Here is a 56,607-nt window from a genome sequence, read left to right on the forward strand (position 1 = left end):
AGTAGGACGCCGCCGGAACAAACATTCCGGTCGAGGCCCCAACCAGCACATGGTTGGGGCCTCCCACATTTAACAACCAAACCCCAACACCACGGTGCCGGCGCCACCAGGCCCCTAACCACCACCACGGGTTGACCTATCAGATATGGTCCCCAAACACCCCGAACAACAACCACAACCGATAGCGTAACGGTGAGGGACAGACGGGACGGACAAGGCAGGTCCGGTAGAATCGGGGCTCATGAACAGCCTCTTCAGCCACGGCCAGGACCAGCATGGAAGCCCTGTACAGCCCGGCAGTCCGGCGCAGCCCGGTCCTCCTGAGCTCGTCCCGGTCATCGAAACCGTTGTGGTGCCTGGAACCGTAGCCCACGCCTTCGCCGGCTTCACGGACCACACACACCTCTGGTGGCCCCTTGAAGAGCACGGGGCTTACGGGGCAGGGTCCTACGTGGAGTTCGAGGAGAACCTCATCCTGGAGACCGCCGACGATGGCAGGACCAGTATCTGGGGAACCCTTGACGACTGGCAGCCGCCGCTGTCCTTCCACGCCACCTGGCACCCCGGCTCAACGGCGCTGTGGTCCACTGAGCTCCGCGTGGTCTTCAGGGCCGTCGAGGGCGGCGCAGAGGTCAAGGTGCTCCATGAGGGCTGGGAGGGCGCCGAGGATCCCGCTGCCACCCGGGCAGGGTACGTTGCGGCGTGGCCGCTGATCCTGGCCCGCTACTCCCGCTTTATGGGGTCGGCCGGCTAGGACACCACAGCTAGGGTTTCGTTGGCGGGATGGCCGTGCTGGTGCGGATGACAAAGTCCGTGGGGTATTCGTAGTCGGGCGCAGGGATGGGTGCTGCATCGGCGTCGGAGTTCCAGGCCGTATCCAGCAGCTCAAGCGCCGTTGTAGCGGCGAGCTTGCCCTGGCCGCGGGGATTCTGGTCGATGGTGGTCAACCCGAAGGCCTCGCCAAGTTCATGCCCGTCCAGGCCTACCACGGAGATGTCCCGGGGGACCTGGAGGCCGAAGTCCCTGGCCGCGAGGATGGTGCCCACCGCCATCTCATCCGACGCCGCGAAAACCGCTGTTGGCCGTTCGGAAGCCGTCCCCAGAAGCCGCTTGGCGGCCGTATATGCCCCCTGGATGGTGAAGTCCGCCGCGACCTGCCAGTCCGGATGGACCGGCAGGCCCGCGGCCGCCATCGCAGCCTGGTATCCGCTGAGGCGGATGCCCGGAAGCTTGAAGTCCCGGTTCAATTCAGTGTCCCCGGTCATATGCGCAATCCGCGTGTGCCCCAGCCGGATGAGGTGTTCGGTGACGAGCCGCGCAAGGCGGGCATCGTCGATCCTGATGGAGGCCGCACCGGGCAGGGCGCCGCCGATCGCCACGAGGGGCCTGCGGACGGCCAGGAGCTGCATGATCTCCGCCTCGCTGAGCACCAGGGCAACGGCGATCACGGCATCCAGGCGCTTCCGCAGCAGGAAGTCGCTCAGGACGCTGTTCCTGCGCTCCGTCTGTTCGCCCACGTTATAGAGGGTGAGGTCGTAGCCGGCATCCAGCAGGGTCTCGGAGACGCCCTCCAGCACGGAGGCGAAGTACCAGCGCTGCACATAGGGCACCACCAGGCCGATGTTGTAGTTCCGCCCGGACGCCAGGCTGGCGGCGTGGTACGACGGGACGAAGCCCAGCTCCTGCGCTGCCCTGCGGGCCCGCTCCCGGCTCTTGGCCGAAACATTGGCCTTGCCGCTGAGCGCCCGCGAAACCGTGGCCACCGACAGGCCGGCCCGGTCCGCAACCTCTTTGATCCCCGGCATGCTAGTCCGTTGCGCCGCCCTGCCCCAGCGCAATCCAGGCCGTTTCGCCGGAAGCGAGCCAGCCGTCGGTTCCGTCGGCGGCGCTGCGGACCAGGACCTGGCCTGCAGGCAGCTCCAGCGGTTCGTGGTTAAGGTTCATCAGCACCAGCGTAGTCCCGTTGACGTAGCCCAGCGCGGATCCGCTGCACCAGTCTTCTGCCCAGAGCAGCGAGCCGCGGCCCAGGTCCAGGTTGCGGCGGAGTGCCAGGGTTTCCTTGTAGAGGGAAAGGTGCGACGCCGGTGATCCGGTCTGCAGGTCACGCGCCAGGGCGGCAAACGAGTCGGGGAAGGGGAGCCACGGGTCAGCCCCTGGTCCAAAGCCGAGGTGGGGTTCTGCTGCACGCCATGGCAGTGGGATCCGGCAGCCGTCCCGGCCCAGGCGTTCGCCGCCGGTCCGGGCAAAAGTGGGATCCTGGCGGAGCTGCTCGGGAATGTCGATACCGTCAGGCAGTCCCAGTTCTTCACCCTGATAGAGGTACGCGGCGCCCGGCAGGCCCAGCATAAACACGGACGCAGCCGCAGCACGGCGCCTGCCCAGGGCAACGTCCGGCTGCGGGTCTGCGGGGCCGATGCCGTCCCCGCCGCGCGGTCCCTGCCCGTTGTAGCCGAACCGGCTCGCGTGGCGGACCACGTCATGGTTGGACAGGACCCAGGTGCTGGGCGCGCCAACAGCGTCCAGCGCCACCAGCGAATCGGTGATGACACCGCGGAGGCGGTGGATGTCCAGGCCTGCATGCAGGTAGGGGAAGTTGAATGCCTGCTGCATTTCATCCGGCCGCACCCAGTCGGCCAACCTGGGCAGCGGGTCCACGTTGGCTTCGGCACAAAGGATGCGGTCGTGGCCGTATTCGTTGAGGATTGCCCGCCAGCGGCGGTAGATGTCATGCAGGGCGGGCTGCCCGAACATGGGCGCTGCAGAACCCGGGAAGCCTTCGCTGCTGCTGCCGTCCGCGCGGCCGCCCCAGGCGGGCAAACCTGCCGCCTTGACCAGCGCGTGGGCCACGTCCACCCTGAACCCGGACACGCCGCGGTCCAGCCAGAAGCGGAGGACCCGCTCGAACTCGGCATGGACGGCGGGGTTGTCCCAGTTGAAATCCGGCTGGGAGGAATCGAAGAGGTGCAGGTACCACTGTTCCGGGCGGCCGTCGGTGCCAATGATGCGGGTCCAGGCCGGGCCGCCGAAGTGCGACTCCCAGTTGTTGGGCGGCTCGTTGCCGTCAGGGCCGCTGCCGTCACGGAAAATGAACATGTCCCGTTCGGGGCTGCCTGCGGACGCCTGCACGGCTGCCTGGAAGGCGACGTGCTGGTCCGAGCAGTGGTTGGGCACAAGGTCCACAATCACGCGGAGCCCCAGCCGGTGGGATTCGGCCATCATCACGTCGAAGTCGGTGAGGGTGCCGAAGATGGGGTCCACGTCGCAGTAGTCGCTGACGTCGTACCCGGCGTCGCGCTGGGGCGAGCGGTAGAACGGGGACAGCCAGACGGCGTCCACCCCCAGGTCCGCGAGCTGCGGCAGCTCCTCGGTGATGCCTGCGAGGTCGCCTACGCCGTCACCATTGAGGTCGCGGAATGACCGTGGGTACACCTGGTAGATCACGGCGGAGCGCCACCATCCGGGGATGGTATCGGCAGAGTGGATCAGCGTGAGCGGGCCCGCCGCCAGGGTGGTGTCCGGTGTCACAGTTTCGACAGTCATGAGAGTTACCTTAGAGCAGAATCCGGATTAAATGAAAGCGCTTCCAGTCTGGTTTGCAGGGCCTATTGATAGTTGAAGCCATCCGCGCAGGTCAGGAGCTGGAAGCGCTTGCATCCGAGCCTGCGTCCACCACCGGCGCTCAACCTAGACTGGGTGGAGACGTGCGACGGCGGATGGAGGCTTTGTGGAAAGCGTGGTTGAGGAATTGGTGGCTGCCGTCGGGGCAGCTCAGGTGGACACCGCCGAAGGGACCCTGCGGCGGTACGCGGTGGACCAGGCGCCCATCATCGACTTCCACCTTCCCGTGGCCGTGGTGTTCCCGGCGTCGGTACCTGAGGTCCAGGCGGTGGTGCGTGCCTGCGCCGCCGCGAATGTGGCGCTGGTGCCCCGCGGAGCGGGGACGGGTGTGTCCGGCGGTGCCCATGCCACGCGCGGCTGCGTGGTCCTCTCCCTGGAACGGCTGGACCGGATCCTGGACCTGAGCCCCGACGATGAAACGGCAACAGTGGAACCGGGGGTCATCAACGCCGTGCTTAATGAGGCCGCGGCCACCCACGGGCTGATGTACGCGCCGGACCCTGCAAGCTACCGCAGTTCCACCATCGGCGGGAACGTGGCTACCAACGCCGGCGGTCTCCGCTGTGCCAAGTACGGCGTCACCCGGGACTCGGTGCTGGCCCTGGACGTTGTCCTGGCCGACGGCTCGCTGATCCACACCGGCCACCAGACGTTCAAGGGCGTGGCGGGCTATGACCTGACCGGGCTTTTTGTTGGCTCCGAGGGAACGCTCGGGATTGTGGTGGGCATCACCGTCCGGCTGAAGTACCTGCCGCAGGAGGTGCACACCGTGGCCGCCTTCTACCCCGACTTCAAGCGCGCCGCAGCGGGTGTCCTCGCCGTGGGCCGGGCCCGGGTCCAGCCGGCCATCATGGAACTGCTCGACGGCGGGACGCTGGCGCAGCTGGACGAAATCCACGGCTCGGACCTCAGCGCACGCGGCAGCTCCCTCCTCCTCGTCCAGACGGACGGCTTCGGCGCTGCAGCTGAAGCAGCCAGGATCCGGCAGGTTCTGCAGGACAGCGGCGCGGTGGTGACCACTGAGGAGAGCGCCGAAGCGCAGCGTCTGGTGGAACTGCGACGGCACAGCCGGGGCGCCGAGGTGGACGACCAGTACCGGGTGGGCGAGGATGTCGCCGTCCCGCGCTCACGGCTGGTGGACTATGTGGCGGCCCTGGAAGCCATGGCCGGGGAGCACAGGGTGCACCTGAAGGTTGTTGCGCACGCCGGCGACGGCAACCTGCACCCCACGTTCTGGGTGGACCGGGAGGAGACGGGTGTTGATGCCGGAGCCCTGGCCCGCCTGGAACGGGTGCTGGACGAATCGGTGACGGCCGCGCTGGCCATGGGCGGCACCATCACGGGTGAGCATGGCGTGGGCCAGTACAAGCTGCGCTGGCTGGGCCAGGAGCAGGCTGAACCCGTGCGGGAGCTCCAGCACAGGATCAAGGCGCTGTTCGACCCCGCCGGGATACTGAACCCCGGCAAGGCAATCTAGCCTTCCGTCATCCCAACTGGGTCGCAGTTGTTGTCGTTTTGAGGGCCCAAAACGACAACAACTGCGACCTAGTTGGGGGCTGACCCCCGGCCCTGCGGGAGGGCTCAGTGAGGGAGGGCTCAGTCGTCGGCGTCGGGGTATTCGCTGTCCGCTCCGTAGCGGGACTCCTCGGTCTCCACTTCGAGGATCTTGAGCATCCCGGTGTCCGGGTTGAGCATGATCGCTGCCTCGTCGCGGCGGTGCCGCAGGATGGAGTCGATGTAGGACTGCACGGCTTCGGCGAGCGGGATGTGGCGTTCCTGCTTCTCCGACATGTACCAGCGGTGCTCCAGGACCTCGTGCACGGCTTCCGCCGGTTCCAGTTTGCCGGACAGGTCCCGGGGTATGGAGCGGACAATGGGTTCGAAGATCTGGCTGACCCAGAGGTGGGCGCTGTATTCCTCGTCCATGTCCGGGTTGTTGTCGGCCCGGAACGAGTCCATGTCGTTCAGCAGCCGTCGTGCCTGGTTTTCCTGGGCATCCAGCCCGGTGAGGCGCAGCAGCCGCCGCATGTGGTGGCCGGCGTCCACCACCTTGGGCTGCAGCTGGATGGTGGTCCCGTTCTGGGTGGTCTTGATGGCATATTCTTCAACGTCGAATCCCAGTTCGTTGAGCCGCCGGATCCGGGCACCCACCCGCCACCGCTCGCCAAGTTCAAAGGATTCCTTTTCCGTCAGCTCAGTCCAGAGCCGCCGGTAGCTGTCCATGATGAGTTCGCTGGTGGCCACGGGGTCCACTTTTTCCTCGATCAGGCCGCCGTCGAGCAGGTCCATCAGTTCACCGGCGATGTTCACCCGGGCGATTTCGAGGTCGTACTCACGCTGGCCGGTGGACAGGTCCGGGTAGAGCTCGCCGGTTTCGGCGTCGACCAGGTAGGCCGCGAAAGCGCCGGCGTCGCGGCGGAACAGCGTGTTGGACAGGGATACGTCGCCCCAGTAGAAGCCGATCAGGTGCAGCCGGACCATCAGGAGCGCCTGGGCGTCGATCAGCCGCGTCAGGGTGTCCTTGCGCAGCATCTGCGAGAACAATGCGCGGTACGGCATGGAGAACTTCAGGTGCCGGGTCACCAGCACCGGGTTGAGGGGGCGGCCGTCCATGGTGGTCCGGCCGGTGATGACGGCGACGGGTTCCACGCAGGGGACATCCAGCCGCGCCAGTTTGCGGAGCATGTGGTATTCGTGCCGGGCCACGTGCTCGGACGTTTCCTTGATGGCAATCACGGAACCGCCCAGATGGGCGAAGCGCACAATGTGCCGGGAGATGCCGCGGGGCAGCGCCGCGAGGTTTTCCGCCGGCCAGTCCTCCAGGGCGATGTGCCACGGAAGGTCCAGCAACTCGGGGTCCGCGGCCGCGGCCGTGATGTTCAGGGAACTGGAGACCGAGGCCGCTTTATCGTCGTCCGCGCTGGCCGCCACAAACCGCGGCAGTTTTCCGATCTGCGCGTAGTCGGTGGGTTCATCGTGCCACTGGGCGCTGTTTTCCTCGGTCATGGCTCAATTCTTCCGTACTTTGCGGTGTTGGGCTAAACATCGGGTTAAACGGCCGACGGCGGCCCCTCCAGTGAAGGGGCCGCCGCCGGTTACAGAACGAATCAGTCGCCGAGACGCAGACCGGTCTTGGTGTCGAACAGGTGCACGTGGCCCGACTGCGGCCGGACGTAGAGGGTCTCGCCCTTCAGCGGAGGACGGCGACCGTCGACGCGTGCCACGATGTCGTGGTCCTTGCCGTCGAGCGTGGTGTGGCCGTAGACGTAGGCGTCGGCGCCGAGTTCTTCAACGACGTCGACCTCGACCTTGAGGCCCTCACCCTGCGGTGCGGTCTCGAGGTCTTCCGGACGGGAACCAACGGTGACCGTGCTGCCGTGGGCTTCTTCGAGGATGTTGCGCGGCACGGGGTAAACCGTTCCACCGAACTGGACGCCGCCGTCGACGACGGGCAGTTCGAGCAGGTTCATGGCGGGGGAGCCGATGAAGCCGGCGACAAACACGTTCTTCGGGCGGTCGTACAGGTTGCGCGGGGTGTCGACCTGCATCAGCAGGCCGTCCTTCAGCACAGCCACGCGGTCACCCATGGTCATTGCCTCGACCTGGTCGTGGGTCACGTAGACCGTGGTGACGCCCAGGCGGCGGGTCAGGGACGCGATCTGCGTACGGGTCTGGACACGGAGCTTGGCGTCCAGGTTGGAGAGCGGCTCATCCATGAGGAAGACCTGCGGGTTACGCACAATGGCGCGGCCCATGGCAACACGCTGGCGCTGGCCACCGGAAAGTGCCTTCGGCTTGCGGTCCAGGTACGGCTCAAGGTCAAGAAGCTTTGCTGCTTCACGGACACGCTCGGCGCGCTCTTCCTTGGAAACGCCGGCGATCTTCAGGGCGAAGCCCATGTTGTCGGCAACCGTCATGTGCGGGTACAGCGCGTAGTTCTGGAAAACCATCGCGATGTCGCGGTCCTTCGGCGGAACGTCGGTGACGTCGCGGTCGCCAATGAGGATACGGCCTGCGTTGACATCCTCAAGGCCTGCGAGCATGCGCAGGGAGGTGGACTTACCGCAACCGGAGGGTCCAACGAGGACGAGGAATTCGCCATCGGCGATGTCGATGTTGAGCTTATCGACGGCGGGCTTTTCTGTGCCCGGGTACAGACGCGTAGCGTTATCAAAAGTAACTGTAGCCACAGTTATCAATCCCTTCACCGGCAGGTACGTGCCGGACGATCCGTTGTGAATGGTTCATGTTTGTTCAGTTTTGTTTTGCACCACTGCCATCCGGCTAGCGCCAGGAGGCAGTGGGTAATGCCGCACGGTGTTTGTGCGCCACATCACAAGCAAGAGTATGCCAGACGCTGCCCGTTTTGTTGTCTTTGTTACGAACGTCACACGTGAGGTTCGGCACGGCGTCAGCTGCCGGTGCGTCCTGGATCCTCTTCGGCAACGGCCAGGCTGCGTTCCTGCAGGAGTGTTTCGAGGAGTTCCGCCACATGGATGGGGGCCTCCACACGGAACTGTGCCCCGGTGAAGTCGAAACCCACCTTGATGCCAACGTCCCCGGGTTCGAGCCGGGCCAGCGCATCCTCGTCGGTGGTGTCATCCCCGGCAAACAGCACCGCAGTGGCTCCGGTGATCTGGCGCAGGAAGGTTACCCCCTCACCCTTGGAGGCGTTGACGACTGACGTTTCCAGGACGCGTTTCCCATCCTTGAGGAACACCCCCTTGCGGTCCTGCAGCAGGGACCGGGCAGCGGCCACAGCATCCTCGGCGACGTCATCGGCCGCGAGCCGGGTGTGGAGCACCACGCCCGCCGGTTTGTCCTCGAGCATGGTGCCCGGTGCCACGGCGACGATTTCGGCGAGCGCGCTGCGGACCTCGGCCAGCAGTTCCGCCTGCGCCGCGTCCAGCGTGAGGCCGGCGGAACCGGGGCCCAGCCAGGCCTCGGCGCCGTGGCTGCCGATCAGCAGGGAGTCCACAGGTGGCGAGGCGACCACCCTTAGGCTGGCGAGTGCGCGCCCGGAGATGAGTGCCGTCGTCGTGCGCGGCAGGACGGCGAGTCCTGCGAACGCCGCAGCCGACCGTGGCAGCGGCCGGGCGTCGTCCGCGTGGCCCACTATCGGCGCCATAGTGCCGTCGAAGTCCAGGGCCACCAGCAGGTGTTCCGTGCGGGCAATTTCGCGGAGGGCTGCACGGAGTTCAGGGGACAGGGCCAGGGGGCCCTGGCCGGGGCGGGCCTCAGGTGTCATCGCGGATGACCTTCTCGTTCAGGGCCTGCAGGAAATCCGCTGACCAGTGGTCGACGTCGTGCTCCAAAATCTGCTTGCGCATGGACTTCATCCGGCGGGAGGCTTCCCGGGCCGGCATGTCCACGGCGGTCATGATGGCGCTCTTGAGGCCGTCAATATCGTGCGGGTTCATCAGCAGCGCCTGCTTGAGCTGGTCCGCCGCCCCGGCGAACTCGCTGAGGACCAGCGCCCCGTCGTTATTGTTCCGGGCCGTGACGTATTCCTTGGCCACCAGGTTCATCCCGTCCCGCAGCGCGGTGACCAGCATAACGTCCGCGGCCAGGTACAGGGCCACCATTTCCTCCACCGGGTAGCTGTGGTGCAGGTAGCGGACGGCGGTGTTTTCCAGGGTGTCGTAGGTGCCGTTGATGTGGCCCACGGTACCCTCCACCTCTTCGCGGAGCAGGCGGTACTGCTCCACGCGCTCCCGGCTCGGCGAGGCAACCTGGATCAGGGTGGCGTCGGCGACGGAAAGCTTGCCGTCCGCCAGGAGCTCCTCAAAGGCCTTGAGCCGGTGCCTGATCCCCTTGGTGTAGTCCAGCCGGTCAACACCCAGCAGGATGGTTTTGGGGTTGCCCAGGTCCTGCCGGATCTGGCGCGCCCGTTCAATGATGTCCGGCCGGCCGGCCAGTTCGCTGATCTGCTGGACGTCGATGGAAATGGGGAACGCCTGGGCGCGGGCGATGTGCGTGATTTCGCCGTCGCCGTCCTTGACGTGGACCTGCTGCTGCTTGACGCTGGCGCCAAGGAAGCGGCGGGCCGAGCGCATGAAGTTTCCGGCGTCGCTGGCGCGCTGGAAGCCCACCAGGTCCGCGCCGAGCAGCCCGTCGATGATGGCCTGCCGCCAAGGGAGCTGGGCGAAGATCTCCGGGGGCGGGAAGGGGATGTGGTTAAAGAATCCGATCCGCAGGTCCGGGCGGACCTTCCGCAGCATCCGTGGCACCAGCTGCAGCTGGTAGTCCTGGACCCAAACGGTGGCGTTTGTGTCAGCATGGCGGACGACGGCGTCGGCGAACCTTTGGTTGACCTTGCGGTAGGCGTCCCACCAGGTCCGGTGGAATTCCGGGGGTGCGATGACGTCGTGGTAGAGCGGCCAGAGGGTCGCGTTGGAGAAGCCCTCATAGTAGAGCTCCACCTCGTCGTCGCTGAGCTGGACGGGGACAAGGTCCATGCCGCCGTGGCTGAACGGTTCCAGCGTTTCGTCGGGGGCACCGTGCCAGCCCACCCAGGCGCCGTCTGTTTTACCCATCATGGGTGCCAGGGCCGTCACCAGTCCACCGGGGGAGCGACGCCACCCCGAGCCGTCGTCGCCGTTGTCGCCCGGAGCGCAACGGTCCACCGGCAGCCTGTTGGACACCACCATAAAGTCGTATTTCGTGGCGTCGCCGTGCGCGGAACCGGTGGTTCCTGGCCGGGATTTGGCGGCGGATTTGTCCTGGACGGGTGATTGCATTGCGGCCCCCTGGGGTTGCTTGTGCTCTCAGGCAACCCTAACGGGGCGGGGTCATCCGTGCTATTCATCCGTTGGGCAACCCGGCGGAATGGTTGAAAGCGCAAGCTCCCAGCTTTCTCCCCTAAAATGGTGGAGTTGCCACTGAGTGGTCCCCCCACGTCGATCGACCCAAGGAACACATGAGCCCCGCAAATGAAGTACGGAAGTCCAAGGCTGAGCGCACCGCGGAGGCGCGCGAGAAGGCCCGGATGATCCGCGAAGCCCAGCTGAAGAAGGAGCGGCGGAACAAGCTGCTGATCGGCTGGGGCATCGTCGCGGCCGTGGTGGCCATCCTGGTCATCGTGGGGCTGGTGGTCACCACCTCGCTCAAGCAGAACACGCCGATCGCGGACCAGGGACCGGTCCCCACCAGCGCCAACACCAACGGCGGCGTGACCCTGCTGGCGAACACCGAGGTCAAGGCCGCCGACGGCGGCTCCGTGGACATGGCCAACCTGCCGGCCAAGCCCGAGACCCTGCCCAGCCCGCTGGTCGCCCCCGGCGCCGAAGCCGAGACCGGCCAGCCCGTCAAGGTTGTTGCGTACGTTGACTTCATCTGCCCCGTCTGCAAGCGGTTCGAGGACACCTACAACGAGGCCCTCACCGGGCTCCGCAACGAAGGCAAAATCTCCCTCGAATACCGCCCGCTGGGCTTCCTGGACCGCCAGTCCAGCACCAACTACTCCTCACGTGCCGCCAACGCCGCCGCTTGCGTCGCGGACAAGGCTCCGGACAAGTACGGCGAATACGTGGACACCCTTTTCACTAACCAGCCCGCTGAAGGTGGCGCCGGCCTTTCCGATGACAAGCTGAAGTCCCTGGCCAGCGACATCGGCGCGGACATCGGCAGCTGCGTGGACGACAAAACGTTCCGCCCGTACGTCAAGTACGCCACCGGCCTGGCCGCCAACACCGGCATCAGCGGCACGCCCACCATCTTTGTGGACGGCAAGCAGTGGGACGGTACCACCGACCTGAATGCCGACATCCAGGCTGCGATCGACGCCAAGGCCTGATCCGCCCGAAGTACCCAAGGCCCGCTCCCGGTTTTCTCCGGGGGCGGGTTTTTGCGCAGGGCCTGCCGGACGCAAGCGTTTTTACCACCGGTGGGACTTTGGGCTACCCTTATCCAGTGCCGTTCAGGCGTTGCCCCATTGGGGGTGTGCCTCCTTAGCTCAGTTGGCCAGAGCACCGCTCTTGTAAAGCGGGGGTCGTCGGTTCGAATCCGACAGGAGGCTCCAACGGAGCCCTCCGTTCCGGCGATTCTGCCGGAACGGAGGGCTTTTCCTTTTCCCGGAAGCAGCCGGTCCCGCTGGTGCCCGATCCTGTCCGGCAATGTGGGCTAGGGTCAGTGCAACAAACCTTCGTGAAGGGTCGCCACCGGATGTCCGTGCGCACCGGGCGAAGGGTGCCGCCGGTACCCGCAGCCACCCGGCAAAGTTTCGCTGACTGGGCCTTTTTTGTGCTCGGCGGCGTGTCAGCCGTCTGGCTTGCCGCCGTCCTGGTCCGGGAGAGCTTCCTCTTCGGCTGGTGGCAGTTGCTCTTCCTCGTGGGGTTCTGGGTGGCGCTTGCCTACCTGGTGCTGCCCCGGCTGCACAGCATCCTGACCCGGATCTACGTCCCCGACTACTTCATCGGCCGGGCCCGGACCAGCGACGGGTTGCTGGGCGACCCGGTCAACCTCGCCCTCCTCGGCTCCGAAGCCCAGCTCCACACCGCCATGCAGGGCGCCGCGTGGATCCGTGCCGACGACCTGTCGTTCCGGACCGGGTTCCGCATTGTGAAGTCCACCGTCCTGCGGCGCAGCTACCTGGCCGCGCCCGTCAGCCCGCTCCTTCTGTTTGGCCGCAGGCAGGACTTCGCGTACCAGCAGGAAGTGGACGGCAGCCCCGGCAAACGACACCATGTCCGGTTCTGGCGCGCCCCCGCGGGGTGGTTGCTGCCCGGCGGCATCAGCGCCGATTGGCTCGCCGCCGGCACCTATGACCGGAGCGTGGGCTTTTCGCTTTTTACGCTGCAGGTCACCCACAAGATCGCGCCGGACACCGATGTGGAACGGGACCATATCGTGGCTACTGTCCTTGCCGCGCAGGGGGACGCGACGGTGAGCGTCATCCGCGATTTTTCCACCGGATACCACGCGCGCAACGGCGGCGGCGATGCCATAGTTACCGACGGCGACCTGCCCATCCTTGACCTGCGCCAGCTGGCTGCCGGCACCGCGGAGCCTGACCAGGGCACGGACAGCCGCGACCGGCGCCCCGCGCCGGTGGTGGTGGGCGCGGTCATGACCGCCGTCAGCGCGCTCGCCTCGATCCTCACCGGCATCGTGCAGCTGCTGGACGCGCCCATCACCGCCGCCGACACCGACCCTGGACTGGGGCCGCTCGCCACCGTGGTGGTACAGGTCGCGGCGTCCGCCGTGATCGCCGTGGGGGTGGTGATGGCGCTGCTCGCCTGGCGGGTCTTCCTGGGCAGTGCCCGGGCCAGGTCCGCCGTGATGCTGCTCAGCGTGCTCTCCATCGCAGCCCTCGTCACCGCGTCTGAGTCCGGCAACCCGGATGACGTGCGGCAGAACCTGTGGAGCGTGGCGCTGACGGTGCTGGTGCTGCTGGCGCTTTCCAGCGACAGGGCAACCACCTACGTGAACCGCCGGCGCAAGGCGCCCAAACGGATCTCGGGGCTGCCCGGCGGAACGGCCCCGTTCTAGCTGCGCAGGCCTTGCCCGGGGCCCCGCCCTGCGCCGCGCTTTCCCTTCCCGGGACGCACCTTCCGGCGGTACTCTGGGACCCGCCAGCACCACGACCGGACAGGAGTGCCAATGCCCAAGACCGGCAAGAACCACCACGCCCTGAAGAAGGAGCTGCCGTCCACCCTGCAGCGCTCCGGCCAGGAAGCCCAGGACACTTTCGCCAAAACCTACGACTCGGCCATGGAGTCCTACAACGACGAAGGCCGCGCCGCGCGGACGGCGTTCGCCGCCCTCAAGCACAGCCACGAAAAGGTGGCCGACCATTGGGAGCCCAAAGCGGAGAACGGCCCGTCGGACGAACGGGCGGAGCAGGGCGGTTTGTCGGATAAACCCACAGCCGGCGGTGTGGACGCCAACGCCTCCAAGGCCCACCTCTATAAGCTCGCGAAGGAACTCGACGTCGCCGGCCGCTCCACCATGGGCAAGGACCAACTGGTCCAGGCCCTACGGAAAGCCAACGACTCCGCCACGCGCAGGGCCAGCGGCGGCTAGCGGTTCCCAGCTGACCAGGGCGCCCCGCCAACTGGCCCTTGCCGTTCCGCCCGCCAGGGTGTCGAATCAGAAGACACATGTGGGCCGGCTTGGACGCCAGGAGGAACATTGTCCGCCATTTCCTGCACGGCACTGCAATGAACCCGGCCGCCCAAAAGATCCAGCGCATCTACCTCACGCTGACCTTGGGCAACACCCTTGCGGCCTCGTTCATCTGGGGCATCAACACCCTCTTCCTGCTGGATGCCGGCCTCAACAACCTGGAGGCCTTCGCCGCCAATGCGTTCTTCACGGCCGGGATGGTCCTCTTCGAGGTGCCCACCGGCGTCATCGCCGACGGCTGGGGCCGGCGCACCTCATTCCTGCTCGGGACGTTGACGCTGGCCGTATCGACCTTCCTGTACTACCTGCTGTGGCAGTGGTCCGCGCCGTTCTGGTGGTGGGCCGCCGTGTCCGTCCTGCTTGGCCTCGGGTTCACGTTCTTTTCCGGGGCCGTTGAGGCCTGGCTGGTGGACGCGCTGCGCTTCTCCGGATACGACGGTGACCTGGAGGCAGTGCTGGGCCGCGGACAGATGGTCTCGGGCATCGCCATGCTGGCCGGATCCGTGGCCGGCGGCGTCCTGGCGCAGGCCACCAACCTGGGCGTCCCCTTCCTGGTCCGCGTGGCGGTGCTGCTGGCCCTGTTTGCCGTGGCCCTGCGGCTGATGCACGACGTCGGCTTCACACCCGAGCGCTCTCCGCACCCGATCCGGGCCACGCGGGCTGTGCTGAAGGCATCCGTGGACGGCGGGCTGAAGAATCCGCCGGTCCGCTACATGATGCTTGCCGCACCCTTCACCGAAGGTGTCGGCTTCTACGTTTTTTACGCGCTGCAGCCCTACCTGCTGCAGCTGTTCGGTGACCCCCGTGCCTACGCGGTGGCCGGGCTGGCCGCGGCCATCGTGGCTGGAGCGGATGTGGTGGGCGGGTGGATGGCCCCGCGGGTCCGGCGCCTGGTCCGGCGGCGCACCACCATCCTGATCGCCAGCAACGTCATCAGCTCCGTGATCCTGGTGGTGCTGATGGTCACCGCCAACTTCTGGGTGGCGCTGGCCCTCCTGGCGCTCTGGGCCGTGGTGGGGTCCGCAGGCACCCCCGTCCGGCAGGCCTACCTCAACGACATGATCGAATCCAGGCAGCGCGCCACGGTCCTCAGCTTCGATTCGCTGATGGGGTCCGTCGGCGGCGTGGCGGTACAGCCTGCCCTGGGCCGCACGGCCGACCTGTACGGTTACCCGGCGTCCCTCGCCGTGGGCGGTGCCGTCCAGCTGCTGGCCGCCCCCTTCATTTTCCTCAGCCGCCGGCAACGCGCTGCTGCTGATGTCCGGACCGAGCCGGCACCGGACACGGACGCCACGGCAGGGCCCGACGCCGGAACGGCACCTGCGCCTTGACCGTTTCCGGCGGGTGCCGGGCAGGGGCAGCCGCGGCAGAGTTAATCGTCGGGAGACGGGGACGAAACGCGGCCACAACAATCGCTGCGTAGGTTGGGCGCATGACAGCTCACAACGCAGGCCGGCTCCTTGACTGGCTTCGGGACGTCTTTACCTACGAATCCCCGGACCGCGCCGCCGACGCCATGGCCGACGCGACCCGCTGGGGCTGGCTGCCGGCGCTCAGCGGTGTGGCCGCCGGTGCGCACCAAGCGAGGGCAAGCCATCACGGCGGCCTGGAGCCCGAAAACAGTCGTGGATTGGCCTGACGACGTGGCATCGGAACGGCCCCAGGTGATACTTGCGCCACTGCTTTAACACCTGTCCCGTGCCGGCGGAACGTGTGGTTTTTACTGCCGGCCGGCGTCGTTACCTGCCATAACGGCGCGGGTGCCGAAACGACATCAAACGGATGACGGCGGGGCAAATTTCCGGTCTTGATGCATGGTGGCGTGATGCTGGGGAAGCTTCGCTAACGGTTGCGCGCCGAAGCGGAAACAAGCCTGTTTTCCGGGTCTGGAGGCTCCTAGCCTTGAGCTATCCACCCGCTCCTCACCCAGGAAAACGACAATGAAAAAACTATCAATCTGGTTCACCGCGCTTCTTATCGCGGCAGGGCTGGGCATCATCATCCCGGGGCCAGCCTCGGCAGCTACATCGTATTGCGGCCTCACTTGGGGGTCATTGGCCAAGGCAGCTCCTGACACCGGCGCAGGATCCGTCACCAACGTCCGCTCCGGCCGTCAGGCCTGCTACGACCGGCTGGTGATCGACCTCAATGGCCGGACGGACGGCTACAGGGTTGAGTACGTTGGTGTCATCACCAGCGACGGCAAGGGAGAGGTAATACCCGTCAGGGGCGGTGCCCGGCTGCGGATCGTTGCCCTGGCTCCTGCCTACAACGACTCCGGGTCCGCCACCTATCTGCCGGCCAACCCGAAGGAAGTAGTCAACGTGGCCGGTTACCAGACCTTCCGCCAGGTGGTCTGGGCCGGAAGCTACGAGGGCCAGACAACTCTGGGCCTGGGCGTTCGTGCCAGGCTTCCGTTCCGGGCCTTCACCCTGGTCGGTCCGGGCGGCGGGTCCCGCCTGGTGATCGACGTGGCACACTTCTGGTGAGCCTGTCCCGCCCGGCGTAAATTCCCCGGTATGACCACAGAAAAGGTGCCGCAGCCCCGAACCAGGGACCGCGGCACCTTTCGTTGCGTACTGCCGATGGATTGGAAACATGATGCGACGCGGTTTTGGTCCGGCGGTGGATCAACGGGAGCCAGCTGGAACAGGCAGGCGCGGGCTGGCAGGGCGTCCGGGTCCAGGTCGGGCTGGCTTGCGGGGCCCTACCGCGATGGTGCCGCAGTTCCTACTCCGGGACCACCAGGGCCGGCGTGTCACGCCGGAGCGTCTCGCCGCGGAAGAACCCGGGCCGCACCTTGGCCATGACCAGCATAAACACGGCGCCCAGCGCCAGGATGCCGATGCCGAGGATAAACACCAGGCCCACCCCGAACACCTCGGAGCCGCTGCCGAATTCGGGCGCCCAGCTGTCGGCAGCGGTCTGGAGGAACACCACAAACAGGCCCACTCCGCCCAGGACCGGGCAGAGCAGCCGAAGGACGAAGTGGCGGACGCTGCTGAAAACGCTGTGCCGGAAGTACCAGGCGCAGGCCAGGGCGGTCAGGCCGTAGTAGAAGCAGATCATCAGCCCCAGGGCCAGGATGGTGTCATTGAGGACATTTTCGCTGACCACGTGCATCACGGCGTAGAAGCCCGCCGAGACGATGCCGGCGGCGATGGTGGCGTAGCCCGGCGTCGCAAATTTGCGGCTGATGCGGCTGAACGGCTGCGGCATGGCGCCGTAATGGCCCATTGCCAGCAGGCTGCGCGAAGGGGACATAAACGTGGACTGCAGGGATGCAGCCGAGCTGGACAGCACGGCCAGCGACATCAGGATGGCAAAGGGGCCCATGATGGGTGAGGCCAGGGCCGTGAAGATGTTCTCGTGGATGTCGGCGTTGTTCAGGCCGTTGCCGGTGTCCCCGACGCCGGCAAACATCATGGTGGCGATGCTCACCACCAGGTAGATGCCCAGGACGATGACGGCCGTAAGGGTGCCGGCCAGTCCCGAGGTCCGCTTGCCGTTGGCGGTTTCCTCATTGACCGTCAGGCAGACGTCCCAGCCCCAGTACACAAAGATGGACAGCGAGATGCCGGCGGCGATCTGGCCGAACGTCTCGATTTTGGTGACGTCGAACCATTCCCAGCTGAAGGGGATGGCGGTTTCGGAGGTGGACCAGTTGGCGAAGGCCATCCCCACAAACAAGCCCAGGACCACCAGTTGGAAGCCCACCAGGCTGTACTGCACCACTTTCGTGGTGTGCATGCCGCGGTAGCTGACCCAGACCGCAAGAGCCACAAAGACGAAGCAGGTCATTACGTTGACAGCCTTGTTCCCCGCGAGGTCGGCGAGGTCGGGGGAGCCCGTCACCTGGGAAAGGAAGAGGTAGAAGAAGTCGACGGCGACGCCGGCCAGGTTGGAGAGCACAATGATGTTGGCCGCCAGGAGGCCCCAGCCGCCCATCCAGCCCACCCAGGGGCCAAACGCCTTGGTCACCCAGGTGAAGGTGGTGCCGCTGTCCGGCGAGTCGGCGTTGAGCTCCCGGTAGGCCAGGGACACCAGGATCATGGGGATGAATCCGATGAGGAAGATGACGGGCAGCTGCAGGCCGGCCTCATTCACGGTAGGGCCCAGGGCGCTGGTCAGGGTGTAGGCCGGGGCGATGGTCGAAATGCCCAGGACAACCACGGCCAGGAGTCCCAGCTGGCCGCCCTTGAGGCCTTTGGCGGAGACGCCGGCGTCTCCGGAGGCGGGCGCGTTGCCGGGGGACTTGGCGCTGGTGCGGGTGGTCTCTGTCATGGCACCACTTTCTGGAAGAAATTGAGACGGCAGTCACTATATGAATGGCGTTCATTTAGTATGGGGTCGGACCGGCCAGGATGCAAGGGCGCAGCAAAAAGTGGTCCCCGGCACCCTGCTTGCCACGCTTCAGGGAAAATTAGTAAGCTCACTGAGAAATCCCGTCCGGGCCCGCGCTGAAGCGGCGGCAGGCTGGTAGCGTCGGGATTACTGGACCACTCGAGGAGGACGCATGAAAGCTTCACCGACACTGACCAACAACCTCCAGGCCGTCCTGGCGGACCTGATTGAACTGCACATCCAGGGCAAGCAGGCCCACTGGAACATCGTGGGAACGAACTTCCGCGACCTGCACCTGCAGCTGGACGAAATCGTCGACGCTGCCCGCCAGTTCGCCGACGACACGGCCGAACGTATGCGGGCCCTGCACGCCCTGCCGGACGGACGCAGCGCAACGGTGTCCGGATCCACCAGCCTGGCGCAGTTCCCGGAAGGCCTGATCAGTACCAAGGATGCAATCGAACGCATCGTGGCTGCGATGGAAGCTGCCGTAGGCACCATGCGCAAGGTCCATGACGAGGTGGACGAGGAGGATCCCACCAGCGCGGACCTCCTGCACGAGTTCATCGCCAGGCTCGAGCAGTTCGCCTGGATGGTGCAGGCGGAAAACATGAAGCCCACCGCCAGCGTCACCACCGCCGACGCCAAGTAGTTTCTGCAGCCTGTGGGCTGCCAACTACAGAGACGCCCGGCGTCGGAGCCTATGCTCCGGCGCCGGGCGTCTTTTGTCCTGGCGGGTTATATCAAGCCGGTGTCATCCCCGCGTGGTTTCCCCAGTCGGGCCGCCGTGACGGCGCCCGCAGTCCCGCCGCTACTTGCCGGCCCGCGGAACCTTCCGCAGCACGGTGCCGGCCAGAACCGCCGTCAATGCCATCAGCACCAAGGCGATGGTGGCTGTGATGTGCACGCCGGAGTCGAAGGCGGCGCGTGCCGTGGCAAGCAGTTCCCCGGCGGCCGGCGCCTGCAGGGTCGCTGCCAGCTCCACGGCGCCGGCCAGCGTCTCGCCGGCCTGGTGGGTGGCGCCCTGGGGCAGGGAACTGGCCACGCCCTCGGGGAGCACCAGGTTCCGCTGGTAGGAAGCCGTCAGGATGGAACCCAGCACGGCGGTGCCCAGCAGCGAGCCCACCTCGTAGCCCGTTTCGGAGATCGCCGCCGCGGCCCCTGATTTTGCGGCCGGGACGGAGCCAAGGATGAGGTCATTGGAAATGGTTTCCGCGGCCCCCACGCCCAGGGCCAGGACCAGCAGCGCCGCCAGCAGCAGTGCCGGTCCCGCGCTGTGGTCGCCGAACGCCACCAGTGCATAGCCGGCGGCGCTCAGGCTCAACCCCCCGGCCACCACAAACCCGGGCCGGACCTTGCGGACCAGCGGGACCACCAGCAGGCCGGCCGCCACGGTGGCCAGGAGTGCCGGGATCATGGCCACGCCGGACGCTGAGGGTGACATGCCTTCAAGCAGTTGCAGGTGCTGGGCCAGGAAGAAGATGAAGCCGTTGAAGGAAAACAGGGCCAGCACGTTGGCGGTGATGGCCGTGCTGAAGACGCGGTTGGAGAACAGGCCCATGTCCAGCAGCGGGGCGGCGAGGGTGCGCTGGCGCCGGACAAAAACCCAGCCCATTGCCAGGCCCAGGGCGATGATGGCCACGGCCTTGAGGCTGAAGCCGGCGGTGGCGATTTCCTTGATGCCGTAAACCACGGGGACCATCACCAGCATGGAGAGGACGATGCTGATGATATCCACCCGTCCCGGCCGGGGATCCCTGGACTCCGGGATGAAGAACGGGCCAAGGGCCAGGAGTGGCAGCATGATGGGAACTGCCACCAGCAGCACGGCACCCCACCAGAAGTGTTCCATCAGCCAGCCGCCGAAAATCGGGCCAAGTGCGGCGCCGCCCGAGAAGCCTGCCGCCCAGATGGCTACGGCAAGCCGGCGCCTGTTCGGGTCCGGGAAGATGTTCCGGATCAGGGACAGGGTGGAGGGCATCAGCATGGCGCCGAAGAACCCCAGGCCGGCGCGGCCCGCGATGAGCCACTCCGCGGTGGGCGCAAAGGCCGTTGCGGCCGAGACGGCCGCAAAGCCGAGGCTGCCCGTCAGCAGCAGGCGCCGGCGCCCGATCCGGTCGCCCAGGCTGCCCATCGCCACCAGCAGTGCCGCGAGGACCAGTGGGTAGGCGTCCACGATCCACAGGAGCTGGACGCCGGTGGTCTGCAGGCTCCGCGCGATTTCAGGGAGCGCAAACGTCAGCGCGGTGTTGTCAACCGCCACCAGCAGGACCGGAAACATCAGCAGTCCCAGCGCCAACCAGTCGCGCCACGAACCGGCTGAGGTGGGCGTTGCGGCTTCCGCCGCCTGGTCCTTCCGCGTGGAGGCTGTTGTTGTCATCCGGCGACTGTACCGTCCAGACGGTACAGTTACAAAATTTCTGCCAGTTGAGGGTTTCGCCGCAGCTTTGTGCATGATGGGAACCATGCCCCGAAAACCAGTCGCCCGTGATGCTGTCCTGGACGCCTTCGAAGCCCTGCTGATCGACGTGGGCGAGCGCGCCGCCACCCTCGACGCCGTGGCCCGGCAGGCGGGGGTTTCCAAAGGCGGGCTCTTGTATCACTTTCCGAACAAGGAAGCGCTGATCAGCGCCCTGCTGGAGCGCCTCGACGCGCTCGCCGACGCGGATCTCGCCCGCATGGCGGCCGCCCCCGAAGGGGCAGCCGAATACTTCATCCGGACATCCCTCTTCTCCGACACCGCCATGGACCGGGCCTTTGTGGCCGCTACCCGTCTCGCGGAAGTGGCACATGCCGAAGCGCGGCGCCGGTTCGCGGGGATCCAGGGCCAGTGGCTGGACCTGCTGGCCGCCGACGTCGGGCCCGGCGTTGCGAAAGCCGTCCTGTACATGGGTGACGGACTCTACTTCAACGCCATGTGGGAAAGCGGCACCGAAGGCGTCAGTGAGCGCCAGCTGGCCGACGTCGAAAGCCTTATCCTCGCCGTGCGGAAACTCCGGGCCTGACTCCCCGGACGCGCACCCTTCCGCTGTGACCGGCGGGCTGGTTTGCGGCTGCGGCCCGGGCATAGGACAATAAAGGTCTGTGAGGGCTGTCACCCGGCCCGCACGGATGCTGAAAAACTAAATGAATTGCCTTTGATCTGCGGCGGGAGAGTCCTGCTGTCAAGGTACAAGCAGGCGCCGTAGGAGCAAATCCTCCCCAGGAATCTCACAGGCCCATGTACCGCCGCGGCGAGGCGCCTCTGGAAAGCAGCAGGCAGTCCATCTGTGCCCCGTTCCGGGATGCAGGACAGTCAGGCTCACCGACGGTGCAAGCGGGGCCAGCTTCGGCAGGCGGCGCGGAAACTCTCAGGTCCAATACAGAGCGGGGAGGAACCCGAATCGATGCGGCGCACCCTGCGCCGCCTAAGTTTATGGAGTTCCTTGTGACTGTCGCCCCGGCACCCGCCACTTTTGTTGACCGGCATATCGGCGTCCGCCGCGCTGCCGAAGTACAGGCCATGCTCAAGGCAGTTGGCCATGAGAGCGTGGATTCACTCGTTGATACCGCCGTCCCCAAAGGCATCCGGCAGGAAACGCCGCTGGAGCTGGCCCCGGCGGTGAGCGAGGTGGAGGTCCTGGCCGAGCTGCGCCGGATCGCCGCCAAAAACAAGACCGCCGTGCAGATGATCGGCCAGGGGTATTACGACACCGTGACTCCGCCCGTGATCCGCCGCAACATCCTTGAAGGCCCCGCCTGGTACACCGCGTACACGCCCTACCAGCCTGAAATTTCCCAGGGCCGGCTCGAAGCCCTGCTGAACTTCCAGACCATGGTCCAGGACCTGGTGGGCCTGCCCATCGCCAACGCCTCGCTGCTGGACGAAGCCACTGCTGTGGCCGAAGCCGTCCTGATGATGCGCCGCGCCAACAAGGACAAGGGCGCCAAGGACGGCATCACAGTGCTGGATGCCGACTGCCTGCCGCAGACCATCGCCGTGGTGAAGGGCCGCGCCGAGGCGCTGGGCTTCGAAGTCCGCGTCGCCGACCTCACCCACGGCCTGCCCGACGGCGCCATCAACGGCGTGGTCCTGCAGCAGCCCGGTGTTTCCGGCCGCGTTTTTGACCACTCCGCCGTCATCGCAGCAGCCAAGGAGCGGGGCGCCCTGGTCACGGTGGCCGCGGACCTGCTGGCCCTGACGCTGATCACGCCGCCGGGCGAGCAGGGTGCCGACATCGCCGTGGGAACCGCGCAGCGCTTCGGCGTCCCGCTCTTCTACGGCGGACCGCACGCCGCCTACATGGCCGTCCAGAAGGGCCTCGAGCGTTCCATGCCCGGCCGCCTGGTGGGCGTTTCCAAGGACGACGCCGGTGTCCCCGCCTACCGCCTGGCGCTGCAAACCCGTGAACAGCACATCCGCCGCGAGAAGGCCACGTCCAATATCTGCACCGCGCAGGCGCTGCTGGCCATTGTGGCGTCCATGTACGCCGTCTACCACGGCCCCGAAGGCCTTAAAGCCATCGCGGAAACCGTCCACGGCCACGCCCGCACGTTGGCGGCGTCCCTGCAGGGTGCAGGCGTCGAGGTGCTGCACGGCTCCTTCTTCGACACCGTCACCGTCCGGGTCCCCGGCAAGGCCGCCGAACTCGTGGCAGCGGCCGAGGGCAAAGGCATCAACCTGCGTTCCATCGACGCCGACACCGTGGGCATCTCCGCGGACGAGACCACCACCGCCGCGGTCATTGCCGACGTGGCGGGCATCTTCGGGGCCGGCATCTCCCGGTCCGTGGACGGCTTCTCGCTGCCCGCCGCCGTGATCCGCTCCAGCGCGTTCCTGCAGCACCCGGTGTTCAGCACCCACCGCTCCGAGACGCAGCTGCTGCGCTACATCCGCAAGCTCTCCGACCGGGACCTGGCCCTGGACCGCACCATGATCCCCCTGGGCTCCTGCACCATGAAGCTGAACGCCACGGCGGAAATGGAAGCCATCTCCTGGCCCGAATTCGCCTCGATCCACCCGTTCGCGCCCGACTCCCAGACCGAAGGCTGGCGGGAACTCATCGCCGACCTCGAAGGCCAGCTGACGGAGATCACCGGCTACGACCAGGTCTCCATCCAGCCGAATGCCGGTTCGCAGGGTGAACTTGCCGGGCTGCTGGCCATCCGCGGCTACCACCTGTCCCGCGGCGATGACCAGCGCACCATCTGCCTGATCCCGGCGTCGGCGCACGGCACCAACGCCGCCTCCGCCGTCCTGGCCGGCATGAAGGTGGTGGTGGTGGCCACCGCCGCCGACGGCACGATCGACCACGCGGACCTTTACGCCAAAATCGAGGCCCACAAGGACGCCCTCTCCGCCATCATGATCACCTACCCGTCCACGCACGGGGTGTACGACGCCGACGTCCGCGAGGTCTGCGACGCCGTCCACGCGGCCGGCGGCCAGGTCTACATCGACGGCGCCAACCTCAACGCCCTGGTGGGGCTGGCACAGCCCGGCCACTTCGGCGGCGACGTCTCGCACCTGAACCTGCACAAGACCTTCTGCATCCCGCACGGCGGCGGCGGACCCGGTGTGGGCCCCGTTGCTGCCAAGGCCCACCTGGCACCGTTTATGCCGGGCAACGCTGCCACCTGGACCGAAGGCAACGACGTTCCCATTTCCGCCTCAAAGTACGGCTCCGCCGGCGTGCTGCCCATCTCCTGGGCCTACGTCCGGCTGATGGGCGGCCAGGGACTCACCGACGCCACCAAATCCGCGCTGCTCGCCGCCAACTACATCGCCAAGCGGCTCAACGAACACTTCCCCGTCCTCTACACCGGCGAGGGTGGCCTGGTGGCCCATGAGTGCATCCTGGACCTCCGCGACCTCACGGCCAAGACCGGCGTCACGGCCGAGGATGTGGCCAAGCGCCTCATCGACTTCGGCTTCCACGCGCCCACGCTGTCCTTCCCGGTGGCCGGAACCTTGATGGTGGAGCCCACCGAGTCCGAGGACCTGGCCGAGATTGATCGGTTCATCGAGGCCATGGTCACCATTCGGCACGAAATCGACCAGGTGGCCCACGGCGATTTCGCCGTGGCCGACTCGCCGCTGCGGCGTGCACCCCACACGGCAGCTGCCGTCATCACCTCCGACTGGGACCGGCCCTACCCCCGCGAGCAGGCCGCGTTCCCCGTCCCGCACCTCCGGCAGGACAAGTACTTCCCGCCCGTGGGACGGGTGGACGGCGCCGCCGGTGACCGCAACCTGATCTGCTCCTGCCCGCCGCTCGAAGCGTTCGAAAACTAAGGACAGCACCGTGACCGAGAAATACACAGCACTGTACGACGCCCACAAAGCGCTCGGCGCTTCCTTCACGGACTTCGGCGGCTGGCAGATGCCGCTCAAGTACAGCTCCGAACTGGCCGAGCACCACGCGGTCCGGAACGGCGCCGGCCTGTTCGACCTGTCCCACATGGGCGAAGTGGAGATCACCGGCCCGGAGGCAGCCCAGTTCCTGGACTACGCCGTGGTGGGAAAGATTTCCGCAATGCCCGTGGGCAAGGCGAAATACTCGCTGATCTGCGCCGAAGACGGAGGCATCATCGATGACCTCATCATCTACCGCCGGCCGCAGGCAGCGGACGGTACCGACGTTTTCCTGGTGGTTCCCAACGCCGGCAACGCCGACGTGGTGGCCGCAGCCCTGGCCGAACGGGCCGAAGGCTTCGATGCGATCGTCAAGGACGCCTCCGCCGAAACCTCCCTGATCGCCGTACAGGGCCCCAAGGCGCAGGACATCCTGCTGCGCCTGGTCCCGGCGGCTCAGCACGAGGCCGTTACGGGCCTGAAGTACTACGCCGGCGTGGACGTGACGTTCCTGGTGGGCGGCGCCGGACTGGACCTGCTGCTGGCACGCACCGGTTACACCGGCGAGGACGGCTTCGAGATCTTTGTGGCCAACAGCGACGCCGCCGGCCTGTGGCAGGCTTTGGTGGCGGTTGCCGAACCCGGCGAATTGACGCCGGCCGGGCTGGCCTGCCGGGACTCGCTCCGCCTCGAAGCCGGGATGCCGCTGTACGGCAACGAACTCTCGCGGCAGGCGGATCCTTTCGCCGCCGGCCTGGGACCCGTCGTCGCGCTGTCCAAGGAAGGCGACTTCGTGGGCAAGGCTGCGCTGGCAGCCCGCAAGGAAGCCGGCGCCGGCAGCACCTCCGGCCGCCGCCTGGTGGGGCTGAAGGGCCTGGGCCGCCGCGCAGGCCGCGCCCACTACCCGGTCCTCAAGGACGGCGTGGTTGTTGGCGAGGTCACCTCCGGCCAGCCCTCACCCACCCTGGGCTTCCCCGTGGCGATGGCCTACGTGGACGTGGCGCACGCCGCCCCCGGAACCGCCTTGGACATCGACCTGCGCGGCAAGGCCGAACCGTTCGAAGTTGTGGCCCTGCCGTTCTACAAGCGCGGCAAGTAAGCCGCGGTCCGGGCGAAATGCCCGCCCGGACACCCCTCCACCTTCCGCACCAACCCTAAGGAACCCTGCATGGCAATCGTTGCCCCTGAACTTCAGTACTCCGACGAGCACGAGTGGGTGGCCCGCGAGGCCGGAAACCTGGTCTCCGTTGGCATTTCCGCCGTCGCCACGGACGCCCTGGGCGACATCGTGTACGTGGACCTGCCCGAGGTGGGCTCCACGGTCACGGCCGGCGAAACCTGTGGCGAGGTGGAATCCACCAAGTCCGTCTCCGACCTGTACGCGCCCGTCACCGGTGAGGTCACCGAAACCAACCCCGCCGTGGTGGATGACCCCGCCCTGATCAACAGCGATCCCTACGGCGCCGGCTGGCTTTTTAAGGTCGCAGCGGACCACGACGGTCCGCTGCTGTCCGCCCAGGAATACGCCTCCAAAAACGGCGGCGACCTGGGTGGCCCCGCCGTGGCCGCCGGTTCCTAGCCAACCGCAGCAACCGAAGCACCTGCAGCCCGGACACCCAGGCTGCCTGCGGGGGCCGGCCGGACATCCGGAACCGGCCCCCGCCCCATCCCCGTCACCCAGTAAGGACCCACCTCATGGCCGTTGGAGTTTTTGATCTCTTTTCCGTGGGGATCGGGCCGTCAAGCTCGCACACCGTGGGTCCCATGCGGGCCGCGGCCGTATTCGCCGAGGAACTGAAAGCCTCCGGGGACCTGGGACAGGTGGCCTCGCTGCGCGTGGACCTGTACGGCTCCCTGGCCGCCACGGGCCACGGGCACGGCACCATGACCGCGATCCTGCTGGGCCTTGAGGGCTACCACCCCGAGCAGATCCTGCCCGAAGAGGTGGAGGAACGCCTGGCCGGCATTGCCGCGACGGGGACGCTGGAGCTGGCCGGAACCGTGCCACTGCCGTACGGTGTTGCGGACATGGTGCTCCGGCCGCTCACCATTTTGCCCCGGCACACCAACGGCCTCACGTTCACCGTTTCCGACGCCGGCGGGAACGTCCTGCACCAGGCCACGTTCTTCTCCGTAGGCGGCGGCTTTATTGTCCGGGAGGGCGAGGAAACTGCGGCGCAGCAGGAGCTGGACGCCTCGAAGGAGGAACTGCCGCTGCCTTTCCGCACCGCTGCCGAACTGCTGGCGTGGTGCCAGGCCAAGGGGCTGTCCATCGGCGAGATCATGCTGGTGAACGAGGAAGCGTCCCGGACGGAACAGGAAATCCGCGACGGGCTGCTGCACATCCACGCCGTGATGGAAACCTGCGTGGAGACCAGCCTCAAGCGAGAAGGGCTGCTGCCCGGCGGGTTGAAGGTCCGGCGCCGTGCTCCCGGCTGGCACGCGCGGCTGATGAAGGAAGACAAGGACCGGGACCCCAAGTACTGGCAGGAATGGGTGAACCTGGTGGCCCTGGCGGTCAACGAGGAAAATGCCTCTGGCGGCCGGGTGGTGACGGCGCCCACCAACGGTGCCGCCGGAATCATCCCGGCCGTGCTGCACTACGCCCTGCACTTCGCGCCCGGGATGGACAAGGCGACGCAGGAGGACCGCGACGACGTTGTGGTCAAGTTCCTGCTCACGGCCGGGGCCATCGGGGTGCTGTACAAGGAGCAGGCCTCCATTTCCGGCGCCGAGGTGGGGTGCCAGGGCGAGGTCGGATCGGCGTCGTCCATGGCCGCCGCAGGCCTGGCCGAGGTGATGGGCGGAACCCCCGCGCAGGTGGAAAACGCCGCCGAAATCGCCATGGAACACAACTTGGGCCTGACTTGCGATCCCATCGGCGGGCTGGTGCAGGTGCCCTGCATTGAACGGAACGCCATCGCTGCGGCGAAGGCCATAAACGCCGCCAAAATGGCGCTGTGGGGTGACGGCTCGCACCGGGTGTCCCTGGACGAAGTCATCATCACCATGCGTGAGACCGGCAAGGACATGAGCTCAAAGTACAAGGAGACCGCCATGGGCGGGCTCGCCGTCAACGTGGTGGAGTGCTGAACGGCCCTAGTTGTTGAGCGCGGCCCACAGATTCAGGGTTGACGCGTAGCCAACCCAGGCGAGGTAGGGGAGCAGCAGCACGCCAGCCAGCCGGCTCACCGGGAAGGCCTTCCGGATCAGGAGGACCAGGACGACGGCGAGGGCTGCGATGTCCACGAACCCCAACCAGAGTGCCGGGGCACCGAAGGCCGGGTACAGGGCGAAGAACAGGGGCGTCCAGCAAAGGTTGAGTACCAGCTGGACCCAGTACAGCTTCAGGAAATTCCTGCTGGCCGGGCCGCCCTTGCGCCACACCAGCCAGGCGGCCACCGCCATCAGGATGTAAAGCACGGTCCAGACCGGCCCGAACACCCAGTTGGGCGGGGTCCACGGGGCTTTGCTGGCCGTGCTGTACCAGCCGTCCACGTTGCTGGTGGACGCCAGGCCGCCCAGGAAAGCCACCACGAACGACGCCGCCAGCAACCCGGCCAGGACCGCGGCCTGGACGCCTGCGCTACGCTGCGCCGGCCTGTCAGCCGGCAGTGACTCGGTCCGTTCCCCATTGGTCTGCATACGTTCCACCCTTCCGAACCGGTGCGGCCCCGTCAAGGCGGCAGCCAGTTGGTGGCAGGTGGCGGGCAATGCCGGTGCCCCCGCAGGCTTTAGACTTGATGCTGCATGTCCGCACGCACGCCACGAGACAGAACCGCGCACAGACCCTGAGATTGGACACGGCCCCCTTGCGAGAATTCACCGCACGATTCGCCACCGCCGAGGAAATTGAAAACTGGGACAAGTACGTCACGGCCAACCCTGACGGCGGCAACATGCTGCAGTCGGCGGCCTACGCTTCGGTTAAGAACGGCAGCGGCTGGAAGGTCCTGTTCCTGGTGCTGGAATCGGCCGGGACCGCCAGTTACAACCTGGTGCTGGAAAAGCGCTTCCCCCTGCTGGGTGGCCTCTGGTATCTGATCAAAGGCCCCGGACTTGGCGGGGCCGCCGAGCTTCCCGCAGCGCTGAAAGCCTGTGCGGCGCTGGTGCGTACCCAAAAGCTCAACGTCTTCACCATCAAGGTGGAGCCGGACATCCTTGCCACCGATGACGCCCAGGCGCACCTGGCCGCCGCCGGACTGGTCAAGGCGCCCAACATCCAATCGAATGACTCCACCGCCCTGCTGGACATCTCCGCGGACAGCGAGACGGTCCTCAAGGCCATCACCTCCCGGGCCCGCAATGCTGTCCGCCGGGCGGAGCGGGAAGGCTGCGAAGTACTGCGCCGCGAAGCCGGTCCGGAGACGTACCGCGCCCTCTACGACCTCATGGCCGACACCGTGAAGGCCAAGGGGTCCATGCCGCTGCGCAGCTACGACTATTACACCCGGTTCTGGGACGAGTTCTGCAGCCGCGGGCAGGGCAGTTTCTTCTTCGCCTATGAGGGCGGCAAACCCAGTGTGGGGGCCTTTGTCATCAACTACGGCGCCAAGGCCACGTACAAGGACGGCGGATCCCTGCAGGACCGCAAGCAGTACGGCGACTCGCACCTGGTCCAGTGGACGGCCATCCGCCACATGCAGGACCTGGGCTGCACGGAGTACGACTTCTGCGGTACCCCGCCCGCAGCGCGCATCAAGGACAAGACCCACAACCTCCACGGCATGGGAATGTTCAAAACCAGCTTCACCAAATCGGTCACCGATTTTGTGGGCTGCCACGACTACATCCTGTCGCCGCTGAAGCACCGGCTATGGGTGCGCGGTGGCGAAAAAGTGTTCCGCCGCCTCGAAACCGCCCGCACCGGCCAACAGTTCTACTGACGAGCAGTCCTACTGACCAGCCCCGGCACCTGCCAGGTCCCGGGACACCGTCCTGCACGTCCCGCACGCCAGGACAGCGAAACGCACCGAAGAAGGTAATTCCGTGAACGCACAGCCCACCACCGACCTTGAGTTCGCCCTCCTCAGCGACGCCGAGTTCGAGGCCTTCGCGCTGGCCCACCCCCAGAACAGCTTCCTCCAGTCCGTGGACTTCGCCCGCTTCCAGCGCGCCCGCGGCCAGCAGGTGGAACTGTTCGGGGCCCGCCGGAACGGCGAACTCGTCGCTGCCGGAAAGCTCAACACCACCACCACCCGGTTGGGCTACACCGTCCTGGAATGCGCCAAGGGACCCCTGCTTGACTACACCGACCCCGACTTGCTGCCCGCCGTCGTCGGGCTCCTCCGCCAACGCGCCACCGAACGCAAGGCAGCGGAACTGCGCATCTCACCGAACCTGAAATACGTGGCCCGCGACGAGGACGGCGCGGAGCATCCTGAGGTCCTGGACAACCGGCCGCTGCTGGCCCGCCTGGGCAGGCTCGGCTTCGCGCACCAGGGACTGGAGATGAACTTCGTCAACGTGAACTGGATGTTCGTCAAGGACCTTACCGCCGCGGCCGACGCCGAGGAACTGATCATGGGCACCAGTTACCGGACCCGGAAAGCCATCCGCAAGGCGGAAAAGAACGGCGTCTTCCTGGAGCAGGCCACGCTGGAGACCCTGGACGACTTCTACGGCGCGCTGAGCACCGCGGGCGATGGCAAGGGCTTCGTTTACCGCGAACGCGCGTATTACGAAAACCTGCTCCGCACCACGAACCCTGAGTTCACCAAACTCATGATGGCCAAAATCGACATCCCGGCGTACCGCAAATCCATCACGGAACGCCTCGCCGCCGAATCGGCCACCGCCGATGGCCTCCGTCGTGAAGTGGAGGAGACCGGCAGCAAAAAGAAGGCCAACCGGCTCAAAGTGGTCCAGGACCTTGTGGACAGCTACGAACGCAGCCTCAAGGACATTGAACGCTTCCCGGACTCCGTGGGCGTTGCCACCGTGGCCGCGATCCACTTCATCTGCTACGCGGACGAGGTGGTGTGCGTGATCGGCGGCACCGTCCAGGACTACATCTACTTCAACGGCGCCACGTCCCTGTACTGGGGCATGATGCTGCACGCTTTGGAGAAGGGGTATCCGCGGTACAACTTCTACGGCACGTTCGGCATTTCCGGGGAAGACCAGGAAGGCCACGGCGGTTATGAATTCAAGAAGGGCTTCGGCGGCGAAGTGGTCCAGCTGGTAGGCGACTTTGTCCTTCCGGTCCGGCCGGCGGTGTTCCATGCCAACCGGCTGGCCCGGCAGGCCGCGACCACCGGGCGCACGGCAGCAGCCGCCGCCCGAAAAGCCGCGGCCACCGCCCGCACGCTTGTGGCCCGCCTACCGCTGCGCCGCTCCTGACACACCAGATACCGAACACCGAACACCGCAACCGGGAGGAGGGGACCATGACCGACCGGCCAGGACACCCCGGCGCACGGCCGCACACTGACGGCCTGCCCAAGACTCAAGCGTTGACCGCTGCCCAGCTGCGGCAGGACGCCGCCGCCAAACGGATGCTGCGGCGCCTGGTGCAGGGCGAGAACCCGCCCACCGCGCCGCTGAGCATCGTGGACAGGCTGGCGGGCAGCCCCTACGCCAACCCCACCATCCAGGTGGGTGGTGTTGACACCTCCGCCCGCAAAACACTGGACTTCGCCCTGCACCTGGCCGAAACCATGTTCCGGTACGGCGCAGGAGCCCTCGAAGTGGAAACCAGCATCATCGCCGTCACGGCGGCGCTGGGCCTGAAAAACATTGAAGTGGACATCACCAACCAGTCGGTGGGCATCAACTACGCGCCCAAGGACCAGACCCCCATCGCACTGCTGCGCGTGGTGCGGTCCTGGACCAACAACTACGCCGGCCTGGCCAGGGTCCATCAGCTGGTAACGGACATCGTGGCCGGGGGAGTGGGCCGCGACGAGGCCATCCGGCGGCTGAACGGGATCATCACCAACCCCAAACCGTTCCCGCGCTGGATGGTCACCACGGCATTCGGCGTGTTTGCCGCCGTCTTTGTTGGTGTGCTGGGCGGGGGACCGGTCTCGTCCGCCATCGCGTTTGTGGCCAACATCGCCATCAGCCTGCTCGCCCGCCAGCTGGGGCGGTGGCGCGTCCCGGACTTCTTCATCACCGCCAGCAGCTCGTTTGTGGTGACAATGCTGGCGCTGACCCTGTGGCAATTCGGCCTGACCACCTCACCGGCCATCGTGGTGGTGGGCGGGATCCTGCTGCTCCTGCCTACAGGCAGGCTGGTTTCGTCGGTGCAGGATGCCATCAACGGCTTCCCGGTCACAGCCGCCGGGCGGTTCCTGTCCACCCTCCTGACCTTCAGCGCCATTGTGGCCGGCATAGCCGTGGCCTTTGTGGTGGGGGAGCTGACCGGGATGCAGCGGATCGACGTCACGCAGACCTTCCCCCCGGCCTACGACCTGTGGGTCCTGGTCCTTTTTGTGGCCGTGGCCGTCATCGCCATCGGCATTACGGAGCAGACCAGCTGGCAATTGCTGCTGCCCACCGCCGCGGTGGGTGTGGCCGGGTACCTGGTGCTGCTGGGCAGCGACCAGCTGGGTATCGGCGACAGGTTCTCACCCGCGCTCGCCGCAGTGGTCATCGGACTGCTGGCCCGGGTGGTGGCCCTGCGGCTGGGGGCGCCCCAGCTGGTGGTGGCCGTACCCGCGGCCCTGATCCTGCTGCCAGGGCTGACCATCTTCCGGTCCATGTACGTCCTCACCGTGGAGGAAACCCAGGTCCTGCTGGGCGCCGGCGGCATGCTCAGCGCCGGTGCGATCGTGCTGGGGACCGCCGGGGGCATCGTCCTGGGCGACACGCTGGCCCGGCCGCTGACCCGCAGCCTGGCCAGCAACGAACGGCGCCGCGCCCGGCGGCGCTGACAGGACCGCCCGGCGGTGCTGCAGGTCAGATCTGGCCAACGGGCAGTTTCTTTTCCGCCTGGAATTCGTCTTCCACCCGGCCCCGGGCCCAGTAGCCGGACAGCGACACCTGCCGGCGTTCCAGGCCACGTTGGACAAAAAAGATTTCCCGCAGGGCCTTCATGGCACCCCGCTCGCCGTGGGCGAAGACGTCAACGGTGCCGGCAGGCCACTGCGCCCCGGCAACCGCCGCGACCAGGAGGCCCTGGTCGCCGGCGGCTGCGCCGTTGCGGGCCAGCCAGGCCACCGTAACGCCGGCCGGCGCGGCGATGGGCTGGATTCCGGCGTCGGACTCCACCTCAAGGAAGGCCAGGCCCACGGCGTCAGCCGGCAGGGACTCAATGCTCGCGGCAATGGCCGGCAGGGCCGCCTCATCGCCGGCAAACAGGTACCAGTCGGCCTCCGGGTCCGGGTTGTACGCGCCGCCCGGGCCCGTGAACGTGAGGGTGTCCCCTGGTTCGGCCGTAGCGGCCCAGGGCCCGGCCAGGCCCTCGTCCCCGTGCACCACGAAGTCGATAGCCAGTTCACGTGCCGCCGGGTCCACCCAGCGGAGGGTGTACGTCCGCGTGAAGGGCCACTGTTCGCGCGGCATGGTTTCCCGGATGGTCCACAGGTCCAAGGGCGCGGGGTAGGCAACGCCCGGCTGGGGGAACGCGATCTTGACGTAGCGGTCCACAAACCCGTTGTTCACAAAATCCGCGAACCCGTCCCCGCCGGCGACGATCCGCACCATGTGCGGGGACAGTTGCTCCCGTCGCACCACCTCCAGGGTGATCTGCGGACGGCTTTTTTTGGTGGCGCTGGTGGCAGCGGGAACGGTGCTCATAAGGCAAGCCTAAGCTAGGGCGCCGGCGGGAGCTCCCAGGTTACGCCCGGAGCGCCCTGCTCCTGCAGCAGCCGGTTCACGGCACTGAACGGCCGGGAACCGAAAAACCCGCGGGACGCGGAGAGCGGGCTGGGGTGGACGCTGGCGACCACGGGTGTGCCGCCCAGGAGCGGCCGGATCCCCTCCGCGTCCTTGCCCCACAGCACCGCGACCAACGGCGTCGGCGTCCCGTCCGCTGCGGTGCGCCCCGCCACTGCGGTGACGGCCGCCGTCGTGACCGCCTCCCAGCCTTTGCCCCGGTGCGACCCTGCAGTCCCGGCCCGCACGGACAGGACCCGGTTCAGGAGCAGGACGCCCTGGCCCGCCCAGGCTGCCAGGTCGCCGTGGACCCGCGGCGGAAGGCCCAGGTCGGCCTCCAGCTCACGGTAGATGTTGGCCAGGCTTCGGGGGATGGGACGGGTGCGGCGGTCCACCGCGAAGGACAACCCCACAGCGTGCCCGGGCGTTGGATACGGGTCCTGGCCCATGATGAGGACCCTGACGTCCGCCAACGGTTGGCGGAAGGCGCGCAGGATGTTCGACGGCGCCGGCAGGACCGGGTGCCCGGCCCCGGCTTCGGCGGCAAGGAAGCGCAGGACGCTCCGGAGTTCGTCCTCCACCCCGGCCAGTGCCGCCGCCCAGTCCGGTGCCATCAGCCCGGGCAGGGGGCGATCCACCAGGGCGGCAAAGCCGCCGGCATCCGCGGGCTCCGGGTCCAGGTCGAAAAGTGCGTCGGTTTCAGCCACCGTCCCATTGTGGCAGGACCGCCCGCTATGTTGTGGCCCGGGCGGGCCCTTCACGGCTCCGGACCATCCACCGGAGCAAATGACAAGCCTGTTATTCGTCCGTACCATGGGGGTGGACATTGACTGCAACCAGCGAAGGAGTGCGCCGTGGCGGAACCAGCACACGAACACGTGCCTGCGCAGGAGCCGCGGACCTCTCCACTGGCGGATTTCACGCTCCGGGACTCGCCCCTGGGCGAGCGTGAACAGCGGATGCTGGCCCTGGAACGGCAGTGGTGGAAGTACGCCGGGGCCAAGGAACAGGCCATCCGGGAACTGTTTGACCTCTCCGCCACCCACTACTACCAGCTGCTCAACGCCCTGATCGACAGCGAGGATGCGCTGGCGCACGATCCCATGCTGGTGAAGAGATTGCGTAGACTACGTACGTCCCGTCACCGCGCCCGTACCGCGCGGCGCCTGGGGTCCGACGCATAGTCGCCCCCGCCAGGACGCCAGCAGCGACCAGCAAGGATGTCATTTCCCATGACCAAATACGCCCGCGACGAATTCGACAAGGTTCCCCAGACCGCGTCCCGCCAAGGTGTCCACCGAACGGCAACGGCCCCGTCCCGGACGCGGTTGTGGCCCATTTTGGCCGTGGGAATCGCCGCGTTGGCCATCGGACTGGTGTCCTTCCTGGTCCTCCCCAAACTCGGTTTCACCGGTCCCGGCAGCCAGGCAGGCACCAGCCAGGAAGCGCCCCTTGCAGGGACTGACGCTCCGTCGGCCGTAGCACCCGGGGATACCACCTCGCCGTCCGCGGAACCCGCTCCGGCCAGCACCGGGGGACCCGCCGCCGGTGCATCGCAGGAGCCCAGCGCCCCGGCAACCACCGCAGCGGCCGCTGACAAGACCCAGCCCGTGGCCGTCTATAACGCCGCCGGTATCGCAGGGCTGGCCACCAGTGTTGGCGCCACCGTGCAGTCCGATGGCTGGCAGCTGGGCCAGGTTGGCAACTGGGCCGGTGCCCCGCAGCAGGGCTCCGTCATCTTCTATGCAGGAGCCGAGCAGCAGGCCAACGCGCAGGCGCTCGCAGTCCTCCTGGACATCCCCACAGTGGTGAGCAGCACCGAATTCCAGGTGCCGCTGGTGGTTGTGGTGGGCCCCGGTTTCCAGTAACGCCCGTCCGGTCACGCCCGAATAACTATTCCCGGCAGCCCCGACCGGCGCCAGCGGCAGCGGCCGGACATTGGCTAGAGTGACATTTCAGGCTTGGTCCGGATCCGGTGCCCTACGCGGCGCCGCTGACGGGCCCAACGGAAAAATGGGTGGGTCAGCATGGCACAGGGAACCGTCAAGTGGTTCAACGCGGAGAAGGGCTACGGCTTCATCACCGTGGACGGGTCCGGCGATGACGTCTTTGTCCACTGGTCCGCCATCCAGGGGGACGGCTACCGGGCCCTGGACGAAGGCCAGCGCGTGGAACTCGACGTGGGCGAAGGCGAAAAGGGCCCGCAGGCCGATAACGTCCGGCCCGCAGGGTGATGGGCATTCCCGCGACCCGCCGTTTTCCGCTGACCCTGGGGCTGATGGTGGGCGCCTCCATGGCGTTGGCATCATGCTCCGGGATGACCGGCAACGCCCGTACCGATGGGGCCGCAACGGCCGCTGCTTCCGGTGACGGCGTCCTGCGGGTGGGCCTTATCCTGGACAACACCGGCGACGGAAGCTATCTCAACGATTCCCAGCAGGCCGCGGCCAGGCTGGCAGTCAAGGAAATCAACGCCGCCGGCGGGCTCAAGGCCCGGCAGGTGGAACTCCTGCCTGCCACGGCCGGGCGGGACACGGCAGCCCAGGCCCACCGGCTGGTGGAATCCGAAGCGGACGTGGTCATCGGGCCCACCGATTCGAGCCATGCCGCCGAAGCCATCGATGTGCTCTCCCGTGCACGCACGCCACTCATCTCGCCCGCCAACACGGCTGCAGGCCTCACCGCCATCGACAGCGGCGGCTACTACTTCCGCACCGCGGCCGCGGACGTTGCCCAGGGCCCGCTGCTCGCCAAACTCGCCGGGGACGGCGGCGCCACCACAGTTTCGGTGCTGTACCAGGACAGCGCCTACGGCAAGGACGTGGCCACCGCCGCTGCGGAGGCGGCCCGCGAGGCCGGCCTGGACGTGGTGGCCAACACCGCGTTTAAACCCGGAGAGGCACGCAGCGCGGCGGCAGCAGCAGGTGCCGCGGCCCCGGGAGCCGTAATCCTCATCGCCCGTGACGGCGCGGAAGGGGCCCTGCAGGAACTGGCCAAGGCGGGGATTCCCGGCACGCACCTTATCCTCAGCGACGGCGCCTTCGCCAGGTACGGTTCCGCACTGGCCCCCAAAGCACTGACCGGGGCCCGCGCCCTGGTCCCCGGCAAGCTGCCCACGCCCGCCTTCCAGGCCCGGTTGCTGGCCGTGGCGCCGGACCTCAAAGACGTCTCCTTCGCCGCCGAAACCTTCGACGCCGTCACCCTGGCCGTGCTGGCCGCAGCCAAGGCGGACGATGACTCCGGCGCATCCATCGCCGCCAACCTGATCGCCGTATCCGGCGGAACAACCGAGGCAACCGCGACGGCTCCGGCGTTGACGCCTTGCCTTTCCTACGCGGATTGCCTTCCGGCAGCGGGTTCGGGCCGGGGGATCAATTACGACGGCGAGTCAGGGCCGGTTGCCTTCGACGCCAACGGGGACATCACCGCTGCCACTTACAGCGTGTTCAGGTACGGCGACGACAACGTGCCGGCAGCCACAGGCACCGAGACGGCGGGCCGGGCCGGGAGCTAAGACACCGGTTCACGCCTCTTTGCGCAGAGCGGAACAGGCCTTCATTCGCTTGCACTCACACGTGGAGAGTGCTAATTATTGAGTTAGCACTCTGACGTATCGACTGCTAAGCGATGTCCGGTTCCGGCCGGCAGCGCCTGGCGCCGGATTCGGAGCGAGAGAAACACCTTCCTGAAGTGAGACCCGGACCCGGGGGCATACAGAGGCCACCGGCGAAAGGTCGTCCGTCGCGGGCACCGCAGCGAAGGTTCATTCTTAACGTCTGTCCCCGAAAGGACTACTGCCGTTATGGCCAAGATCATTGCATTTGATGAAGAGGCACGCCGCGGCCTTGAGCGGGGCCTGAACATCCTCGCCGACGCCGTTAAGGTCACCCTCGGCCCGCGTGGACGCAACGTCGTCCTCGAAAAGAAGTGGGGCGCCCCCACGATCACCAACGATGGTGTTTCCATCGCCAAGGAGATCGAGCTGGACGATCCTTACGAGAAGATCGGCGCAGAGCTGGTCAAGGAAGTTGCCAAGAAGACGGACGACGTCGCTGGCGACGGTACCACCACTGCCACCGTGCTGGCGCAGGCACTGGTCAAGGAAGGCCTGCGCAACGTTGCCGCCGGCGCCGACCCGCTGTCCCTCAAGCGCGGCATCGAGAAGGCAGTCGAGGCAGTTACTGCCGAGCTGCTGAACTCCGCCAAGGAAATCGAAACCAAGGAAGAAATCGCTGCCACGGCATCGATCTCTGCCGGTGACGACGAAATCGGTGCGCTGATTGCCGAAGCCCTGGACAAGGTGGGCAAGGAAGGCGTCATCACGGTCGAGGAATCCAACACCTTCGGCCTGGAACTCGAGCTCACCGAAGGCATGCGCTTCGACAAGGGCTACATTTCCGCGTACTTCGTCACTGACGCAGAGCGCCAGGAAACGGTCCTCGAGGACCCGTACATCCTGATCGTCAACTCCAAGATCTCCAACGTCAAGGAACTGGTTGCTGTCCTCGAAAAGGTCATGCAGTCCAACAAGTCGCTGCTGATCATCGCCGAGGACATCGAAGGCGAGGCCCTGGCCACGCTGATCGTGAACAAGATCCGCGGCACCTTCAAGTCAGTCGCCGTCAAGGCTCCGGGCTTCGGCGACCGCCGCAAGGCCCAGCTGGCCGACATCGCCGTCCTCACCGGCGGCCAGGTCATCTCCGAAGAGGTTGGCCTCAAGCTCGAAACTGCAGGCCTTGAACTCCTGGGCCAGGCACGCAAGGTTGTTGTCACCAAGGACGAGACCACCATCGTTGAGGGTGCAGGCGACGCCGACCAGATTGCCGGCCGCGTTGCCCAGATCCGTTCCGAGATCGAAAACTCCGATTCGGACTACGACCGCGAGAAGCTGCAGGAACGCCTGGCCAAGCTGGCCGGCGGCGTTGCAGTCATCAAGGCCGGTGCCGCTACCGAAGTTGAGCTCAAGGAGCGCAAGCACCGCATCGAAGATGCCGTGCGTAACGCCAAGGCAGCCGTTGAAGAAGGCATCGTCGCCGGTGGCGGCGTCGCCCTCATCCAGGCCGGCGCCAAGGCGTTCGCCAACCTGCAGCTCTCCGGCGACGAAGCAACGGGCGCCAACATCGTCCGCGTTGCCATCGACGCTCCGCTGAAGCAGATTGCCTACAACGCCGGCCTGGAGCCGGGCGTTGTGGTTGACAAGGTCCGCGGCCTGCCCGCAGGCCACGGCCTGAACGCAGCCACCGGCGAATACGTCGACCTGCTGGCAGCCGGCATCAACGACCCCGTCAAGGTGACCCGCTCTGCCCTGCAGAACGCGGCCTCCATTGCCGGTCTCTTCCTCACCACCGAGGCAGTTGTTGCTGACAAGCCCGAGAAGAACCCCGCCCCCGCAGGCGGCGGCGACGACATGGGCGGCATGGGCGGCTTCTAGTCACCCCTTCGCCGGGACCAGTCCCGCCGTACACCAAAGCGGCCCCCTCCTCGGAGGGGGCCGCTTTTGTGTGGACTTTTACTTACGTGCGCTGGAAAGCATTTCGTCAACTTCCATCCGGAAGCCTTCGGCTGCAGCTGACGGGCTAAGCCGGTCATACAGCACCTCGTCAGTGAAGCGCTTGATGACGTTCTGGACGCTGCCGGCGCCAACGGGCGGGACGGCGGGCGCGGTTTTGATGTCCGGGGAGATGTCCTTCAGGAAGGACACCACCGTGGTGTCGGCCGGCTTCAGGTCCGGGGTGATGGCCTGGACGATGTCCGTGTTGGTGGGCACGCCGCGGTCCGTCATCAGGATCTTGCCGGCTTCAGGGTTGTTGGTCAGGTAATTGATGAACGTTGCGGCCTCGGCCGGGTGCTTGGACCGGGACGACGCGGACCAGAACATGGTGGGCTTGTAGTACATGCCATTGTCCGCCGAGGAGCCGTCCGTGCTGGGGGCCCGGAGCATCTTGATGCTGCCCCCGGTGGTGGCTTCAAGGGAACCCAGCTGGTTGGTCCACCACCAGGCCATGCCTACGCGGTTGGTGCCGAAGAGGCTTTCCTCCAGGCCGGCCCCTGAGTCCTCCGTTGCCACCGTGGCCGGTGGGCTGGCCTTCGAATCGCGCTGTTCCTTCAGCCGTTCCCAGAAGGAGGCGGCGGTTGTGGTGTCGAAGTCCAGCTTTCCATCAGCGGAATACAGGGCTTCGCCGTGCTGCCGGAGCCAAATGATCAGGTCTGCCTCGTTGCTGCCGTAGGCGGCGCCATAGGTCTTGCCGTCGCCGGACGCGCTGATTTTCGCTGCCGTGTCCATAAAGTCGTCCCAGGTCCAGGTGGCGTCATCGGGGATCGGGACGTTGGCGGCTTCGAAGACCTTGGTGTTGGCCATGATCACGTAGGCGTTCTGGCCGGTGCTGAGCCCGTATTGCGACCCGTCGTACTGGCCGGAGGCCAGGGCTTCCTTGTCCAGTTTTCCGGTGTCGATGCCGTCCTGCTTGGCGAGGTCCAGGAGGGCGCCGCGGCCGCCGTACTCTGCGATGTACTTCTGGTCCATCTGGATGACGTCAGGGGCATCGTTGGCGGCCGTCTTGGTAGCCAGCTTGTCCCAGTAGCCGCCCCATTCGCCGGGTTCGGATTCGATGTTGATGTTCGGGTGTTCGGCTTCGAAAGCGGCGATGACCTTTTCGGTCTGGGCGTTCAGGTACTCGTTGCCCCACCAGGCAAAGCGCAAGGTCACTTCGTCGCTGTTGGAGCTTCCGGCGGCACCGCAGCCGGTTGCAAGGATGGAGAAGGCTACGGCGGCTGCGCCGAGCCGGAAGCGCCTGCCGAGGCTGGTAGGGATCGTCATTGATGAACCTTCCTGGTGATGGTCTGCACGTTTCCCTGGGAGCGGGACATTCATTTCACTCCGCATGAGAAAACGTTTTCTCAGGTTGTAGAAGTGATTGTTTCCCACCGCGGGGGTCTCGTCAAGACTTTTTCGGTAACCGCTTTCCGAAAAATGCGAAGAACGTGCCTGCATCAGGGGTCAGCAGAGCGCGGTGTGCCCGGAATCGGAACGGCACCATGCCGCCCGGAATCGGAACGGCACCATGCCGCCCGGAATCGGGAATGTCCTGGCTCTCTGGCAGGATGGACCGGTGACGATTACTGCAGCGGCTGACGGTTCGGCTTTGGGAAATCCCGGCCCCGCCGGATGGGCCTGGTACGTGGATGACGACTGCTGGCGGGCTGGTGGCTGGCCGCATGGCACCAACAACCAGGGCGAACTGATGGCGGTGCTGGACCTGTTCCGCGCCACGGCGCACCTGCCTGGCGAGGACCTGCACATCCTCTGCGACAGCCAGTACGTCATCAACTCAATCACCAAGTGGATGCCGGGCTGGAAGCGCAAAGGCTGGCGCAAGGCCGACGGCAAGCCAGTGCTGAATGTGGACCTCCTTAAGGACCTGGACCGGGAACTCGCAGGCCGGAAATACAGGTTTGAATGGGTCAAGGGGCACGCCGGCCACGACCTCAACGAGGCCGCCGACGATCGTGCCCGGGCAGCTGCGACGGCGTTCCAGCAAGGTGTGGCGCCCCGCAGCGGACCCGGTTTTCCGGACTCGGGCTACCCAGGAACGGCAGTGGTTGGCGCCGGGGTGGAACCACGTGTATCGGTGGATCCACACAGCGCGGCACCAGCTGCCGGGTCCGCCCGACCGGGTGCCCGGCCGCGGCTGGAACCCGGCTACGATGCGCCGGACCTGTTCAGCGAACTGGCCGCCGAGGCCTTTGACACTGCAGAGCCCGCGCAGGCCGCCGGCGGCGCCGGTGCCCCTGAGGCGATCGTGGAGGAACTGGAGCGCGAGCTTCTGGGCCCGCTGGTCCGCGGCGACATAGGCCGGACGGCTGTGCTGCTGCACCCCGACTTTGTGGAGATCGGCAGCTCGGGGCGGATGTGGACCCGGGATGCCATGATGATGGCGCTGGAGGAGGATCCGGGGGAGCGGACCGACATTGAAATCCTGTCAGCCGACCGGATCGAAGACACCTCGGTCCTGCTGACCTACCGGAGCTTCGGCCGCGCAGGCACTACCCTCCGGAGCTCACTCTGGGTGCTGGACGGCGCCCGCTGGCGGCTGCGGTTCCACCAGGGCACCCCGGAGGCCTGAGCGCGCAGCGCACCTCCGTCACCGGACCCCGGCGCCACAGGGCTGCACCGAACCGAAAGCTTCGCCCAGTCGAGCCGAAAGCTGCACCGAACCGAAAGCTTCGCCGAACCGAAAGCGTAGCCGAATCGAAAGCTCCGCCGAACCGCGGGCTCAGCCGAACCGCTGCGTGTTGCCTTGCTCGGCCTGGGCATACGTGGCGGCGGCGGACGCCAGGGCACTGTTGATGGACGCCAGCGAAGCTTCCACCCGGCCCTGCGTCAGGGTCCACTCGGTGATCAGTGCCTGGAAACTGGTGGCGGCGGCGCCCCGCCACGAACCCTGCAGCTCGTCCAGTCCGCTCTTCATGGCGTGGACGTCTGCGCTGATCCGTTCAACGGTGGCCTGGACGGAAGCGGATTTCACCTGGAGAAGTTCGGTATCGACGGAGATGATGCTCATGGCGGGGCCTTTCGCTCCAGCGGGCACGTGCCCTGCCCGGAAGGTCCGGGCTGCTGCAATCGAGCCTATGGACACCACCGGGGCACCGCCACGGGACTAGCGCTGTATGTGGATAACCCCGTCGTCGCTGCCCGCTGCGCGGGCGTCCGCTGCCCCGTCGCCTGACGCGTCGGGGTCCGCTGCCGGAGTGTCCTCGCGGAAGGGGAGGCTGACCACCAGGGTTGCCCCGCCGCCGTCGGTATCCGTCACCCGCACCGAACCGCCGTGGGAGCCCACGATCGCTGCCACGATGGCCAGGCCCAAGCCGCTCCCGCCGGTTTCGCGGGTGCGGGAGGTATCCGCGCGGTAGAACCGCTGGAAAACTTTGCCGGCGTCCTCGGCGGAGATGCCCGGACCATGGTCCCGCACCTCAATGACGGAGGCCGGCCGGCCATCAACGGTGCGGACACCCACGGCGAGTTCAATAGGACTGCCATCGGGCGTGTAGCGCATGGCGTTGCCCACGAGGTTCCCCACCACCTGGCGGAGTTTGGCTTCGTCCCCCAGCGCCGGGGCGGGGGCCGCAGGGCCGCCGTCGATCCCGGTGAGCGAAACCACCCGCGACCGGTCGCTGGCCTGGGTGTCCACCACGGCGTCGTGGGCTATCAGCTGGAGATCCACGGGTTTTTCCTGCAGCGGGCGTTGCTCGTCCAGCCGGGCCAGCAGCAGCAGGTCCTCCACCATGGAGCCCATCCGCTTGGCTTCACTTTCGATCCGGCCCATGGCTGTGGAGACGTCCTCGGGCGTGGTCAGGGCGCCGTGCCGGTACAGCTCGGAGAAGCCGCGGATGGTGACCAGCGGGGTGCGGAGCTCGTGGGAGGCGTCGGCGGCGAACCGGCGCATCTTCGCTTCCGATGCCGTCCGCGCAGCGAAGGCAGTCTCGATGTGGGCCAGCATGGCATTCAGGGAACTGCCCAGCCTGCCCAACTCCGTGTGGGGGTTGTCCACTTCCACGCGCCGGGCCAGGTCACCGGCGGCGATGGCGGCTGCCGTCTTCTCCACCCGGGCCAGCGGCCGGAAGGACCGGCTCACCGTCCAGCTGCCGATCAGCGATGCCAGCAGCAGGGTCAGTAGGCCCACGCCTGTCACCACCAGGGTCACGTGGCTGAGGACATCGTCGACGCTCTGCAGCGGCAGCCCGATGACAACGACGCCTTTCTCGCTGTTGTTCAGGACAACGTTGACGGCGACCACGCGCCAGTTTTCCCCGTCGGTGCCGCGCACCTGGAACGGAACCCGGTTCCGGGCTTCGGCCTGGGCTGCGGAGATGTCCTGGATGTCAGGATGGTTCTGCTTATCCCCGCCGAGCGGATAAGGATCCTGCTGGTCCCGGTAGAGGATGAGCGAATAGTCAGTGGGGACGCTGGGATTGGTGGGGGCCTGCAGCTGGCTGAACGACTGCTGCTTGCCGGCGAGGGCGACAGCGGCATTCAGTTTGTCGTCCACCTGGCCCTGCAGGTAGCTGTGCATCAGGGTCAGCGTCACGGCGCCGGTGACGGTCAGCGCCACCACCAGCAGGCCCATGATGATGGCCACCAGCTGGGACCGCAGGGACGCCGATTTCCATCGCTGTACCAAGGTCAGCGCTTTTCGGCCGTCCGGAGCACGTAGCCCACGCCGCGTTTGGTCTGGATCAGTGCCGGCGCCTCCGGGTCGAGGTCCACCTTGCGGCGCAGGTAGGAGATGTAGGACTCAACAATCGAGGCGTCGCCGTTGAAGTTGTACTCCCAGACGTGGTCCAGGATCTGGGACTTCGACAGCACCCGGTTGGGGTTCAGCATGAGGTAGCGCAGGAGCTTGAACTCGGTGGGGGACAGTTCGATCACTGTGCCGCCGCGGCGCACCTCGTGGGCGTCGTCGTCGAGCTCCAGGTCGTCCACGCGGATGACGGCGTCGTCGTCATCGAGGGTGGGCTGAGTCCGCCGCAGGACAGCGCGGATCCGCGCCACCACTTCATCCAGGCTGAAAGGCTTGGTGACGTAGTCGTCCCCGCCCACCGTAAGGCCCGTGACCTTGTCTTCCGTATCATCCTTGGCCGTGAGGAAAAGCACGGGGAAGTGCTTTCCGGAGGCCCGGAGCCGCCGGGTGACGGTGAAGCCGTCCATGTCGGGCAGCATAACGTCCAGGACGGCGAGGTCCGGCGCGTGCGCTTCGGCTGCTGCCAGTGCATCGCGGCCGTTGGCAGCCGAGACCACCTCGAACCCGGCGAACCGCAGGGACGTGGACAGCAGTTCACGGATGTTGGGTTCGTCATCCACAACGAGGAGCTTAGCCTCCGGGCCGGTCTTGTTCATGTTCCCATCATGCTCCCAGACACTGGGAGTTGTCTGGATGCACGGTGGAAGCCAGGTGGGAGCCGGACCCGTTGGTCTTCCACCAAGGAGCCGGCGGCGATACACTGGCGCCCCACTATGCAAGGGGACGTCGATGGATGGCATAAAGCCGGCCGGCCCGGACCACCGGATACCCGCATTGCTGGAAGCCGACCTTCCCGCCGTCGCCGCAGCGTCCCTCCGGCGCAGCGTCACGGACCTGGCGGAAGTGCAGGCGGAAAGCATCACCCCGCCCGGCGCCAACATGACCACGGGCGGGCTGTGGCGGATCACCGGCACGGCACGGGCACACGAGGGCGACGGTCGTCCCGGCGACCAGCGCTTCAGCGTGGTCGCCAAGCTCACGCAGTCGCCGCTGCTGTGGTCAGGCATCGACGTGGTGCCCCCGGACCTCCGCGAACAGCTCGGCCTGCGCTACCCGTGGCGCACGGAAGCGCAGGCCTACGCCTCCGGCCTGGCAGCGGCCTTGCCGGACGTCGCCTGGATGCCCGACGCGTATCTCATCACCGAAATCGACCCGCAGCGGACCTTGATCTGGATGGCGGACGCCGCCGGTGCCGCTGCCAACTGGTCCGATGCGGAGTACGCTGACGCAGCGTACGCCCTCGGCAGGATCTCCGGCAGCCCGGAAGTAGCCGGGTGCGTGGCGCAGGTGGCGGACGCCACCACGATCCTCCGCCTCCGGTTCTACCTGGAAGGCGTGGGGTCCCAACTGCTGATCCCGATGATCCAGGGCAATGACATCTGGCAGCATCCGGCGGTTACCGGGGCCGCTGACGAAGCGGTCATCACGGGCCTGCGCCGGCTCGCGGACGACTGCTGGGACCTGATGGACGGGCTGGTGGCACTGCCGCAGCTCCCCGTCCACGGTGATGCGAGCCCGCAGAACCTGATGCTGCGCCGTCCCGCAGCGAACGGCAGCCGGACCGGGTTCGCCGTGGTGGACTGGGGAAACTTCGGCCGCGGCCCCGCAGGCTTCGACCTCGCCCAGCTGCTGGCCGGCCGTGTGAACTCCGGGGACCTGTCCGGCGACCAGCTGCACCGCCTCGCCCCGCTGTGCGGGGAGGCCTACTGCGAAGGAATGTCCGACGCCGGTGCGGAGCCGGTACCGTCGGAGGTCCGGCACGGGATGGTGGCGGCGCTGGCCCTGTTCAGCGGGTTGGGGGTGCTGCCGTTTGACCGCCTGGGCGGGCCGCCCACGCCCGGGCTGGATGACCTCGTGGCAGGCCGGTTGGAGATGGCCCGCTTTATCCTGGGCGCACTGGGCGCCGGCTGGTAGCCGGCCTTGCGGCGCCGCGGGCCGGCGTATTTACCAGCCCATGGTCCCCGGCTCACCTTTGAACGGGCCCACCACCCGGTCCGTGATCCAGCCGCCGTAGAAGCCGCCGGCCTGCGGCCTGACGCGCTCGCCGTCGACTTCGCAGCTGTCCATCCGGCCAGGGTAGAGCGCCACATGGCCGGCCAGCGCCGCGTAGCCGGCCACGGGCTCCGGATAAAACCAGGCGGCGCCCTCCGCGGCGGCATCCCCGCCGCGGACCGTCAGGTACCGGGCAGCGCCCTTGAATTCGCAGAAGCTGCTGCCTGGGGCCGGTTCCAGCGCACCCGGCACAAACGCCGACGCCGGGAAGTAGTAGACGGGCGGGTGGCTTGTCTCCAGGACCCGGAGGGAGTCCGACGTGTCCAGGATCAGGGCCCCGCCCAGGAAGATGCGGATCCTTTCGCTGCTGGGTTCCACCCGTGGCGGCCGGGGGTAGTCCCAGACGGACTCCTGCCCGGGCAGGGGGACCAGTGGGGTCTTTGCAGTCGTCATGCCTCCAGTGTGCACGATCCATCCCGTGGGTGCGCCGGCGGGGCGGACCCACGCCGGGCCTGCGCGGCAGCGCGGACAGGCGGCCTGCGGCACCCGGGCGGGTTCCGCCGTCGGGAACCCCGGAAAGAGGCGGGCTGAAGCGCCGGCCGGGAACCCAAATCCGCCCCGGAACGTTCACCGCCGGACGTATTCCCCCTGCCCCGGGTCAGGAATACAGTGAGGGGTGTTGGGCCCGTCCGGTCAGGGGCCGGTGAATCCGGCTGCCGGCACGTCCCAGCATTCTTTGAGGCAACATCAGATAGATTTCCTGCCCAACCGAAGGGGACGAAACACCATGACCGATGGAAGTGCCACCGAAAGCAACGGCGCCACCGACCGCAGCATCCGCGACTGGGCTGACCTGGCCGAGGAAATGTGGTCCTACCTGACCGGCAAGGGCGCCGCGATCAACTACCAGTTTGTGGACATGACCGTGGAGGTACCCCGCGACATCGGGCCGGACGCGCCCCGGGCAACGTGGAAACTCAACGGCAGCCTCCGCGTCACCACCAGCGACAAGGACGCCGCCGGGTCCGATCTGAACCGCAGCTGACTGTTATGGCCGAGTACCGCCTGGATATCGACGTGGACTTTTCCTACACGGACGGGACAGGCACCGTCACCAACGGGACTGCCCGTGCGGCCGGCACGGAAGTGACGGTATCCCTGGACAGCCTGGCGCCGGTGGGCGGCGGCGGGCTGCCGTCCCTGGATGACGTCCGGCCGTTCGCCGACATGCTGGCCGGCAAAGGCGTGAGTGTGACGCTGGCCGGTCCGGACGGGACCATCCTGAGCCTGGGGGCGGTGAACAGCCCCGCGACACAGCGGCTCGTCACCCGCAGCGCCAACATCAAGCTGGGAAAGCTGGGCGCGTTGATGCCGCTGGCCCGGCAGGGCCGGCGCAAGGCCGCGGGTGTGCCCCTGCTGCCACCTGCCACCCCGCTGCCGTTGCTCCCCACGGTCCGGCGGAACATCACCCGCCGGATCACCACCACCCACTACACCCGGGGCAGTGGCCGGCCCCGGCTGATCTTTGTCCAGGACGCGGCCAGCTGGACCGGCCAGGTCCCCCGCGAGGTGACCCTGGACCAGGAATCGCTGAGCATCGGCAGCGACCCCGGTTCCGGGCTCCTGCTCGAAGGGCTCGACGGGCTGCACGCCGAGGTGGTCCATGACGGCCGGGACGAGTACATCCTGGTGCCGCACGGCAGCGTCAGCGGCAGCGTGTCCGGAACCGGGCCGTCAGTGCTCCGCACCGGCGCGCGGATCCAGATGGGGCAATGGTGCCTGGCGTTTTTCCGGGAGGAATTCGCGGACCATGGGCGCCCGCACGGCGGCCGGAGCGGCGGCGAACTGGCCTACGAACGTCCGCAGTTCGATCCGCGGACCGGCACCATGGAGCGGGACAGCAACGAAAGTGTCACCTAGGGATCAGCCCGGCCGGTCCGCATCCTTGGCATCGAGGATGCGGTAGGCGTACCCCTGCTCGGCCAGGAACCGCTGCCGTTTGGCGGCGAACTCCTGGTCCAGGGTGTCCCTGGCCACCAGGGAGTAGAAGCGGGCGGCCCGGCCATCCTTCTTGGGCCGCAGCAACCGGCCCAGCCGCTGCGCTTCCTCCTGGCGCGAGCCGAAGGAGCCGGACACCTGGATGGCCACGGAGGCCTCCGGAAGGTCGATGGAGAAGTTGGCCACCTTGGACACCACCAACGTCCTGACCTCCCCGGCCCGGAACGCGTCGAACAGCTTCTGGCGTTCCTTCACGGACGTGTCGCCCTTGATCACCGGGGCGGCCAGGCGCTCGCCGATCTCGTCCAGCTGGTCGATGTACTGTCCGATCACCAGGAGCTGTTCGTCGCGGTGCTTTTCCACCAGGCGCTCCACCACCAGGGTCTTGGACTCTGACGTGGAGCACAGCCGGTACTTGTCCGCGTCCTCGGCCATGGCGTAGGCCACCCGTTCGTCGTGGGGCAGGTCCACGCGGACCTCCACGCAGTCCGCCGGCGCGATGTAGCCCTGCGACTCGATGTCCTTCCACGGCGCGTCGTAGCGTTTGGGGCCGATCAGGCTGAAGACCTCACCCTCGCGGCCGTCCTCACGGACCAGCGTGGCGGTCAGGCCCAGCCGGCGCCTGGCCTGCAGGTCCGCCGTCATCCGGAAGATCGGGGCGGGCAGCAGGTGGACCTCGTCGTAGATGATCAGGCCCCAGTCGTGGCCGTCCACCAGCTCAAGGTGCGGGTACAGGCCGCCGCGCTTGAGCGTGAGGACCTGGTAGGTGGCGATGGTGACCGGCCGGACCTCCTTGACGGCACCGGAATATTCGCCGATCTCATCCTCAGTCAGGGTGGTGCGTTTGAGCAGTTCGTCCTTCCACTGCCGGGCAGCCACCGTGTTGGTCACGAGGATTAAGGTGGTGGTGCAGCCGGTGGCCATCGCCGCTGCGCCCACAATGGTTTTCCCGGCGCCGCAAGGCAGCACCACCACTCCACTGCCGCCGGACCAGAAGTTTTCGCTGGCCTGCTGCTGGTAGGGCCGCAGCTGCCAACCCTCTTCCTTGAGCGCAATCAGGTGCGGGGTGCCGTCCACGTAGCCGGCCAGGTCCTCCGCAGGCCAGCCGATCTTCAGCAGCAGCTGCTTCAGCTGGCCCCGCTGGGAGGCGTGCACCACAACGGTCTCGCCGTCGATCCGGGGGCCCAGCAGGGGCTGGATCTTTTTGGCCCTGATCACTTCCTCCAGGACCGGATAGTCGTCGGTGCGCATCACCAGGCCGTGCTGGGGGTCCTTTTCCAGCCGCAACCGGCCGTACCGGGACATGGTTTCGGCCACATCCACCAGCAACGAATGCGGTACCGGGAACCGGGAGTACTTCAGCAGCGTATCCAGGACCCGTTCGGCGTCCAGGCCCGCGGCCCGCGCATTCCACAGGCCCAGCGGGGTGAGCCGGTAGCTGTGGACGTGTTCCGGGGCGCGTTCCAGTTCCGCGAAGGGCGCGATCGCGTGCCGGGCTTCGGTGGCGAGCTCGTGGTCCACCTCCAGGAGGATGGTTTTATCACTCTGGACGATCAGGGGTCCGTCGTTCACGGGGGTCCTTTACTGGCGCAGTTCCCCTGCGGCCTCGATATCGATGATGCGGTGGACGGACAGGACCCGTTCTGTTTCCCTGGCAGGGTCAAACACCCGGACCCGGCCGCCGCTTACGGATAGCGGAACAACAATTTCCAGGTTGGCATTCCCCAGGCTGTCCACCACGTTCATGCTGATTTTCTGCTTGAGCCGGATGGCCCGCTGCAGCGCCTCAAGCCCCAGCTGGGTGGCCACCTCGCCGGAGTGCCCGTTGCCGGATGCGCCGGCACCGGATGTTCCGTTGCCGACGGCGGCCCCCACCTGCCGCAGCACGGCCAGTTGCGCCTCCACGTCCTCAGCCGGGGGCGCGGTCCGCGGCGCGGAATAGACCGGGCGGCCGTTCTCCTGCGGCGCGGTGGTCCGCCGGAGCCGCAGCGCTGGCCCGTCCCCGTTATCCACCGCGGGGGAGAGGCCCAGGCTGCGGAGGGCCTGCGCGGCTTCCCGGGGAGCCACGGAGGCCACCAGCACGGTGGGGGCGATCCGGACCAGGCCCAGGGCGGCCGCGCGGGGGCCGGAGAGGAGCTCCTGCAGGGCGGCCTCGTCGTCGCTTTGGATGAAGCTGGCGGCGGGCCCAACTTGGAGCCTGCCATGCCGGGATGCCGTGTCCGCCACGAGGTACTCCAACGGCTGGGGCACGGCAGTGGCCGAGTGCTCGCGGAGGAAGGCGAGCAGCCCGGCGGCATCAAAACCGTTGTCCAGGGCCCGGCGGATGGACCCGGCCGAAAAGCGGTAGATCCCTGCAGGTCCTTGGCCCTCGGCGTCGGCCATCAGCAGGAGCTGCTCCGTCAGGGCCGGTGCCAGGTAGCCGGGGGCAACGGCGGTCAGGTCGGCCTGGAGCAGCACGTGGTTCAGTGCCGCGGGCAGGTGCTCGCCCAGGATGTCCAGCGCATCGTCCTGCTGGTCCGCCGCCACGGCACTGCCCAGCTGGGTCAACGCGCCGGATCCCACCAGGCCCAGGAGCTCGGCTTCGGCGAGGACGCCGCGGATCAGGGAGCTGAAGCGCCGGGCCATCCTGGGCTGCGACCATTCGGCGCGCTGGAGGACCGCGACTGCGTCCAGCACGGGCGCCGTTCCGTCCGGCGCCCCTGCCTCGTCGGTGAGCTCCTTCAGGATTTCCAGGATCCGTTTGCGCACCACCGGGGCGTCGGGGCGCTGCGCCTCGGCGGAGAGCGCCACGATGGCACCGCCGCCCGGGGCGCGGTGGCCCGTTGCGGGCCCGGCGCCGGGCTGGCCCACCAGGGAGGGCACCCGCTCGCTGGCCAGCCAGGCGTTGACCAGCCACAACCATTGCTCCTGCCGGGGCACAAGGAGCCATTCGAGGTCCGCCGGGCGCACCCAGGAACTGGTGTCCACGTCCAGCCGGATCAGGCCCGCCAGGGCGCACAGTTCCAGCAGCACCCCCGCCCGGGTCTGGTCAAGGCGCAGCACCTCGCTCAGCCTGCGGGTTTCGCGGACGCCCACGCCGCCGCTGCGCAGGGTTGCCAACGGCTGTTCGCCAACGGCGTGCAGCAGCTCGCCCACCAGGCGCAGGGTCTCCGAGATGGCGCTGAGGGCAGCGTTCCTGCGCAACGCGGCGGTGGTCCGGCCAAGCTCGGGGCGGGGCGGGGTAAGGCTGAAGTCGTCGATAACCACACCGCCGCGCAGCGACGTGCCCACGCTGTGCGGCAGTTCCACATGCGCCGCGTCCAGGGGCACCAGCAGGCCGCGGGCCAGCAGCCAGTCCACGGGCCCGACGTCGGCACCCTCGGTGGTGATCGACGCCTTGCGTTGCGCCTGGGGGACGGCGCCCATGGCCCAGTTCCGGAACCTGGCGAGCAACGCCGTGGTCCTTGCCGGTGCCCCTGCGAGGATATGGTGCAGTCCCTCCGGCGATGACGTCCAATGCTGCAGGGCCAGAGCTGCTTCCATGGGGGTGGTGGCATCGTGGATGTCCGCACCGCTGCGGTGCAGTTCGGAAACCAGCTGAACGGCGCGCTGCGCAAACGCGGGCTGGAGCCGGACCAGTTCCGTGTAGCTGCGGCCGAGCCCGGCCGGGTAAATCCCCACCACGTCCTTCAAGGAGCCCACAGGCAGGTAAAACCGGTGTTTTGCCGGCCCGGCGGCGGTTCCGGACGGTGGGGCTGCCCGGTGGACCAGCGCCATTTCCTGCAGGGTGGCCAGGATGCCGTCGACGGTGGCGGCGGTGGACCCGGTGATGAGTTTGCGGAGCCCCGCGGCGGACGCGCTGTGGCCGGTGTCCGTGTTGGTGCACAGGTGGAGGGTTTCCAGGACCTGCATCTGCGGCCGGTTAAGCCGTTCCAGCGCCCGCTGGACGCTGACCCGCGCACTGGCCCGGGCCGCCAGCGCGGCGAAATCCGGGACGCCCGGGGAGATAAGGTCCGGCCGCGCCGCAAACAGCGCCCGCAGCGAGTCATCGGTGCGGGCGGCCAAGTCCTTGCTGAGCGCGCGAATGAGGGACATCAGTCCAACGTTACCGCCGGTCAGGCTTTGTTGCCCGGCGACGCCCGGCAACACTGTCCAGAACCAGGAAGAGCATCAGGATGAATGCCAGCGGCAGCCCGTAAAGGGCGGAGTAGGTCACCCAGGGCGGAGCCACGGCGCCGGCGAAGGCCAGCGCCATAACGGCTGCAACGGCGGCCAGGGACAGCAGGGCAATGGCTGCGGCCGCAATCATCAGGGGCCTGCGGTAGCGCGGGGGTGTCATGGAAGTAACGCTACAGGCCCGCGGCGGCGGGGGTGAACGGCTCCCGTGGGGCCCGGTAAAGCGGGAATGTGGCACCGGGCAGGATAACCTTGAAGGATACAGACCAAGACGGTCCGCAGCTGCCATACCCTGAACCCGCACCACAGTGCGGACGCGGTGGTGGCCGGCCGGGTCCCCAGACATTAAGACGAAGAAGGTTGATTACGTGCCTACCGGCAAGGTCAAGTGGTATGACAAGGACAAAGGGTTCGGCTTCCTCGCCGGCGAGGACGGGCAGGAAGTATTCCTGCCCAAATCGTCGCTGCCCGAGGGTGTGACGGAACTCAAGGCCGGCACCCGTGTGGAGTTCGGCGTCGCTGACGGCCGGAAGGGTGCCCAGGCGCTGGGCCTGCGGGTACTGGACAAAACGCCGTCCCTGGCCAAGGCCAAGCGGCCCAGCGCCAAGGACCTGGCGCCCCTGGTCCAGGACCTCGTGAGTGTGCTGGATAACCTGTCCGGCACCCTGTCGGCCGGTAAGTACCCGGAAGGCAACAAGGGCAAGGCCATCGCCGCTGCCCTCCGCAAGGTCGCCGACGAGCTGGACGTTTAGGCAACCATGAACCCCCAAGCTGAACAGCCGGAAGCGGTGCTGCAGGACCAGGCCGCTGACGCCCCGGCCGCTGACCAGGCCACCCCTGCTGCGGCAGCCCCCGCACCGGCCGCGCCCAAGCGGGGCGCCGGTGTGCCCGTCTGGCGGGTTGGAAAGCCGGATGCCTTCCTGGCCGCAGCCGTGGATTCGGCCCGCGCCGCCGTCGAGGGCATCACCGAACCTGGCGCCGTTGGCCGGCACCTGGCCGCCAAAAGCGAAGGCGACCGCCTGGTGACGCACCTGTTCGAGTCCAGGCTCGCCGGCTACCAGGGCTGGCAGTGGTACGCCGTGCTGACCCGCAACTCCCGCTCCAAGACGGTCACCGTCAACGAGCTCGGCATGCTACCGTCCGGGGAATCCATCCTCGCCCCTGAATGGGTGCCGTGGGCCGAACGCGTCCGGCCTGAGGATGAGCAGGAACAGGCTGCCCAGGAGCAGGAACGCCGGCACCGGGACGCGCCGGCCCACAGCTCTGCTGATGCGGATGCCGCAGAAACGGACGACGACGTTGCGGACCAGGTGCCGGAAGGCCAGGAACACGACGCAGTTGTGTCAGCTGATGCAGCTAACGACAATGACGACGATGACGCGGACGACGCCGAAACGGACGAGGATGAAGACTCGCCGGACAGTGCCGGTTTCGGCGGCCGGGGAGACTAAGGCCCCGCGGGCCCGGTTTTTCCCGCCGAAGCCCCAGCACTCCGCACGGCATTTTCTGACCAAAGTACTCCGCACCAAGCACTCCGCACCACGGCACTCCGCACCACAACAAAAAGGCGCCGCCCGGCTGTTTAGCCGGGCGGCGCCGTCGTGCGTTCAGGACATGTCGCTGCGCGCTATTTGCGCAGTTCGCCCACCACGTAGTCGATGCTGGCCAGCAGGGCGGTCACGTCGTCCGGATCGATGGCAACAAACGTGGCAATGCGCAACTGGTTGCGTCCCAGCTTGCGGTAGGGTTCGGTGTCCACCACGCCGTTGGCTCGCAGGACCTTTGCCACCTGCGCGGCGTCCACGGAATCATCGAAATCAATGGTGGCGATGACATTGGACCGTTCGTCCGGGTTGGCTACGAACGGTGTTGCGTACTCCGAAGCCTCGGCCCAGCTGTAGATCCGGCCTGCCGAATCGGCGGTGCGCCCGGCAGCAAAGTCCAGGCCGCCGTTGCTGTTCAGCCACTGCACCTGGGCGTCCAGGGTCACCAGGGTGGAGAGCGCCGGGGTGTTGTAGGTCTGGTTCAGCCGGGAGTTGTCGATGGCCGTCTGCAGGTCCAGGAAATCCGGGATCCAGCGGTTGCCGGCCTTGATCCGCGCGGCACGCTCCAGTGCGGCCGGCGAGAACAGGCCCAGCCACAGCCCGCCGTCCGAGGCAAAGTTCTTCTGCGGGGCGAAGTAGTAGACATCGCTTTCGGCAACGTCCACGTCCAGCCCGCCGGCAGCCGAGGTGGCATCCACCAGAACCAGCGAGCCTTCATCGGCCCCCGCGACGCGGCGCACCGGGGCGGAGACGCCAGTGGAGGTTTCGTTCTGGGGCCAGGCGTAGACGTCCACACCGGCCTCTGCCTGTGCCGTGGGACGGGTGCCCGGCTCCGCCTTGATGATGGAGGAAGCCGCCAGGAACGGGGCCTTGTTGGTGGCGGCTGCGAACTTGGAACCGAACTCACCGAAGGACAGGTGCTGCGCCTTCTCCTCAACCAGGCCAAAGCTGGCAACATCCCAGAATGCGGTGGAGCCACCGACGCCGAGGACTACTTCGTAGCCTTCGGGGGCGCGGAAGAACTGGCTCAGGCCGGAGCGGACGGAGCCCACCAGGTTTTTGACCGGAGCCTGGCGGTGGGAGGTCCCCAGAATGGCCTTGGACGCGGCGGAAAGAGCATCGATCTGCTCCTGCCGGACCTTGGAGGGTCCGGCGCCGAACCGTCCGTCCCGGGGCAGCAGGTTGGCGGGGATCGTGATGCTGGTTTCGCTCACAGGTGCTCCAATTTCGGCGTGGAAGTTGTTGCGCCGGGACGGCTGGGTGCCGGCCGCCAGTGGTCAGCGGCCCTCGGCCCGGACCCTCCAATTGTGCCTGAAGTGGTGTTTCGGCGGGAACCGCACCCGTCATAGTCCAGTCATTGAGACAGTCCGGCAGAAGAGCCGAATCTATTCGGACAAACTCAAAATAGGCTAAGCTTTTCCACGGACTACGCCGCCGTCTGGGCGGTACGGTGGGACAACGCAAGGTACTGCGCTCGAGGAGCTGAGCTGGATGACGGATCTTATCGACACTACGGAGATGTACCTTCGCACCATTTTGGAGCTTGAGGAAGAAAACATCGTTGCCCTCCGGGCCCGCATCGCGGAACGGCTGAGGCACTCGGGGCCCACGGTTTCGCAGACCATCGGCCGGATGGAGCGTGACGGCCTGGTGGTGGTGTCCGGGGACCGGCACCTGGAACTGACCGAGACCGGCCGTAAGCGCGCCACCGAAGTCATGCGCAAACACCGGCTCGCCGAGCGCCTCCTGGCGGACGTTATCGGCCTGGACTGGGCGTACGTCCACGACGAGGCCTGCCGCTGGGAACACGTGATGAGCGAACGCGTGGAGAAGCGTATCTACGAGATGCTGAACCACCCCACGGAGTCGCCCTACGGCAACCCCATCCCGGGCCTCGCGGCGTTGGGTGGCCAGCCCGGCAACGGCTTCCGGGACGGAGCCGTCAGCCTGCTCGAAGCCATGAAGTCCTACGGCCCCGCCTCCTCGGTGACGGTGAGCCGGCTGGCGGAGCCCATCCAGGTTGAACCGGAACTTCTGGTCCAGCTCGACGAAGGCGGCATCCGGCCCGGCGCAGCCGTTTCGCTGGAGCGCGTTGGCGACTACATCTCCGTCCGCGTGGCCGGCATCGAAGGTGCCCTGGAACTGCCCCCTGAAGTGGCAGCGCACGTCTTCGTCGCGGTCAACTGACGCTGCCCGACGCCGCACTTACCCAATCCCGAGCGGGTTACGCAAAGATAACGGAATTGTTACTATGCGGGGGTAACGGATATAGTTGAACCTAAGCGTTGATACATAAGCGTTACTTGATCCGGAGCCGAGCTCTGCCAGCGGATCAGGCGCACAAGTCATTTCTGGCAGAGGCGGGGGAACCACAACCGGCAGCGGGGGCTGCCTTGGGGTGAAGTCCGTCAGCAGCAAGCCTCTCCAGTGAAGGATCCTACGGGATACCCCTGTGCCAAAGCTTGCCCGCGCGGACCGGGTCGAACGAACTCTCTGACCCGAATCCGACAGCTAACTCCGCAGGCTTTTCCAGAGAGGAACCGTTCTTGACCATGCAGACCTCCAGGGGACGCCGCCGTGCGGCCGTCCCCGCTTCGGCGCCACGGGCAGCTGAAGCCACCAGCACGGAGCGCCCGCGCGATTTCCACCGCGACGCGCGCCGCCGCAGGGGTCCCTTCCGGCAGATCACCGACTTCGCGTCGGCCAGCGGCATGGGCCAGAAAGCCGGCATCGCCCTGGCTGCCACGGGCCTGGTCCTTACCGTGACCGTCCCGGCCACCAGCCCCGTGCTTGCAACCGACGCACCCGGAGCCACCCCCGTGGCTGCCGCCGCAGTAACCCCGCAGCCCCGGATCTCCGCAGAAGCCGGCGCCCAGCTGGACTTCAGCCGTTCCGCTGTGGTGACCCAGGCCGATCCGGACGGCAAGCTCAAGCAGCTGCTCAGCGCCCAGTCCGCCAGCGCCGTCTCCCGGGCGGCCTCGGCAGGCAGCCTTGCTGCGCCGCTGGCCACGCTCACCACTGCCTCTCCCTTCGGCTACCGCGTCAGCCCCATCACCGGCGGCAACGGCGACTTCCACCGTGGCCAGGACTACGTGGCCCAGTGCGGCACATCCGTGCTTGCTGCTGCAACCGGAACCGTGACATTCGTCGGCTGGCACCAGTACGGCGGTGGAAACCGCGTGGTGATCGACCACGGCAATGGCCTGGAGACCACCTATAACCACCTCTCTTCCTTCACTGTGAAGGAAGGCCAGACGGTGTCCCGCGGCGATGTGGTGGCCCTGAGCGGCACCACGGGCGCTTCCACCGGCTGCCACCTCCACTTCGAGGTCCAGGTCAACGGCGAAGTCGTCGATCCTACCGGCTGGCTCTAGTCAAA

50 protein-coding genes, 1 tRNA gene and 2 riboswitches are annotated in these 56,607 nt (G+C 67.1%); of the genes, 31 read left to right on the top strand and 20 right to left on the bottom strand.

The genetic code is table 11. The annotated features are described in order from the left end of the window. Positions 1-241: 241 nt before the first annotated feature. Entirely contained in the window at positions 242-754 is a 513-nt protein-coding gene (locus ACU18_RS14195; protein WP_050686550.1) for a hypothetical protein, read from the top strand. Positions 755-764: 10 nt separating this feature from the next. Here the strand turns inward: ACU18_RS14195 and ACU18_RS14200 are convergent, their stop codons facing one another. Then, positions 765-1,805 (bottom strand): LacI family DNA-binding transcriptional regulator, encoded by a 1,041-nt coding sequence (locus tag ACU18_RS14200; protein ID WP_050686551.1) that lies wholly within the window; start codon positions 1,803-1,805, stop codon positions 765-767. Position 1,806: 1 nt separating this feature from the next. Next, positions 1,807-3,540 carry a glycoside hydrolase family 13 protein gene (locus ACU18_RS14205; RefSeq protein ID WP_050686552.1) on the bottom strand — a complete coding sequence of 578 codons (1,734 nt, stop codon included), beginning with the start codon at positions 3,538-3,540 and terminating at the stop codon, positions 1,807-1,809. A 184-nt stretch (positions 3,541-3,724) separates the two neighbouring features. Here ACU18_RS14205 and ACU18_RS14210 point away from each other — a divergent pair, with 184 nt between their 5' ends. Further along, a complete protein-coding gene (locus ACU18_RS14210) occupies positions 3,725-5,095 on the top strand; it encodes an FAD-binding oxidoreductase (protein ID WP_050686553.1) in 1,371 nt (456 codons plus the stop codon). A 119-nt stretch (positions 5,096-5,214) separates the two neighbouring features. On the opposite strand, the gene ACU18_RS14215 is transcribed toward ACU18_RS14210, so the two are convergent. The 4 genes from ACU18_RS14215 to ACU18_RS14230 form a co-directional block, all read right to left on the bottom strand. Further along, positions 5,215-6,624, bottom strand: coding sequence for a DUF4032 domain-containing protein (locus ACU18_RS14215; RefSeq protein ID WP_050686554.1), 1,410 nt, complete (start codon positions 6,622-6,624; stop codon positions 5,215-5,217). Between the two features lie 101 nt (positions 6,625-6,725). Continuing rightward, complete coding sequence (locus ACU18_RS14220) at positions 6,726-7,808, bottom strand: ABC transporter ATP-binding protein (RefSeq protein WP_050686555.1); 1,083 nt, start codon at positions 7,806-7,808, stop codon at positions 6,726-6,728. A 221-nt stretch (positions 7,809-8,029) separates the two neighbouring features. Beyond that, positions 8,030-8,866, bottom strand: a complete 837-nt coding sequence (gene otsB, locus ACU18_RS14225; protein ID WP_050686556.1) for a trehalose-phosphatase — start codon at positions 8,864-8,866, stop codon at positions 8,030-8,032. After that, positions 8,856-10,358: an alpha,alpha-trehalose-phosphate synthase (UDP-forming) gene (locus ACU18_RS14230; RefSeq protein ID WP_050686557.1), complete on the bottom strand. Its 1,503-nt coding sequence runs from the start codon at positions 10,356-10,358 to the stop codon at positions 8,856-8,858. Before ACU18_RS14230 ends, otsB begins: the two co-directional genes overlap by 11 nt. A gap of 179 nt (positions 10,359-10,537) precedes the next feature. Between ACU18_RS14230 and ACU18_RS14235 the strand changes: the two genes are divergently transcribed. The 7 genes from ACU18_RS14235 (at position 10,538) to ACU18_RS14265 (ending at position 16,232) form a co-directional block, all read left to right on the top strand. Then, positions 10,538-11,413, top strand: a complete 876-nt coding sequence (locus tag ACU18_RS14235; RefSeq protein WP_050686558.1) for a DsbA family protein — start codon at positions 10,538-10,540, stop codon at positions 11,411-11,413. Between the two features lie 148 nt (positions 11,414-11,561). Next, a tRNA-Thr gene (locus ACU18_RS14240) sits at positions 11,562-11,638 on the top strand. Between the two features lie 143 nt (positions 11,639-11,781). After that, positions 11,782-13,107 (top strand): LssY C-terminal domain-containing protein, encoded by a 1,326-nt coding sequence (locus tag ACU18_RS14245; protein ID WP_082178345.1) that lies wholly within the window; start codon positions 11,782-11,784, stop codon positions 13,105-13,107. Between the two features lie 111 nt (positions 13,108-13,218). Next, positions 13,219-13,641 carry a ChaB family protein gene (locus tag ACU18_RS14250; protein ID WP_050686561.1) on the top strand — a complete coding sequence of 141 codons (423 nt, stop codon included), beginning with the start codon at positions 13,219-13,221 and terminating at the stop codon, positions 13,639-13,641. A 137-nt stretch (positions 13,642-13,778) separates the two neighbouring features. Next, on the top strand, positions 13,779-15,074 hold the full coding sequence (locus ACU18_RS14255; RefSeq protein WP_050686645.1) for an MFS transporter: 1,296 nt from the start codon (positions 13,779-13,781) through the stop codon (positions 15,072-15,074). A 101-nt stretch (positions 15,075-15,175) separates the two neighbouring features. Next, positions 15,176-15,382: a hypothetical protein gene (locus tag ACU18_RS14260; RefSeq protein ID WP_050686562.1), complete on the top strand. Its 207-nt coding sequence runs from the start codon at positions 15,176-15,178 to the stop codon at positions 15,380-15,382. Positions 15,383-15,683: 301 nt separating this feature from the next. Beyond that, entirely contained in the window at positions 15,684-16,232 is a 549-nt protein-coding gene (locus tag ACU18_RS14265) for an AMIN-like domain-containing (lipo)protein (protein WP_050686565.1), read from the top strand. A gap of 241 nt (positions 16,233-16,473) precedes the next feature. On the opposite strand, the gene ACU18_RS14270 is transcribed toward ACU18_RS14265, so the two are convergent. Continuing rightward, positions 16,474-18,027, bottom strand: a complete 1,554-nt coding sequence (locus tag ACU18_RS14270) for an APC family permease (RefSeq protein WP_050686567.1) — start codon at positions 18,025-18,027, stop codon at positions 16,474-16,476. Between the two features lie 232 nt (positions 18,028-18,259). On the opposite strand from ACU18_RS14270, the gene ACU18_RS14275 reads away from it, so the two are divergent. Then, positions 18,260-18,739 carry a Dps family protein gene (locus ACU18_RS14275; RefSeq protein ID WP_050686569.1) on the top strand — a complete coding sequence of 160 codons (480 nt, stop codon included), beginning with the start codon at positions 18,260-18,262 and terminating at the stop codon, positions 18,737-18,739. 159 nt (positions 18,740-18,898) lie between these two features. Here the strand turns inward: ACU18_RS14275 and ACU18_RS14280 are convergent, their stop codons facing one another. Next, positions 18,899-20,467, bottom strand: coding sequence for an MFS transporter (locus ACU18_RS14280; protein ID WP_050686571.1), 1,569 nt, complete (start codon positions 20,465-20,467; stop codon positions 18,899-18,901). An 85-nt stretch (positions 20,468-20,552) separates the two neighbouring features. Here ACU18_RS14280 and ACU18_RS14285 point away from each other — a divergent pair, with 85 nt between their 5' ends. The 5 genes from ACU18_RS14285 (at position 20,553) to ACU18_RS14305 (ending at position 27,514) form a co-directional block, all read left to right on the top strand. After that, complete coding sequence (locus ACU18_RS14285; RefSeq protein ID WP_050686573.1) at positions 20,553-21,092, top strand: TetR/AcrR family transcriptional regulator; 540 nt, start codon at positions 20,553-20,555, stop codon at positions 21,090-21,092. Between the two features lie 133 nt (positions 21,093-21,225). Beyond that, a riboswitch (glycine riboswitch) is annotated at positions 21,226-21,325 on the top strand. 177 nt (positions 21,326-21,502) lie between these two features. Next, positions 21,503-24,361, top strand: coding sequence for an aminomethyl-transferring glycine dehydrogenase (gcvP, locus tag ACU18_RS14290; RefSeq protein ID WP_442853714.1), 2,859 nt, complete (start codon positions 21,503-21,505; stop codon positions 24,359-24,361). 10 nt (positions 24,362-24,371) lie between these two features. After that, the gene (gene gcvT / locus ACU18_RS14295) at positions 24,372-25,520 is read left to right on the top strand and encodes a glycine cleavage system aminomethyltransferase GcvT (RefSeq protein ID WP_050686577.1); all 1,149 of its coding nucleotides are present in this window, start codon (positions 24,372-24,374) and stop codon (positions 25,518-25,520) included. Positions 25,521-25,589: 69 nt separating this feature from the next. Further along, on the top strand, positions 25,590-26,000 hold the full coding sequence (gcvH, locus tag ACU18_RS14300) for a glycine cleavage system protein GcvH (protein ID WP_050686579.1): 411 nt from the start codon (positions 25,590-25,592) through the stop codon (positions 25,998-26,000). A gap of 116 nt (positions 26,001-26,116) precedes the next feature. Continuing rightward, a complete protein-coding gene (locus ACU18_RS14305; RefSeq protein ID WP_050686581.1) occupies positions 26,117-27,514 on the top strand; it encodes an L-serine ammonia-lyase in 1,398 nt (465 codons plus the stop codon). Positions 27,515-27,520: 6 nt separating this feature from the next. Here ACU18_RS14305 and ACU18_RS14310 read toward each other — a convergent pair whose 3' ends face one another. Beyond that, positions 27,521-28,066, bottom strand: a complete 546-nt coding sequence (locus tag ACU18_RS14310; RefSeq protein WP_050686583.1) for a TspO/MBR family protein — start codon at positions 28,064-28,066, stop codon at positions 27,521-27,523. Between the two features lie 167 nt (positions 28,067-28,233). Here ACU18_RS14310 and ACU18_RS14315 point away from each other — a divergent pair, with 167 nt between their 5' ends. The 3 genes from ACU18_RS14315 (at position 28,234) to ACU18_RS14325 (ending at position 32,298) form a co-directional block, all read left to right on the top strand. Continuing rightward, positions 28,234-29,307, top strand: coding sequence for a lipid II:glycine glycyltransferase FemX (locus ACU18_RS14315; protein ID WP_050686586.1), 1,074 nt, complete (start codon positions 28,234-28,236; stop codon positions 29,305-29,307). Between the two features lie 103 nt (positions 29,308-29,410). Beyond that, positions 29,411-30,763, top strand: coding sequence for a peptidoglycan bridge formation glycyltransferase FemA/FemB family protein (locus ACU18_RS14320; protein WP_050686588.1), 1,353 nt, complete (start codon positions 29,411-29,413; stop codon positions 30,761-30,763). A gap of 47 nt (positions 30,764-30,810) precedes the next feature. Next, a complete protein-coding gene (locus ACU18_RS14325) occupies positions 30,811-32,298 on the top strand; it encodes a threonine/serine ThrE exporter family protein (RefSeq protein ID WP_050686590.1) in 1,488 nt (495 codons plus the stop codon). 25 nt (positions 32,299-32,323) lie between these two features. On the opposite strand, the gene ACU18_RS14330 is transcribed toward ACU18_RS14325, so the two are convergent. Beyond that, positions 32,324-33,163, bottom strand: a complete 840-nt coding sequence (locus ACU18_RS14330) for a siderophore-interacting protein (protein WP_050686592.1) — start codon at positions 33,161-33,163, stop codon at positions 32,324-32,326. Between the two features lie 14 nt (positions 33,164-33,177). Continuing rightward, positions 33,178-33,948, bottom strand: a complete 771-nt coding sequence (locus tag ACU18_RS14335) for a uracil-DNA glycosylase (RefSeq protein WP_050686594.1) — start codon at positions 33,946-33,948, stop codon at positions 33,178-33,180. A gap of 147 nt (positions 33,949-34,095) precedes the next feature. On the opposite strand from ACU18_RS14335, the gene ACU18_RS14340 reads away from it, so the two are divergent. From ACU18_RS14340 to groL, 5 genes are all read left to right on the top strand, one after another. After that, a complete protein-coding gene (locus tag ACU18_RS14340) occupies positions 34,096-34,425 on the top strand; it encodes a DUF3263 domain-containing protein (RefSeq protein WP_050686595.1) in 330 nt (109 codons plus the stop codon). A gap of 48 nt (positions 34,426-34,473) precedes the next feature. Beyond that, complete coding sequence (locus tag ACU18_RS14345; protein ID WP_050686597.1) at positions 34,474-35,109, top strand: LytR C-terminal domain-containing protein; 636 nt, start codon at positions 34,474-34,476, stop codon at positions 35,107-35,109. Positions 35,110-35,268: 159 nt separating this feature from the next. After that, complete coding sequence (locus ACU18_RS14350) at positions 35,269-35,475, top strand: cold-shock protein (RefSeq protein ID WP_050686599.1); 207 nt, start codon at positions 35,269-35,271, stop codon at positions 35,473-35,475. Then, on the top strand, positions 35,475-36,755 hold the full coding sequence (locus tag ACU18_RS14355; RefSeq protein ID WP_050686601.1) for an ABC transporter substrate-binding protein: 1,281 nt from the start codon (positions 35,475-35,477) through the stop codon (positions 36,753-36,755). Before ACU18_RS14350 ends, ACU18_RS14355 begins: the two co-directional genes overlap by 1 nt. 288 nt (positions 36,756-37,043) lie before the next feature. Next, on the top strand, positions 37,044-38,672 hold the full coding sequence (gene groL / locus ACU18_RS14360) for a chaperonin GroEL (RefSeq protein ID WP_050686603.1): 1,629 nt from the start codon (positions 37,044-37,046) through the stop codon (positions 38,670-38,672). Between the two features lie 78 nt (positions 38,673-38,750). Here groL and ACU18_RS14365 read toward each other — a convergent pair whose 3' ends face one another. Then, positions 38,751-40,058, bottom strand: coding sequence for an ABC transporter substrate-binding protein (locus ACU18_RS14365; protein ID WP_050686605.1), 1,308 nt, complete (start codon positions 40,056-40,058; stop codon positions 38,751-38,753). Positions 40,059-40,350: 292 nt separating this feature from the next. On the opposite strand from ACU18_RS14365, the gene ACU18_RS14370 reads away from it, so the two are divergent. Then, positions 40,351-41,364, top strand: coding sequence for a ribonuclease HI family protein (locus ACU18_RS14370; protein ID WP_050686648.1), 1,014 nt, complete (start codon positions 40,351-40,353; stop codon positions 41,362-41,364). Between the two features lie 150 nt (positions 41,365-41,514). On the opposite strand, the gene ACU18_RS14375 is transcribed toward ACU18_RS14370, so the two are convergent. The 3 genes from ACU18_RS14375 to ACU18_RS14385 all read right to left on the bottom strand — a co-directional run bounded on the left by ACU18_RS14375 (position 41,515) and on the right by ACU18_RS14385 (position 44,135). Further along, positions 41,515-41,802 carry a WXG100 family type VII secretion target gene (locus ACU18_RS14375; protein ID WP_050686607.1) on the bottom strand — a complete coding sequence of 96 codons (288 nt, stop codon included), beginning with the start codon at positions 41,800-41,802 and terminating at the stop codon, positions 41,515-41,517. Between the two features lie 96 nt (positions 41,803-41,898). Continuing rightward, positions 41,899-43,419 carry a sensor histidine kinase gene (locus ACU18_RS14380; protein WP_050686609.1) on the bottom strand — a complete coding sequence of 507 codons (1,521 nt, stop codon included), beginning with the start codon at positions 43,417-43,419 and terminating at the stop codon, positions 41,899-41,901. Between the two features lie 2 nt (positions 43,420-43,421). Continuing rightward, positions 43,422-44,135 carry a response regulator transcription factor gene (locus tag ACU18_RS14385; RefSeq protein ID WP_050686611.1) on the bottom strand — a complete coding sequence of 238 codons (714 nt, stop codon included), beginning with the start codon at positions 44,133-44,135 and terminating at the stop codon, positions 43,422-43,424. Positions 44,136-44,268: 133 nt separating this feature from the next. On the opposite strand from ACU18_RS14385, the gene ACU18_RS14390 reads away from it, so the two are divergent. Continuing rightward, entirely contained in the window at positions 44,269-45,453 is a 1,185-nt protein-coding gene (locus ACU18_RS14390; protein ID WP_197273590.1) for a phosphotransferase, read from the top strand. Positions 45,454-45,483: 30 nt separating this feature from the next. On the opposite strand, the gene ACU18_RS14395 is transcribed toward ACU18_RS14390, so the two are convergent. After that, the gene (locus ACU18_RS14395) at positions 45,484-45,984 is read right to left on the bottom strand and encodes a DUF427 domain-containing protein (RefSeq protein WP_050686615.1); all 501 of its coding nucleotides are present in this window, start codon (positions 45,982-45,984) and stop codon (positions 45,484-45,486) included. A 334-nt stretch (positions 45,985-46,318) separates the two neighbouring features. Between ACU18_RS14395 and ACU18_RS14400 the strand changes: the two genes are divergently transcribed. Further along, on the top strand, positions 46,319-46,576 hold the full coding sequence (locus ACU18_RS14400; protein ID WP_050686617.1) for a hypothetical protein: 258 nt from the start codon (positions 46,319-46,321) through the stop codon (positions 46,574-46,576). A gap of 5 nt (positions 46,577-46,581) precedes the next feature. Continuing rightward, positions 46,582-47,451, top strand: coding sequence for a hypothetical protein (locus ACU18_RS14405; RefSeq protein WP_050686618.1), 870 nt, complete (start codon positions 46,582-46,584; stop codon positions 47,449-47,451). Between the two features lie 3 nt (positions 47,452-47,454). Here ACU18_RS14405 and ACU18_RS14410 read toward each other — a convergent pair whose 3' ends face one another. From ACU18_RS14410 to ACU18_RS14420, 3 genes are read right to left on the bottom strand one after another with little or no spacing between them, the layout of a single operon-like run. After that, positions 47,455-49,101, bottom strand: coding sequence for a DNA repair helicase XPB (locus ACU18_RS14410; RefSeq protein WP_050686619.1), 1,647 nt, complete (start codon positions 49,099-49,101; stop codon positions 47,455-47,457). A 9-nt stretch (positions 49,102-49,110) separates the two neighbouring features. Continuing rightward, a complete protein-coding gene (locus tag ACU18_RS14415) occupies positions 49,111-51,603 on the bottom strand; it encodes a helicase-associated domain-containing protein (RefSeq protein ID WP_050686620.1) in 2,493 nt (830 codons plus the stop codon). 10 nt (positions 51,604-51,613) lie between these two features. Next, on the bottom strand, positions 51,614-51,847 hold the full coding sequence (locus ACU18_RS14420; protein ID WP_050686621.1) for a hypothetical protein: 234 nt from the start codon (positions 51,845-51,847) through the stop codon (positions 51,614-51,616). 205 nt (positions 51,848-52,052) lie between these two features. On the opposite strand from ACU18_RS14420, the gene ACU18_RS14425 reads away from it, so the two are divergent. Both ACU18_RS14425 and ACU18_RS14430 read left to right on the top strand, forming a co-directional pair. Continuing rightward, complete coding sequence (locus ACU18_RS14425; protein ID WP_050686622.1) at positions 52,053-52,436, top strand: cold-shock protein; 384 nt, start codon at positions 52,053-52,055, stop codon at positions 52,434-52,436. 6 nt (positions 52,437-52,442) lie between these two features. Then, positions 52,443-53,135 (top strand): DUF3027 domain-containing protein, encoded by a 693-nt coding sequence (locus ACU18_RS14430; RefSeq protein WP_050686623.1) that lies wholly within the window; start codon positions 52,443-52,445, stop codon positions 53,133-53,135. A 176-nt stretch (positions 53,136-53,311) separates the two neighbouring features. Here the strand turns inward: ACU18_RS14430 and serC are convergent, their stop codons facing one another. Further along, the gene (gene serC, locus ACU18_RS14435; protein ID WP_050686624.1) at positions 53,312-54,442 is read right to left on the bottom strand and encodes a phosphoserine transaminase; all 1,131 of its coding nucleotides are present in this window, start codon (positions 54,440-54,442) and stop codon (positions 53,312-53,314) included. A 277-nt stretch (positions 54,443-54,719) separates the two neighbouring features. Between serC and ACU18_RS14440 the strand changes: the two genes are divergently transcribed. Together ACU18_RS14440 and ACU18_RS14445 are read left to right on the top strand one after the other, a co-directional pair. Continuing rightward, on the top strand, positions 54,720-55,415 hold the full coding sequence (locus ACU18_RS14440; protein WP_050686625.1) for a metal-dependent transcriptional regulator: 696 nt from the start codon (positions 54,720-54,722) through the stop codon (positions 55,413-55,415). A gap of 146 nt (positions 55,416-55,561) precedes the next feature. After that, positions 55,562-55,770, top strand: a riboswitch (cyclic di-AMP (ydaO/yuaA leader). A gap of 10 nt (positions 55,771-55,780) precedes the next feature. Further along, on the top strand, positions 55,781-56,602 hold the full coding sequence (locus ACU18_RS14445) for a M23 family metallopeptidase (protein ID WP_050686650.1): 822 nt from the start codon (positions 55,781-55,783) through the stop codon (positions 56,600-56,602). Positions 56,603-56,607 lie beyond the last annotated feature (5 nt).

It is taken from the genome of Arthrobacter sp. ZBG10, from assembly GCF_001238605.1.
Taxonomy (GTDB): Bacteria; Actinomycetota; Actinomycetes; order Actinomycetales; family Micrococcaceae; genus Arthrobacter.

What these genes read in the sequence shown, in the direction of transcription:
- otsB (WP_050686556.1), bottom strand. Translation starts at nt 8,866, where the DNA reads ATGACACCTGAGGCCCGCCCCGGCCAGGGCCCCCTGGCCCTGTCCCCT.
- ACU18_RS14205 (WP_050686552.1), bottom strand. Translation starts at nt 3,540, where the DNA reads ATGACTGTCGAAACTGTGACACCGGACACCACCCTGGCGGCGGGCCCG.
- ACU18_RS14355 (WP_050686601.1), top strand. Translation starts at nt 35,475, where the DNA reads ATGGGCATTCCCGCGACCCGCCGTTTTCCGCTGACCCTGGGGCTGATG.
- ACU18_RS14250 (WP_050686561.1), top strand. Translation starts at nt 13,219, where the DNA reads ATGCCCAAGACCGGCAAGAACCACCACGCCCTGAAGAAGGAGCTGCCG.
- ACU18_RS14330 (WP_050686592.1), bottom strand. Translation starts at nt 33,163, where the DNA reads ATGAGCACCGTTCCCGCTGCCACCAGCGCCACCAAAAAAAGCCGTCCG.
- ACU18_RS14440 (WP_050686625.1), top strand. Translation starts at nt 54,720, where the DNA reads ATGACGGATCTTATCGACACTACGGAGATGTACCTTCGCACCATTTTG.
- ACU18_RS14200 (WP_050686551.1), bottom strand. Translation starts at nt 1,805, where the DNA reads ATGCCGGGGATCAAAGAGGTTGCGGACCGGGCCGGCCTGTCGGTGGCC.
- ACU18_RS14305 (WP_050686581.1), top strand. Translation starts at nt 26,117, where the DNA reads ATGGCCGTTGGAGTTTTTGATCTCTTTTCCGTGGGGATCGGGCCGTCA.
- ACU18_RS14420 (WP_050686621.1), bottom strand. Translation starts at nt 51,847, where the DNA reads ATGACACCCCCGCGCTACCGCAGGCCCCTGATGATTGCGGCCGCAGCC.
- ACU18_RS14345 (WP_050686597.1), top strand. Translation starts at nt 34,474, where the DNA reads ATGACCAAATACGCCCGCGACGAATTCGACAAGGTTCCCCAGACCGCG.
- ACU18_RS14400 (WP_050686617.1), top strand. Translation starts at nt 46,319, where the DNA reads ATGACCGATGGAAGTGCCACCGAAAGCAACGGCGCCACCGACCGCAGC.
- ACU18_RS14280 (WP_050686571.1), bottom strand. Translation starts at nt 20,467, where the DNA reads ATGACAACAACAGCCTCCACGCGGAAGGACCAGGCGGCGGAAGCCGCA.
- gcvP (WP_442853714.1), top strand. Translation starts at nt 21,503, where the DNA reads ATGGAGTTCCTTGTGACTGTCGCCCCGGCACCCGCCACTTTTGTTGAC.
- ACU18_RS14245 (WP_082178345.1), top strand. Translation starts at nt 11,782, where the DNA reads ATGTCCGTGCGCACCGGGCGAAGGGTGCCGCCGGTACCCGCAGCCACC.
- ACU18_RS14215 (WP_050686554.1), bottom strand. Translation starts at nt 6,624, where the DNA reads ATGACCGAGGAAAACAGCGCCCAGTGGCACGATGAACCCACCGACTAC.
- ACU18_RS14260 (WP_050686562.1), top strand. Translation starts at nt 15,176, where the DNA reads ATGACAGCTCACAACGCAGGCCGGCTCCTTGACTGGCTTCGGGACGTC.
- ACU18_RS14405 (WP_050686618.1), top strand. Translation starts at nt 46,582, where the DNA reads ATGGCCGAGTACCGCCTGGATATCGACGTGGACTTTTCCTACACGGAC.
- ACU18_RS14265 (WP_050686565.1), top strand. Translation starts at nt 15,684, where the DNA reads ATGAAAAAACTATCAATCTGGTTCACCGCGCTTCTTATCGCGGCAGGG.
- ACU18_RS14395 (WP_050686615.1), bottom strand. Translation starts at nt 45,984, where the DNA reads ATGACGACTGCAAAGACCCCACTGGTCCCCCTGCCCGGGCAGGAGTCC.
- ACU18_RS14445 (WP_050686650.1), top strand. Translation starts at nt 55,781, where the DNA reads ATGCAGACCTCCAGGGGACGCCGCCGTGCGGCCGTCCCCGCTTCGGCG.
- ACU18_RS14270 (WP_050686567.1), bottom strand. Translation starts at nt 18,027, where the DNA reads ATGACAGAGACCACCCGCACCAGCGCCAAGTCCCCCGGCAACGCGCCC.
- ACU18_RS14350 (WP_050686599.1), top strand. Translation starts at nt 35,269, where the DNA reads ATGGCACAGGGAACCGTCAAGTGGTTCAACGCGGAGAAGGGCTACGGC.
- gcvH (WP_050686579.1), top strand. Translation starts at nt 25,590, where the DNA reads ATGGCAATCGTTGCCCCTGAACTTCAGTACTCCGACGAGCACGAGTGG.
- ACU18_RS14195 (WP_050686550.1), top strand. Translation starts at nt 242, where the DNA reads ATGAACAGCCTCTTCAGCCACGGCCAGGACCAGCATGGAAGCCCTGTA.
- groL (WP_050686603.1), top strand. Translation starts at nt 37,044, where the DNA reads ATGGCCAAGATCATTGCATTTGATGAAGAGGCACGCCGCGGCCTTGAG.
- ACU18_RS14365 (WP_050686605.1), bottom strand. Translation starts at nt 40,058, where the DNA reads ATGACGATCCCTACCAGCCTCGGCAGGCGCTTCCGGCTCGGCGCAGCC.
- ACU18_RS14255 (WP_050686645.1), top strand. Translation starts at nt 13,779, where the DNA reads ATGAACCCGGCCGCCCAAAAGATCCAGCGCATCTACCTCACGCTGACC.
- ACU18_RS14235 (WP_050686558.1), top strand. Translation starts at nt 10,538, where the DNA reads ATGAGCCCCGCAAATGAAGTACGGAAGTCCAAGGCTGAGCGCACCGCG.
- ACU18_RS14415 (WP_050686620.1), bottom strand. Translation starts at nt 51,603, where the DNA reads ATGTCCCTCATTCGCGCGCTCAGCAAGGACTTGGCCGCCCGCACCGAT.
- ACU18_RS14285 (WP_050686573.1), top strand. Translation starts at nt 20,553, where the DNA reads ATGCCCCGAAAACCAGTCGCCCGTGATGCTGTCCTGGACGCCTTCGAA.
- ACU18_RS14430 (WP_050686623.1), top strand. Translation starts at nt 52,443, where the DNA reads ATGAACCCCCAAGCTGAACAGCCGGAAGCGGTGCTGCAGGACCAGGCC.
- ACU18_RS14390 (WP_197273590.1), top strand. Translation starts at nt 44,269, where the DNA reads ATGGATGGCATAAAGCCGGCCGGCCCGGACCACCGGATACCCGCATTG.
- ACU18_RS14230 (WP_050686557.1), bottom strand. Translation starts at nt 10,358, where the DNA reads ATGCAATCACCCGTCCAGGACAAATCCGCCGCCAAATCCCGGCCAGGA.
- ACU18_RS14385 (WP_050686611.1), bottom strand. Translation starts at nt 44,135, where the DNA reads ATGAACAAGACCGGCCCGGAGGCTAAGCTCCTCGTTGTGGATGACGAA.
- ACU18_RS14275 (WP_050686569.1), top strand. Translation starts at nt 18,260, where the DNA reads ATGAAAGCTTCACCGACACTGACCAACAACCTCCAGGCCGTCCTGGCG.
- ACU18_RS14375 (WP_050686607.1), bottom strand. Translation starts at nt 41,802, where the DNA reads ATGAGCATCATCTCCGTCGATACCGAACTTCTCCAGGTGAAATCCGCT.
- ACU18_RS14310 (WP_050686583.1), bottom strand. Translation starts at nt 28,066, where the DNA reads ATGCAGACCAATGGGGAACGGACCGAGTCACTGCCGGCTGACAGGCCG.
- ACU18_RS14325 (WP_050686590.1), top strand. Translation starts at nt 30,811, where the DNA reads ATGACCGACCGGCCAGGACACCCCGGCGCACGGCCGCACACTGACGGC.